Below are 47,469 nucleotides of genomic sequence, written 5' to 3'. Positions count from 1 at the left end.
GCCCGGATCGATCCCGCAGCGAAGGAACCCCGAGCCCCAGCGAGCGGGCCGCACGCAGGAGCAAGCCTTTTTGGTTACTTTTTCGGCGTCTGGAAAAAGTGCCCCGCCGTAAGGGCGGAACCCTAATCAGCAACACCCGCAGCAACGGATATCCACCCCCCCCCAATAGCATGGTCGGCCCAGAGGCCGCCAATACCAGGGCGAAAAAAAGCCCCCCAGGCACACACCGAGGGGGCTTCGGACAAACCAATTCAGAGCTTAGTGATGCTCACGCGTCGCACGGAATTTCACATCCGGCCAACGCTCTTCCATCAACGCCAGGTTAACCCGCGTCGGCGCGAGATAGGTCAGGTGACCACCGCCATCAACCGCCAGGTTCTCCACAGCCTTGTTGGAAAACTCCTCAAGCTTCTTCTTGTCGCTGCACTCGATCCAGCGCGCGGAATACACAGTAATCGGCTCATACGAGCACTCAACCTTGTATTCCTCTTTCAAACGGCTGGCGACCACATCGAACTGCAGCACACCGACGGCGCCCAGAATGATGTCGTTGCTACGCTCGGGGAAGAACACCTGCGTTGCACCCTCTTCGGCCAACTGCTGCAGCCCCTGACGCAACTGCTTGGACTTCAGCGGATCACGCAGACGCACACGACGGAACAGCTCCGGCGCAAAGTGCGGAATGCCGGTGAAACCGAGGGTTTCGCCTTCGCTGAAGGTGTCGCCGATCTGGATGGTGCCGTGGTTGTGCAGACCAATGATGTCGCCTGCAAAAGCTTCTTCCAACTGCTCACGCTCGGAGGAGAAGAACGTCAGGGCGTCGCCGATGCGCACGTCCTTGCCGGTGCGCACGTGGCGCATCTTCATGCCTTTCTCGTACTTGCCCGAGCAAATGCGCATGAAGGCGATGCGGTCGCGGTGCTTCGGGTCCATGTTCGCCTGGATCTTGAAGATGAAGCCCGAGAACTTCTCTTCCACCGGCTCGACGGTACGCTCGTTAGCGACACGGGCCAGCGGACGCGGCGCCCAATCAACAACGGCGTCGAGTACGTGGTCAACACCGAAGTTGCCCAATGCGGTACCGAAAAATACCGGAGTCAGCTGACCGTCGAGGAATTCCTGCTGGTTGAATTCGTGGCAGGCGCCCTGAACCAGTTCCAGCTGTTCGATGAAGCGCTCGTACTCGTCGCCCAGGTGCGCGCGCGCCTCGTCGGAGTCGAGCTTCTCGATGATCTTGGTTTCGGTGCGTTCGTGACCGTGACCGGCGGTGTAGACAATGATGTAGTCGTCAGCCAGGTGGTACACGCCCTTGAAGTCGCGGTAGCAACCGATCGGCCAGGTGATCGGCGCAGCCTTGATCTTCAGAACGGCTTCGATCTCGTCGAGCAGTTCGATCGGGTCGCGAATATCACGGTCGAGTTTGTTGATGAAGCTGACGATCGGCGTGTCACGCAGACGGCAGACATCCATCAGCGCAATCGTCCGTGGCTCTACACCTTTACCGCCGTCGAGGACCATCAATGCCGAGTCCACCGCCGTCAGAGTGCGGTAGGTATCTTCGGAGAAGTCTTCGTGGCCCGGGGTATCGAGCAGGTTGATCATGTGTTCACGATACGGGAACTGCATGACCGACGTGGTAATGGAAATACCCCGTTGTTTCTCCATCTCCATCCAGTCGGATGTCGCATGGCGATCGGACTTACGGGATTTCACCGTACCGGCCACTGCAATCGCCTTGCCCATCAACAGGAGCTTTTCGGTGATCGTGGTTTTACCGGCATCGGGGTGGGAAATAATGGCGAAAGTGCGGCGTTTCGCGACTTCGGCGGCCTGGTTGGTCATGGGAAATCGCCTGGCGGTGATTCAAAAAAGGGCCGCGATTATAGCCCAACTCGATGCAATAACCGAACCGTTGAGCACATTAAGGGTGGCCAAATGCTGCCGCAGATGGGAACCTTTTAAAGCACGGAGACGTCCATCCCCTGTTACGAATTTTCGTCAGGGGCTGAAAAATCAGCAAGTTAGCCTGACGAGGCTGCGCTCATGGCTCGCTTTCAGACCGCTTTTTGCCGGTGCTGAGGGAGCTGCTTCTCGCGAACGTTTATTCCCGGCAGCCATGTATGGCATGCCACACGGGAGGGCGTTCGCCGACTACAAAAAAAGGAGTCCGCCTGTGGCTATCCGCTATGGCAAAGGGCTGATGGGAGGTGCGGTGGTGATCGCGCTCCTGGCCCTGCTGGTCCACTGGATCGGCATCAACACGATCGAACACTACCGCGACGATTTGTTGTTTTACCTGCAAGCTCATCTGATTCTCGTCCTCGCTTCAATGCTGGCCGCCCTTGTCGTGGGCATCCCCGCCGGCATCTTCCTCAGTCGCCCGACCATGGTCGGTCGCGCTGAACGCTTCATGCAGATCTTCAATATCGGTAACACCGTGCCTCCCCTGGCCGTGCTCGCAATTGCCCTGGGCGTCCTCGGCATCGGCAGTGGCCCGGCGATCTTCGCTTTATTCCTCGCTTCCCTGTTGCCGATTGTGCGCAACACCTACGAAGGCCTGAAAAACGTACAGGGCTCGCTGAAAGAGGCAGCTGTCGGCATCGGCATGACCCCGCGCCAAGTGCTGTGGAAAGTCGAATTGCCCAACGCGGTGCCGATCATTGTCGGTGGTGTGCGCGTGGCGTTGGCAATCAACGTCGGCACCGCGCCACTGGCGTTCCTGATCGGCGCCAACAGCCTCGGCAGCCTGATCTTCCCTGGCATCGCCCTGAACAATCAGCCGCAACTGCTGCTCGGCGCCGCGTGCACCGCGCTGCTGGCCTTGCTGCTCGATGGCGTCGTCACCCTCGCCAGCCGTCTCTGGCTGGAACGCGGTTTGCGCCCGTCTTAAGGCTTTTGCGAAGGAATATTTATGAAACGATTTAGTTCGACTCTGGGATTGATAGCGGGTTGCGTTCTGCTGTTCGCGGGCATCGCGCAAGCCGCCGAGAAGCCCGTGATCCGCCTCGGCGCCCGGGTCTTCACCGAGCAAACCCTGCTCGCGGAAATCACCGCGCAATACCTGCGCAGCAAAGGTTATGACGCGCAGATCACCGGTGGTCTGGGCAGCAACCTCGCCCGCAGCGCCCACGAAAGCGGGCAGCTGGACATGCTCTGGGAGTACACCGGCGTGTCGCTGGTGGCCTACAACCATGTCACCGAAAAACTCGACAGCGCCCAGTCCTACGCCCGGGTAAAAGAACTCGACGCGAAAAAAGGCCTGGTCTGGCTGACGCCGTCGAAATTCAGCAACACCTACGCCCTCGCCCTCCCTAAAAAGGTCGCTGAGGAATATCCGCAGATCAACAACATCAGCCAGTTGAACGAAGTGCTGCGCGCCGAGGCCAAGACCAATCACCTGGTGGCTTTGGACACCGAGTTCGCCAACCGCTCCGATGGCCTGATCGGCATGGTCGATCTCTACGGCATGAACCTCACCCGCAAGAACATCCGCCAGATGGACGCGGGTCTGGTCTACACCGCGCTACGCAACGGCCAGGTATTTGCCGGTCTGGTCTACACCACCGACGGGCGCCTCAACGCCTTCGGCCTGAAGTTGCTGGAAGACGACAAGCATTACTTCCCCGACTACACCGCCGCGCCGGTGGTGCGTCAGGCCTACCTCGACGCGCACCCGCAACTGGCCGAGCAACTCAAGCCGCTGGCCGAACTGTTCGATGACGAAACCATGCGCCAGCTCAACGCGCGGGTCGACGTCGATCACGAAAGCCCCTCGAAAGTGGCCGCCGATTTCCTGCGCCAGCACCCACTTAACTAAGGAGGAAAAGTCATGGAATTTCTGAACGCCTTTTCCCATCTCGACTGGCAGCAGGTGATGCACCTGACCTGGCAGCACATCACCCTCGTCGGCATCGCCGTGACCCTGGCGATTGTCGTTGGCGTGCCGCTGGGCATTCTGATGACACGCTTTCCTACCCTCGCCGGTCCCTTGCAAGCCAGCGCCACGGTGCTGCTGACCGTGCCGTCGATTGCCCTGTTCGGTCTGCTGCTGCCGTTCTACTCCAAGTTCGGCCAGGGCCTCGGCCCGATGCCGGCGATCACCGCCGTGTTCCTTTATTCACTGCTGCCGATCATGCGCAACACCTACCTCGCCCTCACCGGCGTGGAACCGGGTATCCGTGAAGCCGCGCGCGGTATCGGCATGACCTTCAGCCAGCGCCTGCGCATGGTCGAATTGCCGATTGCCGTGCCGGTGATCCTCGCCGGTGTGCGCACCGCCGTGGTGATGAACATCGGCGTGATGACCATCGCCGCGACCATCGGCGCCGGCGGTCTCGGTGTATTGATCCTCGCTTCCATCAGCCGCAGTGACATGTCGATGCTCATCGTCGGCGCACTGCTGGTCAGTCTTCTGGCGATCTTCGCCGACCTGTTTTTGCAGTGGCTGCAACGCTCTTTGACTCCAAAAGGATTACTCAAATGATCGAACTTCAAAACCTCAGCAAAACTTTCCAAAGCAACGGCAAAGATGTCAAAGCCGTGGACTCGGTGAGCCTGACCGTCAATGAAGGCGAAATCTGTGTGTTCCTCGGGCCATCGGGTTGCGGCAAAAGCACCACGCTGAAGATGATCAATCGCCTGATCAAACCGACCTCGGGCAAGATCCTCATCAACGGTGAAGACACTACCGATCTCGATGAAGTGACCCTGCGCCGCAACATCGGCTACGTGATCCAGCAGATTGGCCTGTTCCCGAACATGACCATCGAAGAGAACATCGTCGTCGTGCCGAAACTGCTCGGCTGGGACAAACAGAAATGCCACGACCGCGCCCGCGAATTGATGAGCATGATCAAGCTGGAGCCCAAGCAGTATCTGCATCGCTACCCGCGTGAACTGTCCGGTGGCCAGCAACAGCGCATCGGCGTGATCCGCGCACTGGCGGCGGATGCGCCGCTGTTGCTGATGGACGAACCGTTCGGTGCGGTCGACCCGATCAACCGCGAGATGATCCAGAACGAATTCTTCGAGATGCAACGGGCGCTGAACAAGACCGTGATCATGGTCAGCCACGACATCGACGAAGCGATCAAACTCGGCGACAAGATCGCGATTTTCCGCGCTGGCAAACTGCTGCAGATCGATCATCCGGACACGCTGCTCGCGCACCCGGCAGACGACTTTGTCAGCAACTTCGTCGGTCAGGACAGCACGCTCAAGCGTCTGTTGTTGGTGAAAGCCGAAGATGCGGCGGACAACGCGCCGTCGGTGAGCCCGGAAACCCCGGTGGCCGATGCGCTGGAATTGATGGACGAACATGACCGTCGCTATGTCGTGGTCACTTGTGCCGAGAACAAGGCGCTGGGCTATGTGCGTCGTCGTGATCTGCACCGTCAGACCGGCACGTGCGCGCAGTTCCTGCGTGAATTCAACGCCACAGCGGCGTACGACGAACATTTGCGTATCCTGCTGTCGCGCATGTACGAGTTCAACCGGTCGTGGCTGCCGGTGTTGGACGCCGAGCGGGTGTTCCTTGGCGAGGTGACGCAGGAGTCGATTGCCGAGTATCTGAGCTCCGGCAAATCCCGCGGCGGCAAGACCAGCATCGTCTCGCCAGCTGAGGCCGTAGTCGCCTGATAAATCGGTAAACACACAAAACCCTGTGGGAGCGAGCTTGCTCGCGAAAGCGCAATATCAGTCAACAACGATGTCGACTGCGAAAAAGCCTTCGCGAGCAAGCTCGCTCCCACAGGATCCGGGTGATTTTTTCTTCATTCATCATGCGGAAATTAATCTCAACACCGCATAACCGCACAGCCTGTCTAAAACGACCCGCGAAACAACCAAAATCCCCCTCAAACCCTCCTCACGCCGCCAACGTCGCCGATGTTGCCGACATCACACTTGCCCACGATTCAGCCGACATAATCCGCGAACGTGCAGGTATTTTTAACACTCAAAAATTCTCGGGGAACATCTGCCCGTCATCTCGGTCGGCTACAAAGAGTGATGAACGCGACGCACGTCAGAAGCGTGCAAAAACGCGACATTTTTAGTTGATCTCACGCCCCTCACGCCCTAAAGTTCGCGCCGAACGTCCATGCTGGAAACGATCCATCCGGCTCAAGTACTGACGACGAGACAGCAAGGCCAAGGGCAACGCCCCATGGCCTTTTTGCTTTCGGCGACATGCCTTGGGAAGTAGGCGAACCAAAGTGGGGATACGGAGGACGTTCATTTGCACCCATTGATTAACGACGTTTGCCACTAGGAGTCCCAAGTATGTCGATCCAGGTCGAAGACTATTTCGCGCGCGCTACATTCGACAAAATGAAGGCGTTCGCCGACAAGCAGGAAACCCCGTTCGTGGTGATCGACACCGCGATGATCAGCCAGGCCTACGATGACCTGCGCGCCGGTTTCGAATTCGCCAAGGTCTACTACGCGGTCAAGGCCAACCCGGCCGTCGAGATCATCGACCTGCTCAAAGAGAAAGGTTCGAGTTTCGACATCGCCTCGATCTACGAGCTGGATAAAGTGATGGATCGCGGCGTCAGCGCCGACCGTATCAGCTACGGCAACACCATCAAGAAATCCAAGGACATCCGCTACTTCTACGAGAAGGGCGTGCGTCTGTTCTCCACCGACTCCGAAGCCGACCTGCGCAACATCGCCAAGGCTGCCCCGGGTTCGAAAGTCTATGTGCGCATCCTCACCGAAGGCTCGACCACGGCTGACTGGCCACTGTCGCGCAAATTCGGCTGCCAGACCGACATGGCCATGGACCTGCTGATTCTCGCTCGCGACCTCGGCCTGGTGCCTTACGGCATTTCGTTCCACGTGGGTTCGCAGCAACGCGACATCAGCGTCTGGGACGCGGCGATCGCCAAGGTCAAAGTGATCTTCGAGCGCCTGAAAGAAGAAGACGGCATCCACCTCAAGCTGATCAACATGGGCGGTGGCTTCCCGGCCAACTACATCACCCGCACCAACAGCCTGGAAACCTACGCCGAAGAAATCATTCGCTTCCTGAAAGAAGACTTCGGTGATGATCTGCCGGAAATCATTCTCGAGCCGGGCCGTTCGCTGATCGCCAACGCCGGCATTCTGGTCAGTGAAGTGGTACTGGTTGCACGCAAGTCGCGCACGGCGGTCGAGCGTTGGGTGTATACCGATGTGGGCAAGTTCTCCGGCCTGATCGAAACCATGGACGAAGCGATCAAGTTTCCGATCTGGACCGAGAAAAAAGGCGAGATGGAAGAAGTGGTCATCGCCGGTCCAACCTGCGACAGCGCCGACATCATGTACGAGAACTACAAGTACGGTCTGCCGCTGAACCTGGCGATCGGTGATCGGTTGTACTGGTTGTCGACCGGTGCCTACACCACCAGTTACAGCGCGGTTGAGTTCAATGGCTTTCCGCCGCTGAAGTCGTTTTACGTGTAATAACTGCTTGAAATCAAAAGGCCCATGCATGCATGGGCCTTTTTTATTTGCGCAACCATGTCTCAAGGTGATCAACCATCGCCATGAACTCGTCGGCCCCTTCTTTCGTGGCCGCCAATTGGAAGTTCAACTCTCTGAGTGTCGACACGCGCCGGGCTTTCAACAGTTCATTGATCGCAGTGTCTATGCGTAAAACCGCCTCCTCGATAAAGACGCTGATTTGCGCGCTCACCGAAGCCAATCCGTTAAACAACCGCGCAATATCGGTCTTGTACTCTGTGGCGCGAATGTCTGCATTCGAAGAGGAATACGCGACGTCCCAAACCGGTGTTGTGCGGGTATCGCGGAACAACTCCTGAACAACGGTCGGCTGGGCATGGCATTGACACGCGCGATGGTCCATTGCCCTGACAAACACGGCGTGCAATCCGAACGACTCGTCATGCACCTCTGCGATTGGGTATTTCAGTTGCTGGATCAGCGATCTGAGTGAATAAAATCGCAACGTCAACTCGTGAATCAGCCCCCGCACGTCAGTGGCTGGATACAACTTCCACGTTGGCGATCCGGACAGGCTGTACAACTTGAAATTCACTTGGTCGAGCAGTTCGCCCCTCGAGGTACTTTGGCTGATGTCCCGGGTTTCCTGGGTAAATACGGTGAGATCCGACACGTAAGCCCTGCATAAGGCCCGGGCCTCATCTGTCCATCCCCAAAACGCTTGCAGATAACGCTCATTGAAACGGGCGTTGTTCAAGCGCGAGTCGCTGGCTAACACGGCGGGGACATGACCGCCGGCCCTGCGGCGCTCAAATACCATGGCAATATTGTTGAACGTCGGCACGAGCGACCCGAGATACGCCGTGTAACGATCCAGTACGCGTCGCTGGGCGGCAGAAAACTCATAGGCAAGTGTATTCATGACTACTCAGGAGGCGATGGGCGCACAGCCCACCGCCCCGCCCCCCCTTATTGTTGAACAGTTTTCAGATACTTGACGACGTCGGTAATCCGGGCAATCGCATCGGTTGCACGGTCGTCTACCGGCAGAGCCTTGTCCTGCTTGAAATCTCGGCAGAACGACTCAAACCCGGCGACCAGATTGGAAAACTCATTCACATAGCTCCAACGCCCGTCATCCAATTGATCAAGCTCCTCGACCAGTTGAATTTTCCCCGCGGTCTGGGCGATCTCGTTCACGTATTTTTTGACCTGCGCTCGCAAGTCTGCGGCTTTGTCCCTGAGTTTGTTGTAGCCCGCCAGCATGTTCAGGAAGGAAATCGATTCACCGATACCGGCGATGATTTTTTTCAGCGTGTCGACAGCCAGCATCGCAACTGCAACCTGTGGTGGCGCCATCCCCAAGGCTTTGAGACTGTCCAGGGATAGCTGCGTTTCCTTGCCGATCTTCTCCACGCCAGCCTTGGCGATCAAGTCGATGCCTTCGGCCACCGATTTCATTTCCGCTTCCAGAGCGATCACTTTCTCCTCAGCCTTCAGTTTCAGCGCTCGCGTGATGTCCTGGTCCTGCTGCAGCGCCGCAATCCATTCCTGCGAAGCAGCTCGGTCATACGCCGTGCTCATACCATTGCGGGTCGTTTTCAGATCGTCGAAGCGTTCGCAGATTTTTTTGTAAACCTGCTTTAGCTCCGATTCCATATCCTCACGGACTTCGTCCGCATCTTCCGGAAAGGCAAGTTCAGCCTGATAGCCCTTCAGCTTGGTCTGCGCGCGCTCCAGAGCGATAACATCACTCTGGGACTGATTACGCATATCAAAGCTGGTTTTCTGGATGGCATCGGCCAGTTCTTTCATGGTGCGCACGGTGCCCGGCAAATAGTTGAACTGCTCAAACAACATTTGCGCTGTAACATTACGCTGCTGGACTGCAAGGGCATGCTCACGCAGAGCAGCAACATTTAAATCGGGGTAGGTTTTATTGTTATACGACGACAGCATGACTGTCTTGCTCCTGAATGCCGGAAAGCTGTTTCCATACTCTTTATCCGCCGCTGCGAAAACGCCCAGCAGTTGATCAGAACTCGATTTGATCTGTTCCCACGGATCAATAATCGCCAGAATCTGGTTTTTGAAGCGTCGCAAGGAAGTCACTTCCAATAGCAGATCAGCTTCCTTGATAGAGGCACTCACATAAGTACTTAGTGCATTCCATACCAGCATCAGATTTTGCGTGGCAACTTCAGCCTCGATCGTTACATAGCTCAGATTCTGCAAGTCGTCGCGCACTTTGTTCAACGAACTCAGTGTCTGGCTCTTGCTGGCCATTTTCTGGTTGGCCGTTTGTTGTTGTTCTTTAAGACTGTTTCGCTCCTTGCGGATTTTTTCAGCCTTGACGCCCTGATAGATACCCAGAATCAAGCCACCGATGTTCAACGTCGCTGCAGATTTGATTGCCTCCTGAACAAGCTGGTCATACTGCTTGTTGAGTTCATCGATCTCTTTCGAGCGCTGGTCAATCTCACCCTGGAGAACCTGAATGTCCGCCTGGTAGGTATTTCTCGACACAAACTCCAGGCGCAGCTTGATCTCCGGCAAGACTTTTTCGCGCATATCAATGCCAAAGCTGTCCAGTTGCGCTCGCACCCGTTCGGCTTTTTCATGGCACTGTCTGACTTTGCCTAGCATGTCGTTGAGGTAGGCCTTGATCTCCGGAACATCGCCAGCCGGCAATGCAAGATCAGGCAGGTTGGGAATCTGTCGCTTGAGTTCCAGATACTGTTCTGGGGTGTTGATATCGTGCTCTTCCAGATACCTCGAAGCTTTCAGATCCTCATAGATTTCGACGATGCCTTTGCCTGTGCGGATGATGCTGCCGGCGAAAATCTTCAGGTCGGTTCCGGTGAGCATGACTTGCTCACGTAACGGCGACCAGCGCTTGGCGTGGTCATACGTCGTAGTGAAGGTGCGCAGAAAATCTGCGGGTTTGAGTCCTACGCCACCGGCATCACCGGCACCGTAATTCAAATAAGCAATAACGTCTTGCAATCTGACGGGCAAAGACAGTCCGAGAACTTCATACTTTCTTAAACTGATGATCTGTTCTTTGGTTAACTGAATACCGGTATCCCGATTGTATTCTTCACCGTCGCCCATAGAGGCATTAACAAATGCTTGAGGCGCCTTGGCGGCGGCCTCGACAATCTTGTCGTCAATTCTGGATTCCATAAAGACTCCTTGTCTTAGTTGGATGATTAATTTGTCAAACAGGCAGCAAAGAGGAAATCAAACCAACTTCCTTTATCGCCAGCCAGAAACAAACCTTAGAGCACCCAGACAACAATCAACAAGCGTCAATATATTAAAAATCAAGACAGCAAAGACACTCCATTCATCTTCAAGACAACTTAAACAGGCCGATAATTACTCGAACAACTAACGAGCACTATCAAACTTACTCGCCACCCCACTGATTCAGGCGTAATAAGTAGGCGTGCGCCAGTGCACGGATCTGCGCGTGCTGAGCCTTCATCAATGATTCACTGGCGACCCGCAGAAAGTTCGCATTCCCCCCGACCATCGCCTTGCGCAGCCAGCCGAGCGATTCTTCGACACGTCCCTCATCCGCCAGCACCGCGGCAAAACTGAACTGCCCGCGAAAATCCCCGCCCTCGGCCGAGCGCCGATACCAGTCGCGCGCCGCTGCCGAATCCGCCGGACACACCTGCCCTTCTTCCAGATACCGTCCAAGCAGATTCATTGATTTCGCGTGGCCCCGTTCAGCCGCACACTGATACAACGCCAGCGCCTGCAAATGATCCACCGCGACACCGCGCCCGGTCGCCAGCAGATTGGCGAGGTTGTACATGGCCCAATCCAGCCCGGCATCTGCTGCAAGCCGATAGTGCTGCGCGGCAATCGACGCATCCGCAGCCACGCCCCAGCCATGCTCATGACAACGCCCGAGCATGTTGCGCGCCATCAGATGCCCGCGCCCCGCGGCGATGCCGAACCAGCGCAGCGCCAGCGGTTGGTCCTGGGCGATGCCCTGGCCGTCGAGCAGGATCTGCCCGAGCAACGCCTGCGCCTCTACTTCGCCCTCACCCGCGGTCAGCAGAATTGCCTGCGCCGCGCGTGCCGGGCTTTCGGCGAGCATGGTGCTGAGTTGTTCGCCGTCGAGGACTTCCTCGCGGCGCAGCTGGAAACTCATACCTCGACCCAGCGCCGCAGCAAGTTGTGATAGGTGCCGGTGAGGCGGATCAGCGAAGGATGATCAGGCATGTCTTGAGTCAGTTGCTGAATCGCCCCGTCCATCTCGAATAACAGCGCGCGCTGGCTGTCTTCGCGCACCAGACTTTGCGTCCAGAAAAACGACGCATAGCGTGCGCCACGCGTGACCGCGTTGACCTTGTGCAGGCTGGTGCCCGGGTACAACACCATGTCGCCGGCGGGCAACTTCACCCGTTGCGTGCCATAGGTGTCCTGGATTTCCAGTTCGCCGCCGTCGTAATCCTCAGGCTCGCTGAAGAACAGCGTCGCCGACAGATCGGTGCGCACGCGCTCGATGCTGCCCTTGGGCTGGCGTACGGCATTGTCGATGTGGAAATCGAAACTGCCACCGGCCGTGTAACAGTTCACTAACGGCGGGAACACTTTGTGCGGCAGCGCCGCGGACATGAACAGCGGGTTTTTCCACAACCGTTCCAGCATCGCTGCGCCGATTTCCTTGGCCAGCGGATGGCCTTCGGGCAGTTGCAGATTGTGCTTGGCCTTGGCCGACTGGAAGCCGGCGGTGATCTTGCCATCAGCCCAGTCAGCCTGCTCCAGAGCCTGGCGAATGCGCTGCACTTCTTCTTTCGCGAACAGTGCGGGGATGTGCAGCAGCATGGCGATGTCACCTGATGGCAAAGAGGCGGCAATGGTATTGATTCTTATTGGCCGTGTAAAACCCGGGAGACGAATGAACTGGCAAAAACCGTAAGGTTAAATTGTAAAGAATGTAAATTCAGTGCGAATAACAATGTTTCGCAATTGATACGAATACTTGTTTAACCTATATTCCGCCGCCTCAAATCCTTGGGGAGGGGAATAAAAATGGCACGTCAACACGCACAATTACCGGTCAGTTCACCACGTCTGCTCGCCTCTGCAATCGGTGTGGCAATCACCGCCGGCTCCGCTGGCCAGATGGTCTTCGCCGCAGAAAAAACCGACAGCAAAGCCGCCGGCAATGCCATTGCCCTCGACGCCACCGCCATCACCGGCGAAGCCCAGGACTCAACGTCCTACCAGGTCGAAAAAGCCTCCTCGCCCAAGTACACCGCGCCGCTGGTCGATACACCGCGCTCGGTCACCGTCATTCCGCAACAAGTCCTCAAAGACACCGGCGCCCTGAACATGCAGGACGCGCTGCGCACCGTGCCGGGCATCACTTTCGGTGCCGGTGAAGGCGGCAACCCGCAGGGCGACCGTCCGTTCATTCGCGGCTTCGACGCGCAGGGCGACACCTACCTTGACGGCGTGCGCGACACCGGTTCGCAGAGCCGCGAAATCTTTGCCGTGGAAAACATTGAAGTCAGCAAGGGCCCGAACTCCGCCATTGGCGGTCGCGGCGCGGCAGGCGGCAGCATCAACCTGGTGAGCAAAAAAGCCCACTTGGGCAACTCGTTCGACGGTGGTTTCACCTGGGGTTCCGACCAGACCCAGCGTTACACCCTCGACGGCAACTATCAGTTCAGCGACACCGCCGCTGGCCGTCTGAACCTGATGAGCCACGAGAGCAATGTCGCCGGTCGCGACAAAGTCGACTACGACCGCTGGGGTATCGCTCCGTCCCTGGCGTTTGGCCTGGGTACCGACACCCGCGTCAACCTCGACTACTACCATCTCGAAAGCAACGACACACCGGATTCGGGCGTGCCGTACACCATTCCGGCCGGCGGCTCCGCTGCACGCACCAAGTCCAATCCGGACAAGCCTTACGCCGGCGGTGACCACAGCAATTTCTACGGTCTGGATCGCGACTTCCGCAAGGGCCGCACCGACACCGCGACCTTCGCCATCGAGCACGACCTGAGCGACTCGCTGACCATCAAGAACACCCTGCGTCACGGCACCAGCATGCAGGATTACATCCTCACCCAACCGGACGACAGCAAGGGCAACGTCAACAACGGAACGGTCTGGCGTCGTGCGAACACTCGGGTGAGCAACACCGAAACCACCACCAACCAGACTGACCTGTTCGGCAATTTCTACGTTGCTGGCTTCAAGAACAGCTTCTCCACCGGCGTTGAATACACCCGTGAGGAAAGTCAGAAGTCTTCGTACAACGTCAACGTCGACACCACACCAGGTTCACCGGGTAACTCCAGCACCAACTGCACCCCATCGATGGTCGGCGCGTCGAGCGGCTACAACTGCACCTCGCTGTCGAACCCGAACCCGAACGATCCGTGGAACGGCGCGATCTCGCGCAACTACGCCGGCACCGACACACAGGCCAACACTTACGCGCTGTACGTGTTCGACACCCTGGAGTTGAACGAGCAGTGGCTGGTGAACATGGGGCTGCGTTACGACCACTTCGATACCGACTACAAGAGCTACAACGCCGCTGGCACCACCACGTCCAAGGGCGATGACACCAGCGAGTTCGTCACCGGTCAGTTCGGCGTCGTCTACAAGCCTGCGGAAAACGGCAGCATCTACGCCTCCTACGCCACCTCGGCCACGCCACCGGGCAACACCTTGGGCGAAGGTCAGGAAGGCAACCCGCTGGGCGGCACCCCGGATCGCAGCGGCAACCTGCTGAGCAGCGACCTGGAACCGGAAACCACCAAGAACTACGAAATCGGCACCAAGTGGGATCTGCTCAACGATCGCCTGTCGCTGACTGCGGATATCTTCCGCACCGAGAAAGAAAACGCTCGTGTGCAAGTCGACACCACCTCGTACGAAAACGCCGGCAAGACCCGCGTGCAAGGTATCGAACTGTCGGCCAGCGGCAAGATCACCGACAAGTGGCAAGTGTTCGCCGGTTACGCCTTCATGGACAGCGAACAAATCGACGGCGGCCCGCTGGGCAAGGCCAACGATGGCAACGAACTGCCGAACACGCCGAAAAACAGTGCCAGCCTGTGGACCACTTACCAGGTCACGCCGAAGCTGACCCTCGGTGGCGGTGCGTTCTACGTCGACGACGTGTACGGCAGCGTGGCCAACACCACCATGGTTGACTCGTATGTTCGCTACGACGCGATGGCCGCGTACAAGCTGACCAAGAACGTCGACCTGCAACTCAACGTGCAGAACCTGACCAACGAAACCTATTACGACAAAGCCTTTTCGACCCACTTCGCCAACCAGGCGGCGGGCCGTACGGCACTGTTGAGCACCAATTTCCACTTCTAAACACGGTGGAACCTGTGAAACCTGTGGGAGCGAGCTTGCTCGCGAAAGCGGTGGGTCAGTCAGCCTTCATGTCACTGACAGATTGCATTCGCGAGCAAGCTCGCTCCCACTGGTGATGTGATCAACAGGCTTGGCCCCGTTCATTCAATTGAACGGGGCTTTTGTGCGTAAGAAAGAACGCTTCTCGATAACCCACGGCATAATGCGCGCCGTGAAGACAATTTTCGAACGGACGGCGAGTGACGTGTTGAAGAAAACCCTGTTCCAGTTGCACTGGTTTTTTGGCATCACCGCAGGCCTGGTGCTGGCGTTGATGGGCATCACCGGCGCGGCCTATTCGTTTCAGGACGAAATCCTGCGGGCGCTGAATCCCTCCGTTCTGCAAGTGGAAAAGCAAGTCGCCGGCGTGCTGCCGCCTGTCGAACTGGTAGAGCGCATCGAAGCCACATCCGGCAAAAAGGTCTCGATGCTCTGGGTCGAGACCGACAGTGGCAGCGCGGCGAAAGTCTTCTTCACCCCGCCCAAGGGTGAACGTCGCGGTGAGATGCGCTACTTCGATCCGTACACCGCCGAGTTCATGGGCGACGCGGTCGGCCAGGATTTCTTCGGCCTGATGCTGCAACTGCACCGCTTCCTCGCCATGGGCGACACCGGCCGCAACATCACCGGCGCCTGCACATTGATCCTGTTGTTTTTCTGCCTCTCTGGTTTGTATCTGCGCTGGCCACGGCAGTGGAACAGCTGGCGCATATGGCTGACCCTCGACTGGAAGAAAAAGGGCCGCGCGTTCAACTGGGATCTGCACTCGGTGGCCGGCACCTGGTGCCTGCTGGTGTATCTGCTGCTGGCACTGACCGGGTTGTCGTGGTCGTACGAGTGGTACAACAAAGGCCTGACCAAGCTGCTTTCCGACGCACCACAAAACGAGCGCGTGCGCGGTGGTCGCGGCCCAGCGCCGGAAGGCCCGGCACCGACCGCCGATTACGCGGCGATGTGGAGCAGCATTTACAGCGCTGCTGGCCCAGGTCTGGCCGCGTACAACATCCGCATGCCGGCCGTCGCTGGTCAACCGGCCACCGTGTTCTATCTGCTCGACAGCTCGCCGCATGATCGCGCACTGAATCAGATCACCCTCGACCCGGCCACCGGCGTGGTCAAACGCGTCGACCGCTACGCCGACAAGAGCTTCAAGGCGCAACTGCTGACCAGCATTTATGCGCTGCACGTCGGCAGCTATTTCGGCTTGGTCGGGCGGATCATCATTACCCTCGCGGCAGTGTGCATGCCGCTGTTCTTCATCACCGGCTGGCTGCTGTACCTCGATCGTCGGCGCAAGAAAAAGCAGATCAAGGATGCGCGAAAAGGCCTCGAACAACCGACTGGCAATGCCTCGGCGTGGCTGATCGGTTTCGCCAGCCAGAGTGGTTTTGCCGAACAACTGGCGTGGCAGACCGCCGGGCAATTGCAGGCCGCCGGGTTGCCGGTGAAGGTGCAGCCGCTGGCCAATGTCAGCGAGCAGGATCTGCGTGATTCGAACAATGCATTGTTTGTCGTGAGCACCTTCGGCGACGGCGAAGCTCCGGACAGCGCGCGCGGTTTTGAGCGCAAAGTGTTGAGCAAGGCTGCAACGCTCGACAGTTTGAATTACTCGGTGCTCGGTCTTGGTGATCGTCAGTATCAGCACTTCTGCGGCTTCGCCAAGCGCCTGCATCAGTGGCTGAGCGAACACGGCGGCAAGACCCTGTTCGCGCCCGTGGAAGTCGACAGTGGCGATCCATACGCGCTGCGCCACTGGCAAACCCAACTCGGTCTGCTCACCGGAAAAGCGCCGGTCGATACCTGGCAAGCGCCAAGCTACGACAACTGGACGCTGACCCGCCGCGAATTGATGAACCCGGACAGCAGCGGTGCACCGGTTTATCTGTTGGGACTGAGCGCACCGAACACCAGCAGTTGGCTGGCCGGCGACCTGGTCGAAATACTGCCGCGCAACTGCCCGTGGGCCATCGAACACTTCCTCGACGGCCTCGGCATTCGTGGTGAAACCACGGTAAAAATCAACGGACTCGACGAGCCGCTGGAAGTGGCGCTGGCCTCGCGCCAATTGCCCGAGCATCGCGCCCATCTGGTCGGCCTGCACGCGCAATCACTGGTCGATGCGATGGTGCCGCTGGCCATGCGCGAATACTCGATCGCCTCGATTGCCGCCGATGGTGTGCTGGAGTTGATCGTGCGCCAGGAACAGCATGCCGATGGCACCCTTGGCATCGGTTCTGGCTGGCTGACCGAGCACGCGCCAGTGGGCGGCAGCATCAGTTTGCGCGTGCGCCGCAACAGTGGTTTCCATCTGCCGAACGAACCGCTGCCGATGATTCTGCTGGGTAACGGCACAGGCCTGGCCGGGCTGCGCAGTTTGCTCAAGGCACGGATTGCCGAGGGTCAGCAGCGTCAGTGGTTGCTGTTTGGCGAGCGCAATCGTGAGCACGATTTCCTCTGTCGCGCGGAGCTGGAGGAGTGGTTGATCAATGGTGATCTGGAGCGGCTGGATCTAGCGTTTTCGCGGGATCAGGCCGAGAAGATTTACGTGCAGGATCGCTTGCGTGAATCGACTGGCGAGTTGAAGAAATGGCTGGCGGACGGGGCGGTTATCTATATCTGTGGCAGCCTTCAGGGGATGGCTTCGGGGGTTGATCAAGCGCTTAACGACATTCTCGGTGCCGACGAAGTCGAACGCCTGATTGAGCAGGGCCGTTATCGACGTGATGTCTATTAAAAGACCCTCACCCTAGCCCTCTCCCAAAGGGAGAGGGGACTGATTGGGGGCGATTCACGCAATACGCCGACCTGAACGTGCTTCACCGAATCCAGAATCGAGAGAGGGTTTTGTACCTGATCTCATAATCAACTCGGTCTTTCAGGTCGATGTATGACGCAAGACAACTCGGTCGGCCCCCTCTCCCTCGGGGAGAGGGCTGGGCGGGCGGCGTTCCGATGAGGGTCGCTCTTGATCTTCAAACCGGCTGCAATTTTTTCTCAAAAACCGCCACCCCATTCAAATCCCGCAACACCACACTCATCTCCCCACTCCCCCCTTCAATATTCACCTCGCCAAAAAACTGAAACCCGGCAAACGGCGATGCGTTCTGCGCCGGCGGCGCCTTCTCGAACACCACCTCCGGGCCAAAGGTTTTATCCAGCGGATTAGGCCCGAAACTCCCGGCATTCAGCGGGCCCGCGACAAACTCCCAGAACGGTTCAAAATCCTGAAACGCCGCGCGATCCGGGTGATAGTGATGCGCCGCGCAGTAATGCACATCCGCCGTCAGAAAGACAAAATTGCGCACCTGTTGCGCACGCAGGAAACCGAGCAATTCGGCGACTTCCAACTCGCGGCCCTGCGCCGGCCCCGGATCACCATTGGCCACCGCCTCCCAGCGCGCGACACCCGGACTGACCTCACCATCAGGCACGCCCAGACCAATCGGCATGTCGGCGGCAATCACCTTCCACTGGGCTTTGGATTTCTTCAAACCGCGCTTGAGCCAGTCCAACTGCTCACGCCCCAGGAACGGTTTTGCCGCGCCGAGGTTGTCGTCATTGGCGCCCCGATAACTGCGCATGTCGAGCACAAACACATCGAGCATCGGCCCATAACTGAGCTTGCGATAAATCCGCCCGCCCCCGTCGGCAGCCTGCAAACGCATCGGTGAATATTCCAGCCACGCCTTGCGTGCACGGCCGACCAGGGTGTGGATATCTTTCTCCTGATAGCGCTCGTCGAGCTGTTTGCCCGGCGACCAGTTGTTGACCACTTCGTGGTCGTCCCACTGCCAGATCTGCGGCACCTCGGCGTTGAAGCGGCGGATGTTTTCGTCCATCAGGTTGTAGCGGTAGTTGCCACGATAATCGTCGAGGGTCTGCGCGACTTTGCTCTTGGCTTCGGTGGTGAGGTTGCGCCAGATTCGCCCGCCTTCAGTGGTGAGCTGAGCGGGCACCGGGCCGTCGGCGTAGATCGTGTCGCCGCTGTGGATAAAGAAGTCCGGCAGGCGCAGACGCATGGCCTCGTAGATGCGCATGCCACCGATGTCCGGGTTGATGCCAAAGCCCTGGCCGACGGTGTCGCCGCTCCAGACGAAACGAATATTGCGCCGCGCCGTTGGTGCGCTGCGCAAATGGCCCAGCCACGGTTCGCTGGCGACGCCGGTGCGGGCGTCCTTGAAGTACACGCGATAGAAAATCGCCTGATCGGCGGGCAACCCGCTGAGTTCAACGCGGGCAGTGAAATCGCTGCGGGCATCGGCGAGCGCCGAGACCAATCGGCGTGGGTTGCGAAACTGGCTGCGGGTGTCCCACTCGACCACCATATGCGCGGGACGATCGCTGCGGCTCCAGATCATCGCGCGGTCGCCTTGCAGGTCGCCGGACTGCACGCCATCGGTCAGTTGCGGCCGATCCTTGACCGAGGCAATCACCGCCGGCGCCAGGCCTGGCATCAGCAATCCAGCACCGACGACTTGCATGACACGCCGGCGACCGGGGTTGAAATCGCTCATGGTGTTCTCCCTGAAAAAAGGAAAACTTAAGCACGCCTATATGAACTCGCCATGACACCAGACACACCACACAACCAATGTGGGAGCGAGCTTGCTCGCGAATGCGTCCTATTAGTCGAAATCTTATTCGCTGACACACCGTTTTCGCGAGCAAGCTCGCTCCCACAGGGTTTTGTGGAGCCAGTTAAGCCTTCGCCGGCTCCAGCGCCAGCTCGACGGCTTCCGGGCGTTTGACCGTCGCATAGACCACGGCGGTCAACAGACTCCCCGCGACAATCGCCAGCAAATACAGCAACGCATGATTGATCGCATTCGGAATCGCCAGCACAAACAAGCCACCGTGCGGCGCCATCAGTTTGCAGCCGAAGTACATCGACAACGCACCGGTCAGCGCACCGCCGGCGATGCTCGCCGGGATCACCCGCAACGGGTCTTTCGCGGCAAACGGAATCGCCCCTTCGGAAATAAAGCACAAACCCAGCACCAACGCCGCTTTCCCCGCCTCGCGCTCGGTCTGGGCAAACTTGCGCCGCGCAATAAACGTAGCGATACCCAGGCCTATCGGCGGCACCATGCCCGCCGCCATGGTCGCAGCCATCGGCGCATAACTCTGCGAAGCCAGCAGCCCGACCGAAAACGCATACGCCGCTTTGTTGATCGGCCCGCCGAGGTCGACGCACATCATGCCGCCGAGCAGCACGCCAAGCAGAATCGCGTTGGTGGTGCCCATGCTGTCGAGGAAATGCGTGAGCGCCCCAAGCATGCCGGCAACCGGTTTGCCGACCACGTAGATCATCACCAGACCGGTAAACAGGCTGGCGAACAACGGGATGATCAGAATCGGTTTCAGCGCTTCAAGACTTTGCGGCAAAGCAACATAACGGCTGATCGCTTTCGCCGCATAACCGGCGATAAAACCGGCGACGATGCCGCCGATAAAACCAGCGCCCAAGGTGCTCGCCAGCAAACCACCAATCATCCCCGGCGCCAGGCCCGGCCGGTCGGCGATCGAATAGGCGATGTAACCCGCCAGCAGCGGCACCATCAACTTGAACGCGGTCTCGCCGCCGATCTGCATCAGTGCAGCAGCCAGCGTGCCTTCTTCCTTGAACGCTGTGATGCCGAACATAAAGGACAGCGCGATCATCAACCCGCCGGCCACCACCATCGGCAGCATGAACGACACGCCGGTCAGCAGGTGCTTATAGACGCCGGTCTTCTCTTGCTTGGCCGGTGCCTTGCCGTCGCTCGCTGCGCTTTCCACAGCGCCTTCGGCCAGCGCTTTTTTCAGCGTGGCCTCGGACTGTTTCAAGGCAATCCCGGTACCGCAGCGATAAATTTTCTTGCCGGCGAAACGCTCGGTGGCGACTTCGATATCCGCCGCCAGCAATACCACGTCGGCTTCGGCAATCGCCGCTGCGCTCAACGGGGTTTTCGCGCCCACCGAGCCTTGAGTTTCGACCTGCAGTTCATAGCCCAGGCGCTTGGCGGTTTGCTGCAAGGCTTCGGCGGCCATGAAGGTGTGGGCGACACCGGTTGGGCAGGCGGTAATCGCGACGATGCGCGGTGCACGTGGCGCATCAGCGACCGGTGCAGCCGCGCTGGCGACGTAAACTTCAGCCTCTTCAGCACCCCGACGCAGCACCGCTTCGACATCTTGCAGCGCCTGCGCCGGCGCGATCTGGAAGACCCGTTTGCCGACAAAGCGGCTCATGTCCACCGCGCCGGTGGCGACCAGCAACACCCACTCGGCCGCCGCAATGGTCGCCGCCGACAACTCGCGCTCAGGGTGCGCTGCATCGACCACTTCAACGCTGGTGCTCCAGCCCTGACGCTGTGCTGCCGCATCGAGCAGACGCGCGCACAGCACACTGGTGACCATGCCGTTCGGGCAAGCCGTAACAATGGCTAATTTCATGACAAACCCTCTTATTGTTCTGTCAGGGGACGCACGCGCACGCCCTGTTCGAGCTGCGCCAGTTGCGCAGCATCGTTGATGCCGAAACCGATCTGGGTCACCGCCATCGCCGCGATCGCAGTAGCCGTGCGCAGGGTTTGTTCAGGCGTGTCGGCGCTGAGCAGACCGTGAAGCATGCCGGCCAGCAACGAATCACCCGCACCGACCGTGCTGGCGACGCTGACCTTGGGCGGTGTGGCATGCAGTGCCGAGCCGACGCTGAACCAGTTCACGCCATCAGCACCGTGGGAGATCACCACGTGCTCGATGCCTTGGGCATGCAAACGCGCCGCTGCTTGCGCTTCCGCCGCGTGGGAAACCACGTCGCAACTGAGCGCATCGGCGAGTTCTTCAGTGTTCGGTTTGATCAGCCATGGACTGGCTTTCAACGCTTCGCGCAATGCTGCGCCGCTGCTGTCGAGAGCGACTTTCAGGCCAAGTTGATTGAGCCGTTCGATCAGTTCACGCAACCACTGCGCCGTGACCCCGCGCGGCAAACTGCCGGCGACTACAACTGCGTCGTGCCCCGGTGCGATCTGCACCAGTCGATCGAGCAACGCCTGCTGCGCGGCGGCGTCGACCACCGGCCCCGGGCCGTTGATGTCGGTGATGCGGCCATCCTGTTCGGCGACCTTGATGTTGCTGCGCGTCTCGCCCGGCACACGGATAAACGCGTCGACAAAACCGCGCTTGGCGAACAGGGTTTCGAACGCTTGCAGATTGTCTTCGCCGAGAAAACCACTGACCGTCAGTTGATGGCCGAGGTCGGCCAGCACTTGCGCAACGTTCACGCCTTTGCCAGCGGCGTGGGTGTGCATCTCATCGCTGCGATTGACCTCACCGGCCTCCAGGCGTGGCAGTTCGACAGTGAGGTCGAGCGCCGGGTTGAGGGTCAGGGTAAGAATCTTGGCCATTACAGGGCCTCCACTAATGCACGCACTTCGTTGGCGCTGCCCACGGCCAGGGCGTGTTGAGCAAGGGTTTGCGCCTGGGTCAGGCTGAGTTCGCGGATGCGCGCTTTCACTTCGGCAATGCTGCGTCCGGACACGCTGAGTTCATCGACGCCGAGGCCAACCAACACCGGCACGGCCAGCGGGTCCGCTGCCAGCTCGCCGCAGACACCGACCCATTTGCCATGGGCGTGGGCCGCGCGCACGGTGATGTCGATCAGTTGCAGCACCGCCGGGTGCAAACCGTCAGCCTGCGCCGACAGCGTCGGGTGACCACGGTCGATGGCCAGCGTGTACTGGGTCAGGTCGTTGGTGCCGACGCTGAAGAAGTCGACTTCCTTGGCCAGCACCGGCGCGAGCAAAGCGGCGGACGGCACTTCGATCATGATCCCCAGTTGCAGATCGGCAACCGGGATTTCCAGGCGTAGACGTTCAGTCATGTCGCGGGCCTGACGCCACTCTTCGACGCTGCCGACCATGGGGAACATGATCCGCAGCGGACGGTTGTCGGCCGAGCGCAGCAAGGCGCGCAATTGCGCTTCCATGATCTGCGGACGCTGCAAGGTCAGGCGAATGCCGCGCACGCCGAGGAACGGATTTTCTTCCTTGGCGATCGGCCAATACGGCAGCGGTTTGTCGCCGCCGACATCGAGCGTGCGCACCACCAGCGGACGACCGGCGAGGCCATCGAGCACGCGGCGGTATTCGGCTTCTTGCGTGGCCTCATCCGGCGCTTGCGGATGGGCCATGAAAATCAGTTCGGTACGCAGCAGACCGATGCCTTCGGCGCCCTGCTCCACTGCGCTGATCACGCCCGCGCTTTCGCCGATGTTAGCGAACACTTCGACGGCGTGGCCATCGGTGGTGTGTGCCGGTTGATGGCGTTGTTCGGCGGCAATCTTCAGGCGTTGTTCGCGGCTGTCGCGTTCTTCGGTAGCGCGTTGCAGGGTCGCGGCATCGGCGTCGACGTGCAGACGACCGCGTTGACCGTCGAGCAGCAACGGTGTGCCCGGTTTGAGCAGCAACACTGCCGCGCCAGCGCCGACCAGCGCCGGAATCCCGAGGGCGCGCGCAACGATTGCACTGTGCGCGGTGGCGCCGCCGCGAGCGGTAAGAATCCCCGCGACACGTGCCGGGTCCAGCCGCGCGACGTCGGACGGGCCGACCTCGTCCATCACCAGAATGTACGGCTGTTCAGGTTCGCTCGGCGTCTGCACGCCACACAGTTGTGCCAACACGCGACGACCGACGTCTCGCAGGTCCGCCGCGCGCTCGGCAAGCAAGGCATCCTGCAGCGATTCCTGTTGTTTCGCCGCGGCTTCGATCACCGCCATCCACGCCGCTTCAGCGCTTTCGCCCTGCTTGAGGCGGGTGTCGACTTCGTCGGTGAGTTCCGGGTCGTCGAGCATTTCCTGGTGGGTGATGAAGATTTCGCGGATGGCTTTGGCTTTGCTGCGTTCGATCAAGCCCTGGATATCGCTGCGTACTTCGCTGAGCGATTGTTTGAGGCGTTCGCGCTCGACGGCGGCGGACTCGCCCCGCAACGGATAATCGATGCTTTGTTGCACTTGAATATGCGCAGGCCCGATGGCAATGCCCGGGGCTGCCGGGATTGCTTGCAACTGAGCGCCGGACGCCGGAGCGATCAGTACTTCGGCGATGTCGGCGATGACTTCGCGTTGCTGACTGACGGCGGGCAGCGGCTCGACTTCTTCGCCAAGGCCTTCTTCGATAGCAGCGAGCAAGGCCGGCAAGGCATCAGCGGCAATGCTCGGCTCGGCGATCAACTCCAGCACCTGACCGCGACGGGCGCCGAGGCTGAGCAGTTTGCTCAAGCTCTTCACCGACACGGCGCTGTCCTGACCATCGACAATGCGCACGCGAATCTCGCCATCAAAACTCTTCGCCAGTTGCGCAAGGATCTTCGCCGGGCGCGCGTGCAAACCATGGGCGTTGGCCAGGGCAATGCGTGCGCTTGGCCAGTCGGCGGGCAACTCACCGCCGAGCACTTCGAGGACTTTGCGACTGCTGGTGGCGCGGCCCAATTCATGGCCGCGACCTTCGATCAGCAACGCACACAAACGTTCGAGCAGCGCTTGGTGCGCTTCGCCAAGGCTGGCCAGACAAAACAGACCGCTGAGCGGCTTGCCGAGGTAGCGCATCGGTTTGTCCGGCGTCACGAACGCCAGCCCCGGACGCTTCACGGTCTGCTCGCTGTGCAACCACCACAACCCGTCGCCCAACGGCAGCGCTTCGACCTGTTGCAGCACCGCCGAGAAACCGTTGCTCACACAATCGGCCTGACGCAGCAGGCGCGCGCCACGCCAGACCAGCTCTTCGAAATCATCGGCCGAGACGCCGAGGCCGATCATCTGCGCATCCAGCGCCAGCTCCTGCGGCGCGCCTTGCAGCAGTTTCAGCAGCGCTTCAGGCGAACTGGCACGACGCAAAGCCTGGCCCAGATCGGTCTCGCCAAGGGCGCGGGTCAGCAGTTGCAGCAGGCGCAGGTGTTCGTCGGATTTGGCGGCGATGCCAATCGCCAGATAAACGATCTGGCCATCGCCCCAATCCACGCCTTCCGGGAACTGCATCAGGCGCACGCCTGTGGCGAACACCTGATCGCGGGTTTCCGGGGTGCCGTGAGGAATGGCAATACCTTGACCGAGAAAGGTCGAGCCCTGGGCCTCGCGGGCCTGCAAGCCGGCGAGGTAGCCGTCGGCGACCAGACCATCGGCCACCAGGTGATTGGCCAGCAGTTGCAGGGCAGCGGGTTTATCCACGGCCGATTGGCCCATGGATATCTGCTCTATAGTGAGCTCGAGCATGCGATCTCCTTTTTGGCGCTTTATGAGTGCCAGGTATTGTTTTGAATGGTTTGCAGCTTAGGCGCTTTACCGCTTTGCTTTTCAGCGGCAGTTTTGGCGGTTTCACGGCAGAACCGGCCAAAGACGTCTAAAACGTAGAAAATACGCTTGCTGAAACGTTTAATCTAGATTGATCGGCACGTTACTCGATAATGTCCCATCCTTGAAGTCCAACTTGTCGGATGCGTTGCGACAATAGTCGCCTGCCCTAATCGGGTAGGATTGGCGAAAATGTTGCGGCAAGCTCGCAAAAACAAGGAAATCCCGGGTTGAAACTCAGTGATATCGCGCGGTTGGCCGGAGTGTCCGTGACCACCGCCAGCTACGTCATCAACGGCAAGGCCGAACAGCAACGCATCAGCACCGCGACCGTCGAGCGGGTGCGGGCGGTGGTCGATCTGCACGGCTTCACGCCAAACCCTCAAGCGGCCGGGCTGCGCAGTCGGCATACGCGCACGCTGGGCTTTATTCTGCCGGATCTGGAAAACCCCAGTTACGCGCGGATCGCCAAACTGCTCGAACAAGGTGCGCGGGCGCGCGGTTATCAGTTGCTGATCGCCAGCTCCGACGATGCGCCCGACAGCGAGCGCCAGTTACTGCAACTGTTCCGCGCGCGTCGCTGTGATGCGCTGATCGTCGCCAGTTGCCTGCCAGCCGGTGATGACAGCTATCGGCAGTTGCAGGCCAAAGGGCTGCCAATCATCGCCATTGACCGGGTCATGGAACCCGAGCATTTCTGCTCGGTGATCAGTGACGACCGTGAGGCCAGCCTGCACCTGACCCAGAGCCTGCTCGATCCGCAACTGAAGCAGATTGTGCTGCTCGGCGCGCGCCCGGAACTGAGCATCAGCCAGGAACGTGCCGCCGGTTTCAAACAGGCGCTGGTCGACTTCAAAGGCGAAGTGCTGGTCGAGCATGCGGAATCTTTCAGCCGCGAATGCGGCAAGCAATTGATGGAAGAACTCCTGCAACGTCTTGGGCATTTGCCCGACGCATTGGTGACGACTTCCTACGTACTGTTGCAAGGCGTGTTCGATGCGCTGCATGACTTCCCGCTGAAGTCGCGCCCACTGCGCCTTGGCACCTTCGGTGATACGCAGTTGCTGGATTTCCTGCCGCTGCCGGTCAACGCCATGGCCCAGCAGCACCAGTTGATCGCCGACAAGGCGCTGGAACTGGCGCTGGCCGCCGTCGAACAGTCGCAATACAAGCCCGGCGTGCAGGCCATTGCGCGGACCTTCAAGCAGCGTATTCACCGAGACTGAGCCGTGGAGCTGATCGACAGCCACACCCACCTCGACTTCCCCGACTTCGACGCCGATCGTTCGGCGTTGCTTACCGAAAGCCGCGCCCTCGGGGTGCGGCGGATGGTGGTGTTGGGCGTTTACCAGGGTAATTGGCAACGGGTGTGGGATCTGGTGCAGAGCGATGCGGACCTGTACGCGGCGTTCGGTCTGCACCCGGTGTATCTCGATCAGCATCGTCCCGAAGATTTGTCGGCACTCGGTGATTGGCTGACCCAGCTGCATGGTCATCGACAGTTGTGTGCGGTGGGCGAGATCGGTCTGGATTACTTCATCGAAACCCTGGACCGCGAGCGGCAACAGGCGCTGTTCGAGGCGCAGCTACAATTGGCCGCTGACTTTCATTTGCCGGCGCTGATCCATGTGCGACGCAGCCACGCGGCGGTGATCGCGACGCTTAAACGCTTCAAACTCAAACGCGCGGGGATCATCCACGCCTTCGCCGGTAGCCGTGAAGAAGCACGGGAGTACATCAAACTCGGTTTCAAACTGGGTCTGGGCGGCGCACCGACCTGGCCGCAGGCGTTGCGCATGCATCGGGTGCTGGCGGAACTGCCGCTGGAGTCGATCGTGCTGGAAACCGATTCGCCGGACATGGCACCTGTCATGTTTCCCGGCCAGCGCAACAGTCCGGCGCATTTGCCGGCGATCTGCGAGGCGCTGGCCCGACTGATGAATATCAGCCCGCAACAACTGGCCACGGCCAGTACCGCCAACAGCTGCGAGATTTTCGGCTGGTAATCAGTCGGCGTGCGCCTTGGCGGCCTCCAGAATCAGCGTCAGATGCTGACGCTGGCGCGCGTAACGGACAACCACCAAGTACACAAAGATCGTGATCAGTGACGCGTTCAGTTGTTCGGTGACGCTCAGCAGTCCCACCCATTCCATCACCAACGCCACCAGCAGCGCAGTGCACACCGTCACCGAAGCACTGAAGCGCAGCAGCGCCAGTGAATCGAGGGACTTGAAGCGCTTGATCTGTTGCGGACAGCGCAGCTCGAGGGTTTTCTGGCAATGCTCGCAGGTGAACGGTTCGTTGATCGAGATGGCATTGAGCTGCCAGGGTTTGAGCGCCAGCGTAGTCTGACAATGAGCACAACGGCCCTGGACTCCCAGGGTTGCGACAGACATGAGCAGCCTCCTCTTCGCGATCAGTTTGAGTATGGATACTGGCTCATTGATGGGGAAATGCCAGAGTCTGGAGAGAAACAGGATTGGGCTTACGGCCGGAAGTGAAAAAGTACTACAAAAGGTTCTGACAAAACGCAAAACCTTGTGGGAGGAAACCTGCTCGCGAAGGCGGTGTGTCAGGTGACAGCGATGTCACTGACAGATTGCATTCGCGAGCAGGCTCGCTCCCACATTTTGATCCGGCTTGTTTCAGACGCGGAAGGCGCTGATCAGTTGTTTAAGCTCAACAACTTGGGCTGACAGTGCCCGGCTGGCATCTTCGGTCTGGTGCGCACCCTGCGCCGTGCGCTCGCCGGCGCGGTTGATTTCGACGATGTTCTGATCGATGTCATGGGCCACCGCTGTTTGCTGCTCAACGGCAGCGGCGATCTGTTGGTTCTGATCGACGATCATTCCCACAGCCCCGAGGATATTTTCCAGCGCCTGCTGAACCTTCTCCGATTGCCCGACGGTGCCATTGGCCATCTGATGGCTGACACCCATGGCTTTCACCGCCGCCCCGACGCCGCCGTGCAGCTTGGCGATCATCTGCTCAATCTCTTCGGTCGATTGCTGGGTGCGTTTGGCCAGGGTGCGCACTTCGTCGGCGACCACGGCAAAACCACGTCCCTGCTCGCCGGCACGGGCCGCTTCGATCGCGGCGTTGAGCGCCAGCAGGTTGGTCTGTTCGGCGATGCTCTTGATCACTTCCAGCACGCGGCTGATCGACTGGCTGTCGCTGGCCAACTGGTTGATCACCCGCACCGACTGGTCGATTTCGCTGGCCAGCGCAGCAATGCTGCCCTGCTGCGACTCGACCAGGCCACGACCGCTGATGGTCTCGTCATTCACGCTGTGGGCACTGCTGACTGCTGCGGCAGCACTGCGTGCCACCTCCAGTGAAGTCGCCGACATCTGATTCATCGCCGTCGCCACTTGTTCGATCTGCGTACGCTGTCCCGCCACCGCCTGATTGCTCTGCGCGGAGACGTTCTCGACCTGCCCGGCCTGGCGCTCGACCTCGCCGACGGTCTGACCGACCCGTTCGATCAAGTCATGAATCTTGCGCACCGTGCCATTGAACACCTCGCCCAACTCACCCAATTCATCACGGCTGTTGGCCTTGAAGTTGACCGTCATGTCGCCCGCCGCGACCTTGTCCATCATCGCTCCGAGGCGTTTCAGCGTGGTGCGGGTCGAGGCGTAGAAACCACCGTAGAGATAGAAAATCAGCACAAACACCACCGACAGCGCCACCGCCTGCAAGACCATGTGCGTGCGGTTCTGCGCCAGACGCTGCTGTAATTGAGTATCGAGGAATTTCAGCGTGGCTTCGTTGAGCTGGTAAGTCCGGTCGATCAGCCCGGTGACTTGATCGTAAAACGCCTGCCACGGCGCATCGAGCGTGTCAGCCATCACCACCTGCTCTTCGAACAGTTCGCTGGCCTGTTTCAGCGAGGCCTTGCTGCTGTCGGCCGCCGCGCTGAGGTTGTCCCGCGCGGCTTTGCTGGAGCCGAGGGCGTCCTGCAGCTTCAGACCGTATTCGGCCTGGAGTTTTTCGATCTGCACCAGCAGCTCATCGAAACGGGTGCTCGAAGCACTGTTGAGAAAACCCTGGCCCAACGAATAAGAGCCCATGGCCCGGCCTTCACCGAGGGTTTGCGTGACGCTCGGCGTGATCAGGGTGACCAGCTCGCTGAGCTGGCGGATATCGCTCTGGTTGTCGCGGCTCAGTCCGGCCTGACTGGAGATGATCTGGCTGAAAATCTGCGCGCTGGCCAGCAGTTTGCCAATCAACGCGCTTTTGCTCTGCAGCGAGTTTTCCGCTTGCTGGGCCTTGAACGCGGCGATCATTTCATCGCGTTTGCCATCGAATACTTTGATCTGCTCGGGATCCTCGGTCATCGCCGTCAGCCCTTGCAGGCGTGTCAGAACCGCTTGTTCGAGGGTGGTGATCTGCGACTCGACATTCCCGGCCTTGCCAGACTGGCCGAGGGTGACGTTGATCTGCACCAGGTTGTTGAGGGTTTCCAGGTCCCGGCGCAGGGCCAGGCTGCTGCCCAGCAGATCAAGGCTTTGCAGCTCGACTCGGGTGCCCTGGAATTCGCGATAGGAATCGCGCACCAGATAGAAATTGGTCACCAGCATCGGCACCAGGAACAGCACGCTGATCAGGCTGAACTTCATGCCGAAGCTCAGACGGTTCATCAGCGAGACGGCGGGATAGAGCAAGCTCTTCACTGGAAGTCTCCCTTGGTTTTTCTTGTTTTTATTGGCAGGCGCGGGGCGACAGCAGATAGCCACTATCGAGCGCCATCTCTGTATAGCTCAAATCGAAGGGAGGTTTTGTAACTTAAGGTTAACGGCATCGCAGCCCGCGAAACACACATCCCCCTGTAGGAGCTGCCGCAGGCTGCGATCTTTTGATCTTTCTTTAAATCAGTGGATCAGGACTGTCCACAAGGCAAACCCGGCATACCACAGCACCGCCGCACGCAGCAGCAGTTCCCACAGGCAATCGAGGGTGTTGATGCCTTCCGGCCCGACCACGGGAGGCGGAATCTCCCCCGCCGCCAGACCGACCCGGTTGATCAGCTGCGCCGCGCTGATGTTCCAGTTCAGCAGTTCATGCAGCATCACCCGGCTGACTGCGACAAAGTTGCCGACCAGTGCCAGGCTCGCCGCCAGCAAGCGTACCGGCAGCCAGTCGAAGGCATGCCGCAGTTGCGCGGCGCGCTCGACCAGCGCCGGGTTCTGGCCGTGCTCCTGCGCCAGCGCCAACAAGCGATACGCCAGTGCCGCCACCGGACCGAGCACGAAATACCAGAAGATCACCGCAAAAAAGCTCTGGTAGGCCTGCCACAACAGATGCCCTTGCACACGCTCAAGCAGCTGCTCGCCACTGTCGGCGCAGATATTCAGATCACGCTTGGCCACGTGCGCCGCGGCTTGCAGATCCTCACGGCGCCAGGCATCACGAAACGGCCCGAGACCGCCAAGCAAGTCACCGCGCCCCAGGCTGTAAATCACCACCAGCAAATGCACCGGCAACGCCAGCAAACCGTAGGCCACCGGCTCCAGCACCAGCAGCAACAGCGCCAGCAACGCCACCGGCAACAGCACCAGAATGGTCAGCACCAGCCAGGGCCGTTTGGCCAGCCGCGCGCTGGTTTCGAGTTTGTTCAGTTCGCGGATCCATCCGCCATCGCGTTGAACCCGATGACGCAGGGCCGAAAACTTCTCGATCCACAGCGCCAGCAGTAACACCAGAAAACTCATTGTCCTTCCTCTTGTGCCAGGGCTGCGCGGTAACGCGCCCAGTCGAATGCCGGGCCAGGATCGGTCTTACGCCCGGGTGCTATGTCGCTGTGCCCACAAATGCGGGCGCCGGTGATGGCCGGAAATGCGCTTTGCAACTGGCGGGTCAACGCCGTCAACGCCTGATACTGCGCGTCGGTGAACGGCAGATCATCGGTGCCTTCAAGCTCAATGCCCACGGAAAAATCGTTACAGGTTTCCCGGCCTTCGAACATCGATACACCCGCATGCCACGCCCGTTCAAGACAGGAGACAAACTGGGTGACCTTGCCGTCACGTTCGATCAGAAAATGCGCGGAAACGCGCAGATCGGCGATCCCTGCAAAGTAGGGATGTTCAGTGACATCCAGACGATTCTGGAAAAATTCCTGCACCTTGCCCGTGGCGAACTGCGCCGGCGGCAGGCTGATGTTGTGGATGACCAACAGGGAAATTTCGCCCGCAGGGCGTTCATTGAAGTTGGGCGATGGGCAGACCTGCACCCCGTGACACCACCCGCTAGCGGGATCCAACTGCATACCGATTCCTTCAACGCCGACTGTGTTGGCGCCCAGTATGCCGTGATCGGCCCCCGGCGCGCGATCACTTGCCGCGATTGAGTCGCCGCAGATTGCCCAGCACCGACTCCAACGCGCGGTCGAACAGCAAGGTGTCGTCCAGCGCACGCACCGCGCCGCGTTCGAATTCCACGGCCAGCGCGATGCGGCCGCGCTCCAGCACTTTCATGCCGGTGCGATCGACAAATACATACTTGCCGGTGGCTTCGATGATGGCCGCCAGCTTGCAGCGCAGGCTGTTTTCATCGTCCTCTTGAAAAGCCACCCAACTGCCCAGACGCAGTTGCTCGACCTGACGCAGACCAGCGGCGTCATGGGGCAAGCGTACCGATGTCATCGCCAGACTGCTGTCGTCGGCGGTTTGCAACACGATTTGCTGCGACACCTCGATCAGTGGCGCGACCTGATCCGCCTCAACGGAACGCTCCAGCACCTGCACATGGAGGGCTTCCAGCTCACTGAAAAACTCGCTGGTGGCGAACGGATCGAACGCCGAACTGCTCAGGCCATCCCGCAGCGACTTGAGCAACCCCGGCACCAGCGCCAGCAAGCGCAGGCTGGATTCAGCGTCTTCATGACGCTGCACACTCCAGATCAGTTGCTCCATGGTCTGCACATCGGCCTGCCATTCGGCTGACTGATCACCGTGTTTGAGGCACGTCAGCAGCAACACCTTGCTCCAGGCGTCGTGGACGAAGGTGACCACGGACGGCGGCAGGGTTTTGCCCAGCAGCGCGTGATTCAACGCCCGTTCGACCCGGCGCCGGGCCAGTTCGGTTTTCGCCCGCCCTTCTTCAGCGTCACGCAGGCGCTGTTCAAGCAGCTCGCTGCGGCGGCGTTCGTCGCTGGTGAACGCGAGGAAATCGGCGAGCAACTCGGAAAAAATTGCCGGATCATCGACAAAGTCAGTCAGCAGACGCTGCACCACTTGCTCGATACGCAGGTACAAGCTGTCGCGCGCCTCACCGTCGCAGCCGCCCCAGCCCATCGCCGCCTCGGCGATTTCGTTGAGCAGGCGCCGCGCCGGGTGTGTGCTGCGACTGAAGAAACTTTTGTCGAGCACCGCGACCTTGAGCATCGGGATCTGCAGCCGGGCGATCAAGGCCTTGAGCGAATCCGGCACAGTGCGGTCTTCAAGGATGCAGTCGAAGACCATGGCGATCAGGTTGATCACGTCTTCGTCCGCATCGCCGACGATCCGCGATTTACCACTTCTGACGCTGACGCGGGTCAGCAGTTGTTCGAGCTGATTGCGCAGATCGAAGTCATCCTGCGCTGCCAGCGCCGGCACGTATTGTTGCAGGTGCGAGAGCAGACGCAGCAGGTCGCGGGTGGAAATCGGTTGCGCTGCCACGCTGGGCTCCAGCGTCGGGGCAACACTGCCACGCACCTGCGCGAGCAATTGCTGCAGCGCGGCGAACACCTCCTGCACACCTTCATCGACGGGCGGCGTATCGTCGCTTTCATCGCTGTTCACACTGGCGATCGCACGATCAATGGCGCGCCGCGCCGGGGCGGCTTTCAACTCCGGCAACACACCGGTGGCGAGCAACAATTGATTGGCTTCGGCGTAAAGCTGTTCGGTGTCGGCCAAGACATAACGCTCAAACAGTTTGAGCAGGATCAGCTTGACCTTGATTTCCACGCCCAGATTACGCCCGGCCTGGAGGAAAAACTCGCAGAGCATCGCCGGCCCGAGCGGATTATGTTGATCGTCGAGGGGGTTACCGAGCAGCGCGTTGAGGCGTGCGGTCAGTTGATCGAGCGCGAAGCCGTCGCGCTTGAGTACGCGACCGACCATGGTCTCGACCGCCACACTGCGTTCCATGTCGTCGCTACGCGGAGCGAACTCGTCGTACATGAGGGCGTGCGGCAGTGTGTTGTGCGTGGGATCGTACTGAGTCAGACCGACGAAGGCTTCGAAGAATTGCTCGAGAAAACCGCGCTCGATGTTTTTGCGCTTCAGACGCAGGTCGCGCATGGCTTCGAAAAAGATGTTCTGCTCGACATCGTTGCGCGCCCGATCAGCCATTTCAAACAGCGTGTCGTCGGCGTTATCGAACAGCTCCTGCAAACCGTGGCGCAGTTGCTGGGCAGCCTTGTCGCGAACCTGAAGCAGAATCACAGGCAGGCGGGCGAGCGGCGAGTGATTCGCCTGATCGGTAGCAGCCTTGTGCAAAGGCACTACTTTCCCGTCGTTGTGCATCCAAGCCTCCTGGAACGGTGATTCTTCTTTGGGCAGAAATATCGACTGCGCAGGGACGTCAAAGTCATGACGTCAAATGCAAGGCGGATTATCTTTCATAACTTGTACCCGACGCCATAGTCGTCAGGGTTTCCCCTATGCCCTCTCAGTGACCATGTCATGGCACGGTTTGCTCAAACAAAATCGACCGGATGCAGGCAAACGCGCGCGTTCTCGCCTTGGGTTGGCTCCTGCCATGCCCCTATAATCGAACCACTTTGTTTGTGGAGCCCGTTATGCCGAATCTACGTCTCGCCGATTTGACCGCCGAAATCGAAGCCAACGTGCGCCGTGCGTTGCTCGAAGACATCGGCAGCGGCGACATCACCGCGCAACTGATCCCGGCCGAACGCCTGGCCAAAGCCACCATCATCACCCGCGACGCGGCTGTCATCTGCGGCACCGCTTGGGTCGATGCCGTGTTTCGTCAGCTCGATCCGCGGGTCGCGGTGCATTGGCAAGTGGTCGATGGCGAGCGGGTAAAACCCAATCAGCCGTTGTTTCACCTGGAAGGCCCGGCCCGTTCGCTGCTGACCGGTGAACGCAGTGCGCTGAATTTTCTGCAGTTGCTTTCCGGCGTAGCCACGCGCGCGCAGTACCTGGCCGACTTCGTCGGTGCCACTCAGGTCAAACTGCTCGACACCCGCAAGACTCTGCCGGGCCTGCGATTGGCACAGAAATACGCGGTGACCTGCGGTGGCTGCCACAACCATCGCATCGGTCTGTACGACGCGTTCCTGATCAAGGAAAACCACATCGCCGCCAGCGGTGGCATCCCGCAGGCGATTGCCGCCGCGCACAAGATTGCGCCGGGCAAACCGGTGGAAGTCGAAGTGGAAAGTCTGGATGAACTGAAAGAAGCACTGGCCGCCGGCGCCGACATCATCATGCTTGATGAGTTGAGCCTGGACGACATGCGCGAAGCCGTGCGCCTGAACGGCGGCAAGGCGAAACTGGAAGCCAGCGGAGGCATCAACGAAAGCACGCTGCTGCCGATCGCCGAAACCGGGGTGGATTACATCTCGATCGGTGCGATGACCAAGGATGTGAAAGCGGTGGACCTGTCGATGCGACTCAGTCTCTGAATACTGCGCGCAATAAAAAACGCCAGCCCGGTTGAGGCTGGCGTTTTTGTATCAGACCACCAGATTATTCATCTCGCAGTACTCGTCCCACTCGACACCCAGCACTTCGGCCGCCTCTTTGTGCAGCACGAGACGCTGCGCCTCGAACTCCTCCGGCGTGCTCGTGTACTTGAGCGTCAGTTCCCACGGCTGCAGGCCCTGGGCTTCAGCCTCGTCTTCGAAGGCCCACTGAATCTGATCTTTCTGATCATCAGGACTGAGGTCCTTGATCTCTTCCTTCAGGTCCGGTACGTCCAGAATGTACTTTTCCAGCGCCTGTTCGTGACGTTGCTCTTGAGTTAATTCGGTCATGGCGTTCTCGCTGATCGTAAGAATGGAGGATGGATCTGGATCATCAAGGATCTCTCTGACGCGGATTGTCCGGCCTTCGGAACCATTCGGGATCATCTGAAAACTGCTGGGCGATGCTCATGCAGGCACCGAATATAGGACGTTTGCATGACGAATTACACGGGTCTTTACATCTCTCCCACAAAAAGCTGACCTGCGGAACATAACTCCGCATGGCAATGAGCGCGAGTGAGGAAAACGGTGGTGCCCGAGACAGGAATCGAACCTGCGACCTTCGCGTTACGAGTGCGCTGCTCTACCGGCTGAGCTACACGGGCGGTGGGCTAAACCTAGCACCGGTTTTCACAAAAGCAAAGATCGCAGCCTGCGGCAGCTCCTACACGATCGGGTTATCACACCACTTGTGTAGGAACTGCCGCAGGCTGCGATCTTTTGATCTTTATGCCAGACAAAAAAATGCCCCGCCGTTTTCACGGCGGGGCATTTTCATTGCGCTAAAGCCTGGGGGTGATTAAACGCCCGAAGCCTTGGCCGCTGCCACGTCTTTGATCGACAGCTTGATACGGCCGCGGTTGTCCACGTCCAGTACCAGCACTTCCACTTCCTGGCCTTCTTTCAGGATGTCGGTCACTTTCTCTACGCGAGCGTCGCTCAGCATCGAGATGTGCACCAGACCGTCCTTGCCTGGCAGGATGTTGACGAATGCGCCGAAGTCGACGATGCGCTCAACCTTGCCGACGTAGATCTTGCCGATCTCGGCTTCAGCGGTGATGCCCAGAACGCGCTGACGTGCTGCTTCAGCCGCTTCCTTGGTTTCGCCGAAGATCTTGATCGAACCGTCGTCTTCGATGTCGATCGAAGCCTTGGTTTCTTCGCAGATCGCACGGATGGTCGCGCCACCTTTACCGATAACGTCACGGATTTTGTCGGTGTCGATTTTCATCGCGATCATGGTCGGTGCGTTGGCCGACAGCTCGGTACGCGACTGGCCGATGATCTGGTTCATCTGACCGAGGATGTTCAGGCGCGCTTCCAGGGCTTGGCCCAGAGCGATTTCCATGATCTCTTCGGTGATGCCCTTGATCTTGATGTCCATCTGCAGCGCAGTAACGCCTTTGGCGGTACCGGCTACTTTGAAGTCCATGTCGCCCAGGTGGTCTTCGTCACCGAGGATGTCGGTCAGGACGGCGAATTTCTCGCCTTCTTTAACCAGACCCATGGCGATACCGGCAACCGGCGCCTTCATCGGCACGCCAGCGTCCATCAGGGCCAGGGAAGCGCCGCAAACGGAAGCCATCGAGCTCGAACCGTTGGATTCGGTGATTTCCGAAACCACACGGATGGTGTACGGGAACACGTCAGCGGCTGGCAGCATGGCCGAAACCGAACGACGGGCCAGACGGCCGTGACCGATTTCACGACGACCAGCACCACCCATGCGACCACACTCGCCCACCGAGAACGGAGGGAAGTTGTAGTGCAGCATGAACGGGTCTTTTTTCTCGCCTTCCAGGGTGTCCAGCAGCTGTGCGTCACGGGCGGTGCCCAGCGTCGCGACTACCAGAGCCTGGGTTTCACCACGAGTGAACAGCGCCGAACCGTGAGTCTTCGGCAGAACGCCGACTTCGATGTTCAGCGGACGTACGGTCTTGGTGTCGCGGCCGTCGATACGTGGCTTGCCGTTGACGATGTTTTCGCGAACGGTGCGGTATTCGATTTCGCCGAAAGCGGCTTTGACTTCGCTGGACGAAGGCTGACCTTCTTCGGACAGCTTGGCAACCACCTGATCCTTCAGCTCGCCCAGACGCGCATAACGGTCGGCCTTGATGGTGATGGTGTAAGCCTGGGAGATCGCTTCGCCGAACTCGGCACGGATAGCACCCAGCAGTTCGGTGGCTTCTGGAGCAGGAGCCCAGTTCCAGGTTGGCTTGGCAGCTTCAGCGGCCAATTCTTTAACCGCGTTGATCACAACCTGGAATTCGTCGTGAGCAAACAGTACCGCGCCCAGCATCTGGTCTTCGGTCAGCTCTTTGGCTTCCGATTCAACCATCAGTACGGCGTCGGAAGTACCGGCAACGACCATGTCCAGGCTCGAAGCAGCTTGCTGCTCGTAAGTCGGGTTCAGCAGGTAGCCGGTGCTTTCGTGGAAAGCCACGCGAGCGGCGCCGATCGGGCCGTCGAACGGGATGCCCGAGATAGCCAGGGCAGCCGAGGTACCGATCATCGCAGCGATGTCCGGATCGGTCTTCTTGCTGGTGGAAACGACGGTGCAGACAACCTGCACTTCGTTCATGAAGCCTTCTGGGAACAGCGGACGGATCGGACGGTCGATCAGTCGGGAAGTCAGGGTTTCTTTCTCGGAAGGACGGCCTTCACGCTTGAAGAAACCGCCAGGGATCTTACCGGCAGCGTAAGTCTTTTCCTGGTAGTGAACGGACAGAGGGAAGAAGCCCTTGCCCGGATCGGCTTGCTTGGCACCTACAACAGTCACCAATACGCTGACGTCGTCGTCAACGGTGACCAATACTGCGCCGGAGGCCTGACGGGCGATACGGCCAGTCTCGAGGGTAACGGTCGACTGACCGAACTGGAATTTTTTGATTACCGGGTTCACGGTGTCCTACCTTCTTTGTGGCTCTTGGGGGAATCGGTTTCTTGCGAATTCTTGGGCAATGTCGGGAATCGGCCCAACGCCTGTCCAGGGTAAAACGTGTATCCAGATAAAACTTGAGGCTGGGAGCCTGCAAGGCGCCAGCGGTAAACCGCAGACGTCTGGCAGACAACCAACCTCATAGCGCAATCGCTGATTAGCGACGCAGACCCAGGCGACCGATCAGAGTCTGATAACGACCCAGATCCTTGCCTTTCAGGTAGTCCAGCAGCTTGCGACGCTGGTTTACCATGCGGATCAGACCACGACGGGAGTGGTGATCTTTACCGTTGGCCTTGAAGTGACCTTGCAGCTTGTTGATGTTGTGGGTCAGCAGTGCAACTTGCACTTCTGGCGAACCAGTGTCACCAACAGCTTGCTGGTAGTCAGCAACGATTTGAGCTTTTTCTTGAACGTCGAGAGCCATGAGGCAATCCTTTTATCAGGAAGCTGTTTCAGGGAAACAGCTTCAACAGGCCAGGGACAAATCCCTGTATCTATAAATGAGTCGTGACCGTGCCTGTTAACAGCCACACTCGCCGACCTGCTGTTACACAGGCCGGTTCCGGTCATTCTGACCGAATCAAACGACGTGGCGCGATGCGCCCGTCTTCGCTCACTTCACCGATACCGATGAAGCGACCATTGTGATCCTGTACCCGCACCATGCCGAATTTCGGAGCATCCGGGGCACGTACCGGCTGGCCGTTGAGCCAGTAGAACGCGCTCGCTTCCGAGAAGTGCAACAACGGCCAGTCCAGCAGGCCGCTGTCCGATGGCATCAGGAAGCGATCAACCGCTTCATTGCCGCCTTCGGCATGTACCGCTTCGAGCTCTTCGAGGGTAACCGTTTGCGCCAGGGTAAAAGGCCCGGCCTGGGTACGGCGCAATTCAGCGACGTACGCACCACACCCGAGTTGCTCACCGATATCCTCCACCAGAGTGCGAATATAGGTGCCCTTGCTGCAGTCCACCGCAAGACGCGCAGTATCGCCTTCGAAGGCCAGCAATTCCAAGCGCGCAATAGTAACAGAACGCGGTTCGCGCTCCACTACTTCGCCTGCACGAGCCAGCTTGTACAGCGGCTGGCCATCACGCTTGAGCGCCGAGTACATCGGCGGTATCTGACTGATTTGCCCACGAAAGTTCGGCAAGGCCGCTTCGATATCGGCGCGACCAACGGTCACCGGGCGCTCCTGCAAAACCTCACCTTCGGCATCCGCCGTGGTGGTGGTCTTGCCCAGTTGCGCCAGGGTTTCATAACCCTTGTCGGAATCGAGCAGGTATTGCGAGAACTTGGTCGCCTCGCCGAAGCACAGCGGCAAGACGCCGGTGGCCAGCGGATCGAGGCTACCGGTGTGACCGGCCTTCTCGGCATTGAGCAGCCAGCGAACCTTCTGCAGCGCAGCGTTGGAGGTGAACCCCAACGGCTTGTCGAGCAGGATGATACCGCTGACGTTACGACGGATACGTTTGACCTGAGCCACCGAGTTACTCCTTGGTGTCTTCAGGTTCAGCAGCGACCGGGTGCTGATTGTCTTCAGCAACCGCACGCTCGATCAGGGCCGACAAGTGCGCACCACGCACGACGGATTCGTCGTAGTGGAAGTGCAATTGCGGCACGCTGCGCAGCTTCATTTCACGGGCCAGTTGCATGCGCAGGAAACCTGCGGCGGCATTCAGCACCTTGATGCTTTGCGCGATGTCTTCAGCGTTGTCCTGCCCCATCACGGTGATGAAAATCTTCGCGTGACCGACGTCACGGCTGACTTCAACAGCGGTAATGGTGACCAGACCCACACGTGGATCTTTGACTTCGCGACGGATCAGTTGGGCCAGCTCACGCTGCATCTGATCGCCGATACGTTGGGTACGGCTGTATTCTTTTGCCATGATTTTGTTACCTGTTACTGCCCCACGGTGAAACCCGCAAGGTCTGAAAGCGGCAAACGCCCGGCCTGACAAATGCCAGACCGGGCGTTGCGTTTAGAGTCCTTGTGATGCGCCACACCCTTGAGTGCGGCCGACCATCACGGCTCCTGAAGTGCGCGAGTTAGAGGCTGCGAGCAACCTGAACCTTCTCGAAGACTTCGATCTTGTCGCCGACTTTGACGTCGTTGTAGCTCTTCACGCCGATACCGCATTCCATGCCGGCACGTACTTCGGAAGCGTCATCCTTGAAGCGGCGCAGGGATTCCAGCTCGCCTTCGAAGATAACGATGTCTTCACGCAGTACACGGATCGGACGGTTACGGTGCACAACACCTTCGATCACCATGCAGCCAGCGATCGCGCCAAACTTCGGCGAACGGAACACGTCACGCACTTCGGCCACACCCAGGATGTTCTCGCGAACATCACTGCCGAGCATGCCGGTCAGGGCTTTCTTGACGTCTTCGATGATGTCGTAGATCACGTTGTAGTAACGCATGTCCAGACCTTCCTGCTCGACAATCTTCCGTGCGCCAGCATCGGCACGCACGTTGAAGCCGAACAGTACAGCGTTCGAAGCCAGTGCCAGGTTAGCGTCGGACTCGGTGATACCACCGACACCGCCACCCACTACACGCACTTGTACTTCGTCGTTGCCCAGGCCATTCAAGGCACCGTTCAACGCTTCCAGCGAACCACGGACGTCGGATTTGAGGACGATGTTGAGCGTCTTCTTCTCGGCCTGACCCATGTTTTCGAAGATGTTTTCCAGCTTGCCGGCGTGAGCGCGAGCCAGTTTGACTTCGCGGAACTTGCCTTGACGGAACAGAGCCACTTCACGGGCTTTCTTCTCGTCGGCAACCACACTCATCTCGTCGCCAGCGTCCGGAGTACCGTCCAGGCCGAGGATCTCGACAGGGATGGAAGGACCGGCTTCTTTGATTGGCTTGCCGTTCTCGTCGAGCATGGCGCGAACGCGGCCATAGTTCGAACCGACCAGAACCATGTCGCCTTGGCGCAGGGTACCGTCTTGAACCAGAACGGTTGCCACCGGGCCACGACCTTTGTCGAGACGCGATTCAACCACAACACCACGGCCAGGAGCCGATGGCGTCGCTTTCAGTTCGAGAACTTCAGCTTGCAACAGTACGGCTTCAAGCAGCTCGTCCACGCCAGTACCGACTTTCGCCGATACCGGTACGAACGGCGTATCACCGCCCCACTCTTCGGAAGTCACGCCGTGAACCGACAGTTCGCTACGGATGCGATCGAGATCGGCGCCCGGCTTGTCGATTTTGTTCACCGCTACAACCAGTGGAACGCCAGCCGCTACTGCGTGCTGAACAGCTTCAATGGTCTGCGGCATCACGCCGTCGTCCGCTGCAACCACCAGAATCACGATGTCGGTCGCCTTGGCACCACGAGCACGCATTGCGGTAAACGCGGCGTGACCCGGGGTGTCGAGGAAGGTGACCATGCCGCGTTCGGTTTCAACGTGGTATGCACCGATGTGCTGAGTAATACCACCGGCTTCGCCAGCAGCTACCTTGGCACGACGGATGTAGTCGAGCAGCGACGTTTTACCGTGGTCAACGTGGCCCATTACGGTCACGACTGGAGCACGGGAGAACGACTCACCTTCAAACTTCAGGGACTCGGCCAGGGAATCTTCCAGAGCGGTGTCGCTGACCAGGGTCACTTTGTGGCCCAGTTCTTCGGCTACCAGTTGAGCAGTTTCCTGATCAAGCACCTGGTTGATGGTCGCTGGAGTGCCCAGTTTGAACATGAACTTGATGATTTCAGCAGCCTTGACCGACATCTGATTGGCGAGATCGCCAACAGTGATGGTCTCGCCGATCTGCACATCACGCACGACAGGGCCGGTTGGGCTCTGGAAACCGTGGGCGTTGCGCTTCTTCAGCTTGGCCTTGCCGCGACCACCGCGACGGAAGCCATCGCTTTCTTCGTCGGTAGTGCGTGGCGCCACACGTGGAGCCGGCGCTTTTTCTTTGACCGAGGCGCGATGCGGAGCGTTTTTGCGCTCGCCATCACCGCCACCGCTGCGACGATTGTTATCGTCAGCACGTGGCTTGTCCGGACGGCGCTGTTCGTTCTGCTTGTTGCGAACTTCAGCAGACGGCGCTGGAGCAGCGGCAGCGACCGGTGCGCTTTCGCGTACAGGTTCGGCAGCAGCAACCGGCGCAGCAGCAGGGGCGCTGTTAGCGTTCTGCGCAGCAGCAGGCTGATTACGCGCTTCTACTTCGGCGCGTTGCTTGGCTTCTTCTTCAGCCTTCTGACGGGCAGCATTTTCTACTGCGCGACGCTCATCCAGTTCACGCTTGCGCTCGGCTTCGATTTCTTCCGGGCTGCGCTGTACGAAAACTTTCTTTTTGCGGACTTCAACGCTGATGCTTTTGCTGCCAGCAACACGCAGGGTGCTGGTGGTTTTACGCTGCAGCGTGATCTTGCGTGGTTCTTCCACTTTCGCCTTGTGGCTGCTTTTCAAGTGAGTCAGCAGGGACTGCTTCTCACTGTCAGTCACATTTTCTTCGGCGGCGGTGTGCGGCAGACCTGCCTCACGCATCTGCTGCAACAGGCGCTCTACCGGTGTTTTGACCTCATCGGCCAGTTGTTTCACCGTGACTTGCGTCATGCACTTCTCTCCTCAGGCCGCGCCTAATTACTCGAACCAGTGGGCTCGGGCGGCCATGATCAACTTGCCGGCACGATCATCGTCAATGCCGTCGATGTCGAGCAGGTCGTCAATAGACTGCTCGGCCAGGTCTTCGCGGGTAATTACGCCGCGCACCGCCAGTTCCATCGCCAAATCCTTGTCCATACCCTCAAGCGAGAGCAGGTCTTCGGCCGGATGGGCGTCTGCCAGCTTTTCCTCAGTAGCGATGGCTTTGGTCAACAAACGATCCTTGGCACGAGCGCGAAGCTCGTTGACGGTATCTTCGTCAAAGCCGTCGATGTTGAGCATTTCTTCCAACGGTACGTAGGCAATCTCTTCCAGGCTGGTGAAGCCTTCATCTACCAGCACCTGTGCCAGGTCTTCGTCGACTTCCAGCTCGTCGATGAAGTTGCGCAGGATGTCGCCGGTTTCTGCTTGCTGCTTAGCCTGGATGTCCGATTCGGTCATCACGTTCAGGGTCCAGCCAGTCAACTGGCTCGCCAGACGCACGTTCTGACCACCGCGACCGATGGCCTGAGCCAGATTGTCTGCGCCAACGGCGATGTCCATTGCATGGGCATCTTCGTCAACGATAATTGCCGCAACCTCAGCCGGGGACATGGCGTTGATTACGAACTGAGCAGGGTTGTCGTCCCACAGGACGATATCAACACGCTCACCGCCCAACTCGCCCGACACTGCCTGGACGCGCGAACCGCGCATACCAATGCAAGCGCCCTGCGGGTCGATGCGTTTGTCCTTGGAGCGGACGGCGATCTTGGCGCGCGAACCCGGATCACGGGACGCTGCCATTACTTCGATCAGGCCTTCGGCAATTTCCGGCACTTCGATACGGAACAGCTCGATCAGCATTTCCGGCGCGGTACGCGACAGGATCAGCTGCGGGCCACGGTTCTCGGTGCGGATTTCCTTGAGCAGCGCACGCAGACGCACGCCGACACGGAAGGTTTCGCGAGAAATGATGTCTTCACGGGCCAGCAACGCTTCAGCGTTGTTGCCCAGATCGACGATCACGTTGTCGCGGGTGACTTTTTTCACGGTGCCGGAGATGATTTCTCCCAGGCGCTCGCGGTAGGCGTCGACCACTTGAGCGCGCTCGGCTTCGCGAACTTTCTGCACGATGACTTGCTTGGCAGTCTGTGCAGCGATGCGGCCGAACTCGATGGATTCGATCTTTTCTTCAACGACGTCGCCAACCTTGGCACCCGGATGCGTTTCGGCAACCTTGGTTGGCCAGGTTTCGATGGCCGGATCGTCGAGATCATTCTCTTCGACGACCGTCCAGCGACGGAAGGTTTCGTATGCCCCGGTGTGGCGGTTAATTTCCACACGCAGGTCAACTTCGTCTTCAAAACGCTTTTTGGTAGCAGTGGCCAGAGCCAGCTCCAGCGCTTCAAAAATTACGCTTGCCGGTACGCCCTTTTCATTGGATACCGACTCAACAACCAGCAGTACTTCTTTGCTCATCGTACGCCTCGCCTTTCGCAAGCCATTGGATCCGCGGGATCCGCGTCTCAGTCAAAACTGGGAATAATGTTGGCCTTGTCGATCATATCGATCGGCAACAGGAACTCATGGTCATCTACCTGCACCACGACATCCTGTTCTTCTACACCGCGCAGAAGGCCCTGAAAGTTGCGTCGCCCTTCGAAAGGCGAGCGCAGCTTGATCTTCACTTGTTCACCGGCAAACTTTGCAAACTGCTCAAGAGTGAACAGTGGGCGCTCCATGCCAGGCGAGGAAACTTCGAGGGTGTATTCAACGGAAATTGGATCTTCAACATCCAGTACACCGCTGATCTGACGGCTGACAATGGCGCAATCGTCCACCAGCACGCCACCCTCTTTATCGATATAAACGCGCAACATCGAGTGACGACCCTGAGCCGAAAACTCGATACCCCAGCATTCATAGCCCAGGGCCACGACCACCGGGGCCAGCAAGGCCTGCAACTCTTCTAGCTTGCTCGACACCTGAACCCCCTAGTGCATGATATGTGCATGCTTTGCAAAATAAAAAAATGGGCTAAACGCCCATCCTTGAAACGCCGTCGAACAGCGGCGTTGAAAGTGTCCAGCTAACAAAAAGCCCCTTAAAAGGGGCTCCTTAAACTGGTTGCGGGGGCCGGATTTGAACCGACGACCTTCGGGTTATGAGCCCGACGAGCTACCAGACTGCTCCACCCCGCGACAAAGCTGGGGCGGAAGTATACGACCGATCCCTTATAGGGTCAATGTAACCTTCCACCTGCAAGAAAGCCCGCAACAGCGGGCTCTCCTGACTAATTGGTACCGAGAAGGGGACTCGAACCCCTACACCCTATGGGCACAACCACCTCAAGGTTGCGTGTCTACCAATTCCACCACCTCGGCAAAACTACGTTTGAAACCCTTCTTACTTCTGCTCTTGAGCTGGAGGCACGTCAGTCGCTGGGGTAGCCGACTTTTGCTCTTGAAGCACCGGGACATCATCAGAAGCCGGTTGTTGTTGCTTAGGTACTTCCAACACTGCTGGATTTGGGAGACCTGCCTGAGTCAGCTGATGAGCCTTCTCTTTAGCAAAATAACCTAACCCCAAGCTGGTTATGAAGAAACCGGCGGCAAGTATAGCAGTAAACTTACTAAGAAAGGTAGAGGAACCTTGGCTTCCGAACACAGTATTTGAAGCACCTGCTCCGAAAGACGCGCCAGCGTCCGCACCCTTACCCTGCTGCAGCAAAACCAGAGCAACTACGCCCAATGCACCCAGCAGATGAAAAACGACTACGACTGTTTCCAGCATTTTTTCAGTTTCCCGCGGCGCGACAAATCGCACCGAACTCATCTGCATTCAGGGAAGCTCCACCAATGAGCCCCCCATCGATATCCGGCATGCCGAACAGTTCGACCGCATTGGCCGCCTTCACGCTGCCGCCGTATAGAAGCCGCACACCTCGTGCGACCTCAGAATTCTCTGCCGCCAACTGCTCGCGAATGGCTTTATGCACATCCTGAGCTTGCTGCGGCGTTGCAGTCAGCCCGGTACCAATGGCCCAGACCGGCTCGTAAGCAATGACTGCCTTGGCAAAAGCACCAACACCCAGCTCCTCGATGATGCTGCCCAGCTGACGCCCGACAACTTCAAGAGTTTTTCCGGCTTCGCGCTGCTCAAGGGTTTCCCCTATACACAACACCGGAATCAAACCACATGCCTGCGCCGCTGCGAACTTGCGATTCAGCATCCCGTCTCGCTCACCCATTATCTGGCGGCGTTCGGAGTGCCCGACAAGCACCAGGGAACAACCTGCATCCACCAACTGACTCGGAGCAATTTCACCGGTCAACGCACCTTGCATGGATTCCACCGCAGAATTCTGCGCGCCGACCGAAATCGACTTGCCTTTCAAGCCATCAATCACTTGATTGATATACAAGCAAGGCGGGAATACCGCGACATCAACACCGCTTGGCAAGGCCAGATGACGAAGGCCGTTGATCAGCTCAGCGACGCTGGCGCGGGTACCGTGCATCTTCCAGTTACCAGCTACCATAGGGCGACGCATGCTGTACCTCGTCGGTCAAAGTGGGCGCAGATGTTACCCAACACAATCATGGCTTGCAAGCCGTATCAGGCAGAAACTTCAGTTACCAGTTTTGCCAACTCTTCGGCGTAGTTGCGAACCTGGGTTTCGTCCTCGCCTTCGACCATTACGCGCACCAACGGCTCTGTCCCGGACTTGCGCAAAAGCACGCGACCGCGCCCCGCCATTGCCTGGGTGACACGCGCACTCGCTTCCTTGACAGCTGGGTGTTCCAGCGGACTCTCGCCACCACCGAAACGCACATTGATCAGTACCTGAGGGCACTTGCGCAATGCCTGACGCGTTAGTGCCAAACCTTCATTACGGGTCTTCAACGCCATCAATACCTGCAAGGCCGCAATGATCGCATCACCGGTGGTCGTGTGATTGAAGCAAACGATATGCCCCGAATTCTCGCCGCCGACCAGCCAGTTGCGCTCAAGCAACTCGGCGATCACGTAGCGGTCGCCGACATTGGCACGAATGAATGGAATCGAAAGCTCCGCCAGCGCGAGCTCCAGACCCAGATTACTCATCAGGGTACCAACGACGCCGCCCTGCAATTTGCCACGCTCATGGAGGTCACGGGCGATGATGAACAACAATTCGTCGCCATCAACGATGGCGCCAGTGTGGTCGACCATCAAAACCCGATCGCCATCACCATCAAAAGCGATCCCCAGATCGGCGTGCTCAGCAAGCACCGCCGCCTGCAGCGGCCCCATATGAGTCGAGCCGCAATTCTCATTGATGTTCAGACCGTTAGGCTGGGCCGATAACACGACGACTTCTGCACCCAACTCCCGGAAAACACTTGGAGCAACTTTATAGGTCGCACCATGCGCACAGTCGATGACGATTTTCAGACCGGAAAAACTGGTGCCGGTTGGCACGCTGCTCTTGCAGAATTCGATGTAGCGACCTGAGGCATCGTTGATTCGCGACACTTTGCCGATTTTGCTCGACTCAACCACCGTCATGGGGGTGTCGAGCAACTCTTCGATCATCAGTTCCAGCTCATCCGGCAGCTTGGTGCCTTTACCAGAGAAGAACTTGATGCCGTTATCGTCATGCGGATTGTGCGAAGCACTGATCACAATACCGGCCTCAGCCTGGAACGTGCGCGACAGATAGGCGATGGCCGGTGTCGGCATAGGACCCAGCAGCATCACATCGGCACCTGCCGAAGTCAGACCGGCTTCAAGCGCCGACTCGAACATATAGCCGGAAATCCGCGTGTCCTTGCCGACCAGCACCTTACAGGCGCCCATTTTGCGAAAGGCCATGCCGGCCGCCCAGCCGAGCTTGAGCATGAAGTCAGGAGTAATCGGGTATTCACCGACTCGACCACGAATGCCGTCAGTACCAAAGTATTTCTTGCTCATAAATGCTCCAACATTCTTATTCGGCTGAGTCCACGGCCGCGATCATCCGCACCACGTCTACCGTTTCCGCAACATCA

At 59.0% G+C, this 47,469-nt stretch carries 36 protein-coding genes and 3 tRNA genes (1 of these 39 cut by a window edge); 10 read left to right on the top strand and 29 right to left on the bottom strand.

The window, feature by feature from the left end:
• Positions 1-258 precede the first annotated feature (258 nt).
• A complete protein-coding gene (locus ACWR1S_RS13165; RefSeq protein WP_007915312.1) occupies positions 259-1,842 on the bottom strand; it encodes a peptide chain release factor 3 in 1,584 nt (527 codons plus the stop codon).
• Between the two features lie 358 nt (positions 1,843-2,200).
• Between ACWR1S_RS13165 and ACWR1S_RS13160 the strand changes: the two genes are divergently transcribed.
• From ACWR1S_RS13160 to ACWR1S_RS13140, 5 genes are all read left to right on the top strand, one after another.
• Positions 2,201-2,890 (top strand): ABC transporter permease, encoded by a 690-nt coding sequence (locus ACWR1S_RS13160; RefSeq protein ID WP_169844036.1) that lies wholly within the window; start codon positions 2,201-2,203, stop codon positions 2,888-2,890.
• Between the two features lie 21 nt (positions 2,891-2,911).
• The gene (locus ACWR1S_RS13155; protein ID WP_454563785.1) at positions 2,912-3,817 is read left to right on the top strand and encodes a glycine betaine ABC transporter substrate-binding protein; all 906 of its coding nucleotides are present in this window, start codon (positions 2,912-2,914) and stop codon (positions 3,815-3,817) included.
• 12 nt (positions 3,818-3,829) lie between these two features.
• Positions 3,830-4,483 carry an ABC transporter permease gene (locus ACWR1S_RS13150; protein ID WP_064119442.1) on the top strand — a complete coding sequence of 218 codons (654 nt, stop codon included), beginning with the start codon at positions 3,830-3,832 and terminating at the stop codon, positions 4,481-4,483.
• Positions 4,480-5,637 carry an osmoprotectant ABC transporter ATP-binding protein OsmV gene (locus ACWR1S_RS13145; RefSeq protein ID WP_454563784.1) on the top strand — a complete coding sequence of 386 codons (1,158 nt, stop codon included), beginning with the start codon at positions 4,480-4,482 and terminating at the stop codon, positions 5,635-5,637. The genes ACWR1S_RS13150 and ACWR1S_RS13145 overlap by 4 nt, the downstream gene beginning before the upstream one ends.
• A gap of 645 nt (positions 5,638-6,282) precedes the next feature.
• Entirely contained in the window at positions 6,283-7,446 is a 1,164-nt protein-coding gene (locus ACWR1S_RS13140) for a type III PLP-dependent enzyme (protein ID WP_016986476.1), read from the top strand.
• 43 nt (positions 7,447-7,489) lie between these two features.
• Here ACWR1S_RS13140 and ACWR1S_RS13135 read toward each other — a convergent pair whose 3' ends face one another.
• The 4 genes from ACWR1S_RS13135 to ACWR1S_RS13120 all read right to left on the bottom strand — a co-directional run bounded on the left by ACWR1S_RS13135 (position 7,490) and on the right by ACWR1S_RS13120 (position 12,291).
• On the bottom strand, positions 7,490-8,368 hold the full coding sequence (locus ACWR1S_RS13135) for a hypothetical protein (protein ID WP_454563783.1): 879 nt from the start codon (positions 8,366-8,368) through the stop codon (positions 7,490-7,492).
• Positions 8,369-8,415: 47 nt separating this feature from the next.
• Positions 8,416-10,632, bottom strand: a complete 2,217-nt coding sequence (locus ACWR1S_RS13130) for an alpha-xenorhabdolysin family binary toxin subunit A (RefSeq protein ID WP_454563782.1) — start codon at positions 10,630-10,632, stop codon at positions 8,416-8,418.
• Between the two features lie 226 nt (positions 10,633-10,858).
• Positions 10,859-11,614, bottom strand: coding sequence for a tetratricopeptide repeat protein (locus ACWR1S_RS13125; protein WP_454563781.1), 756 nt, complete (start codon positions 11,612-11,614; stop codon positions 10,859-10,861).
• Positions 11,611-12,291, bottom strand: coding sequence for a Fe2+-dependent dioxygenase (locus ACWR1S_RS13120; RefSeq protein ID WP_454563780.1), 681 nt, complete (start codon positions 12,289-12,291; stop codon positions 11,611-11,613). Before ACWR1S_RS13120 ends, ACWR1S_RS13125 begins: the two co-directional genes overlap by 4 nt.
• Positions 12,292-12,498: 207 nt before the next feature.
• On the opposite strand from ACWR1S_RS13120, the gene ACWR1S_RS13115 reads away from it, so the two are divergent.
• Both ACWR1S_RS13115 and ACWR1S_RS13110 read left to right on the top strand, forming a co-directional pair.
• A complete protein-coding gene (locus ACWR1S_RS13115; RefSeq protein ID WP_454563779.1) occupies positions 12,499-14,817 on the top strand; it encodes a TonB-dependent receptor in 2,319 nt (772 codons plus the stop codon).
• A 244-nt stretch (positions 14,818-15,061) separates the two neighbouring features.
• Positions 15,062-17,590, top strand: a complete 2,529-nt coding sequence (locus ACWR1S_RS13110) for a PepSY domain-containing protein (protein WP_454563789.1) — start codon at positions 15,062-15,064, stop codon at positions 17,588-17,590.
• A gap of 238 nt (positions 17,591-17,828) precedes the next feature.
• On the opposite strand, the gene ACWR1S_RS13105 is transcribed toward ACWR1S_RS13110, so the two are convergent.
• The 4 genes from ACWR1S_RS13105 to ptsP all read right to left on the bottom strand — a co-directional run bounded on the left by ACWR1S_RS13105 (position 17,829) and on the right by ptsP (position 25,102).
• The gene (locus ACWR1S_RS13105) at positions 17,829-19,370 is read right to left on the bottom strand and encodes an alkaline phosphatase D family protein (RefSeq protein ID WP_454563778.1); all 1,542 of its coding nucleotides are present in this window, start codon (positions 19,368-19,370) and stop codon (positions 17,829-17,831) included.
• A 184-nt stretch (positions 19,371-19,554) separates the two neighbouring features.
• Positions 19,555-21,288: a PTS fructose-like transporter subunit IIB gene (locus ACWR1S_RS13100; RefSeq protein ID WP_454563777.1), complete on the bottom strand. Its 1,734-nt coding sequence runs from the start codon at positions 21,286-21,288 to the stop codon at positions 19,555-19,557.
• An 11-nt stretch (positions 21,289-21,299) separates the two neighbouring features.
• A complete protein-coding gene (gene pfkB, locus ACWR1S_RS13095) occupies positions 21,300-22,241 on the bottom strand; it encodes a 1-phosphofructokinase (protein WP_454563776.1) in 942 nt (313 codons plus the stop codon).
• Positions 22,241-25,102, bottom strand: coding sequence for a phosphoenolpyruvate--protein phosphotransferase (ptsP, locus tag ACWR1S_RS13090; protein ID WP_454563775.1), 2,862 nt, complete (start codon positions 25,100-25,102; stop codon positions 22,241-22,243). Before ptsP ends, pfkB begins: the two co-directional genes overlap by 1 nt.
• A gap of 308 nt (positions 25,103-25,410) precedes the next feature.
• Here ptsP and cra point away from each other — a divergent pair, with 308 nt between their 5' ends.
• Positions 25,411-26,406 (top strand): catabolite repressor/activator, encoded by a 996-nt coding sequence (cra, locus tag ACWR1S_RS13085; RefSeq protein WP_454563774.1) that lies wholly within the window; start codon positions 25,411-25,413, stop codon positions 26,404-26,406.
• A 3-nt stretch (positions 26,407-26,409) separates the two neighbouring features.
• Positions 26,410-27,186 carry a TatD family hydrolase gene (locus ACWR1S_RS13080; protein ID WP_454563773.1) on the top strand — a complete coding sequence of 259 codons (777 nt, stop codon included), beginning with the start codon at positions 26,410-26,412 and terminating at the stop codon, positions 27,184-27,186.
• Here ACWR1S_RS13080 and ACWR1S_RS13075 read toward each other — a convergent pair whose 3' ends face one another.
• The 5 genes from ACWR1S_RS13075 to ACWR1S_RS13055 all read right to left on the bottom strand — a co-directional run bounded on the left by ACWR1S_RS13075 (position 27,187) and on the right by ACWR1S_RS13055 (position 33,696).
• Positions 27,187-27,576 carry a hypothetical protein gene (locus ACWR1S_RS13075; protein ID WP_454563772.1) on the bottom strand — a complete coding sequence of 130 codons (390 nt, stop codon included), beginning with the start codon at positions 27,574-27,576 and terminating at the stop codon, positions 27,187-27,189. It lies immediately after the preceding gene.
• Between the two features lie 249 nt (positions 27,577-27,825).
• Positions 27,826-28,530 (bottom strand): methyl-accepting chemotaxis protein, encoded by a 705-nt coding sequence (locus ACWR1S_RS13070; RefSeq protein WP_454563788.1) that lies wholly within the window; start codon positions 28,528-28,530, stop codon positions 27,826-27,828.
• 1,524 nt (positions 28,531-30,054) lie between these two features.
• Positions 30,055-30,894 (bottom strand): regulatory signaling modulator protein AmpE, encoded by an 840-nt coding sequence (gene ampE / locus ACWR1S_RS13065; RefSeq protein WP_454563771.1) that lies wholly within the window; start codon positions 30,892-30,894, stop codon positions 30,055-30,057.
• Positions 30,891-31,451: a 1,6-anhydro-N-acetylmuramyl-L-alanine amidase AmpD gene (ampD, locus tag ACWR1S_RS13060; RefSeq protein ID WP_427120046.1), complete on the bottom strand. Its 561-nt coding sequence runs from the start codon at positions 31,449-31,451 to the stop codon at positions 30,891-30,893. The genes ampE and ampD overlap by 4 nt, the downstream gene beginning before the upstream one ends.
• A 64-nt stretch (positions 31,452-31,515) precedes the next feature.
• Positions 31,516-33,696: a DUF1631 domain-containing protein gene (locus tag ACWR1S_RS13055; protein WP_454563770.1), complete on the bottom strand. Its 2,181-nt coding sequence runs from the start codon at positions 33,694-33,696 to the stop codon at positions 31,516-31,518.
• A 275-nt stretch (positions 33,697-33,971) separates the two neighbouring features.
• Here ACWR1S_RS13055 and nadC point away from each other — a divergent pair, with 275 nt between their 5' ends.
• Complete coding sequence (gene nadC, locus ACWR1S_RS13050) at positions 33,972-34,820, top strand: carboxylating nicotinate-nucleotide diphosphorylase (protein ID WP_077571044.1); 849 nt, start codon at positions 33,972-33,974, stop codon at positions 34,818-34,820.
• A gap of 51 nt (positions 34,821-34,871) precedes the next feature.
• Here the strand turns inward: nadC and ACWR1S_RS13045 are convergent, their stop codons facing one another.
• From ACWR1S_RS13045 to folP, 15 genes are all read right to left on the bottom strand, one after another.
• Positions 34,872-35,171, bottom strand: coding sequence for a DUF6388 family protein (locus ACWR1S_RS13045; RefSeq protein WP_034154593.1), 300 nt, complete (start codon positions 35,169-35,171; stop codon positions 34,872-34,874).
• A 241-nt stretch (positions 35,172-35,412) separates the two neighbouring features.
• A tRNA-Thr gene (locus ACWR1S_RS13040) sits at positions 35,413-35,488 on the bottom strand.
• A 194-nt stretch (positions 35,489-35,682) separates the two neighbouring features.
• Positions 35,683-37,785, bottom strand: a complete 2,103-nt coding sequence (gene pnp / locus ACWR1S_RS13035; protein WP_454563769.1) for a polyribonucleotide nucleotidyltransferase — start codon at positions 37,783-37,785, stop codon at positions 35,683-35,685.
• A 193-nt stretch (positions 37,786-37,978) separates the two neighbouring features.
• On the bottom strand, positions 37,979-38,248 hold the full coding sequence (gene rpsO, locus ACWR1S_RS13030; protein ID WP_003177875.1) for a 30S ribosomal protein S15: 270 nt from the start codon (positions 38,246-38,248) through the stop codon (positions 37,979-37,981).
• 142 nt (positions 38,249-38,390) lie between these two features.
• Positions 38,391-39,308 carry a tRNA pseudouridine(55) synthase TruB gene (gene truB, locus ACWR1S_RS13025; protein ID WP_454563768.1) on the bottom strand — a complete coding sequence of 306 codons (918 nt, stop codon included), beginning with the start codon at positions 39,306-39,308 and terminating at the stop codon, positions 38,391-38,393.
• 4 nt (positions 39,309-39,312) lie between these two features.
• The gene (gene rbfA / locus ACWR1S_RS13020) at positions 39,313-39,714 is read right to left on the bottom strand and encodes a 30S ribosome-binding factor RbfA (RefSeq protein WP_007915259.1); all 402 of its coding nucleotides are present in this window, start codon (positions 39,712-39,714) and stop codon (positions 39,313-39,315) included.
• A gap of 160 nt (positions 39,715-39,874) precedes the next feature.
• Complete coding sequence (gene infB, locus ACWR1S_RS13015; protein WP_454563767.1) at positions 39,875-42,406, bottom strand: translation initiation factor IF-2; 2,532 nt, start codon at positions 42,404-42,406, stop codon at positions 39,875-39,877.
• A gap of 27 nt (positions 42,407-42,433) precedes the next feature.
• Entirely contained in the window at positions 42,434-43,915 is a 1,482-nt protein-coding gene (gene nusA, locus ACWR1S_RS13010) for a transcription termination factor NusA (RefSeq protein ID WP_454563766.1), read from the bottom strand.
• Positions 43,916-43,962: 47 nt separating this feature from the next.
• Positions 43,963-44,421 (bottom strand): ribosome maturation factor RimP, encoded by a 459-nt coding sequence (rimP, locus tag ACWR1S_RS13005; RefSeq protein ID WP_007915250.1) that lies wholly within the window; start codon positions 44,419-44,421, stop codon positions 43,963-43,965.
• 139 nt (positions 44,422-44,560) lie between these two features.
• Positions 44,561-44,637, bottom strand: a tRNA-Met gene (locus ACWR1S_RS13000).
• A gap of 97 nt (positions 44,638-44,734) precedes the next feature.
• A tRNA-Leu gene (locus tag ACWR1S_RS12995) sits at positions 44,735-44,820 on the bottom strand.
• 22 nt (positions 44,821-44,842) lie between these two features.
• The gene (gene secG / locus ACWR1S_RS12990) at positions 44,843-45,229 is read right to left on the bottom strand and encodes a preprotein translocase subunit SecG (protein ID WP_016986497.1); all 387 of its coding nucleotides are present in this window, start codon (positions 45,227-45,229) and stop codon (positions 44,843-44,845) included.
• A gap of 4 nt (positions 45,230-45,233) precedes the next feature.
• Entirely contained in the window at positions 45,234-45,989 is a 756-nt protein-coding gene (gene tpiA / locus ACWR1S_RS12985) for a triose-phosphate isomerase (protein WP_016986498.1), read from the bottom strand.
• A 65-nt stretch (positions 45,990-46,054) separates the two neighbouring features.
• A complete protein-coding gene (gene glmM / locus ACWR1S_RS12980) occupies positions 46,055-47,392 on the bottom strand; it encodes a phosphoglucosamine mutase (protein WP_454563765.1) in 1,338 nt (445 codons plus the stop codon).
• Positions 47,393-47,408: 16 nt separating this feature from the next.
• Positions 47,409-47,469 carry the end of a dihydropteroate synthase gene (gene folP / locus ACWR1S_RS12975; protein WP_454563764.1) on the bottom strand. 791 nt of this gene lie beyond the right edge of the window, so the window shows 61 of its 852 coding nt (coding positions 792-852); its start codon lies off the right edge, out of view; it ends in the stop codon at positions 47,409-47,411.

Source organism: Pseudomonas sp. AIG (genome assembly GCF_977020205.1).
Note: the sequence above shows the minus strand (reverse complement) of the source record. Positions and strands in the feature narration are given on the sequence as shown.

Coding starts and splice junctions, on each gene's coding strand:
- ACWR1S_RS13155 (WP_454563785.1), top strand. CDS start 2,912: ATGAAACGATTTAGTTCGACTCTGGGATTGATAGCGGGTTGCGTTCTG.
- ACWR1S_RS13070 (WP_454563788.1), bottom strand. CDS start 28,530: ATGTCGGCGACTTCACTGGAGGTGGCACGCAGTGCTGCCGCAGCAGTC.
- nusA (WP_454563766.1), bottom strand. CDS start 43,915: ATGAGCAAAGAAGTACTGCTGGTTGTTGAGTCGGTATCCAATGAAAAG.
- ACWR1S_RS13100 (WP_454563777.1), bottom strand. CDS start 21,288: ATGAAATTAGCCATTGTTACGGCTTGCCCGAACGGCATGGTCACCAGT.
- ampD (WP_427120046.1), bottom strand. CDS start 31,451: ATGCAGTTGGATCCCGCTAGCGGGTGGTGTCACGGGGTGCAGGTCTGC.
- rbfA (WP_007915259.1), bottom strand. CDS start 39,714: ATGGCAAAAGAATACAGCCGTACCCAACGTATCGGCGATCAGATGCAG.
- ACWR1S_RS13055 (WP_454563770.1), bottom strand. CDS start 33,696: ATGCACAACGACGGGAAAGTAGTGCCTTTGCACAAGGCTGCTACCGAT.
- ACWR1S_RS13130 (WP_454563782.1), bottom strand. CDS start 10,632: ATGGAATCCAGAATTGACGACAAGATTGTCGAGGCCGCCGCCAAGGCG.
- rpsO (WP_003177875.1), bottom strand. CDS start 38,248: ATGGCTCTCGACGTTCAAGAAAAAGCTCAAATCGTTGCTGACTACCAG.
- ACWR1S_RS13145 (WP_454563784.1), top strand. CDS start 4,480: ATGATCGAACTTCAAAACCTCAGCAAAACTTTCCAAAGCAACGGCAAA.
- secG (WP_016986497.1), bottom strand. CDS start 45,229: ATGCTGGAAACAGTCGTAGTCGTTTTTCATCTGCTGGGTGCATTGGGC.
- ACWR1S_RS13075 (WP_454563772.1), bottom strand. CDS start 27,576: ATGTCTGTCGCAACCCTGGGAGTCCAGGGCCGTTGTGCTCATTGTCAG.
- ACWR1S_RS13165 (WP_007915312.1), bottom strand. CDS start 1,842: ATGACCAACCAGGCCGCCGAAGTCGCGAAACGCCGCACTTTCGCCATT.
- ACWR1S_RS13140 (WP_016986476.1), top strand. CDS start 6,283: ATGTCGATCCAGGTCGAAGACTATTTCGCGCGCGCTACATTCGACAAA.
- ACWR1S_RS13150 (WP_064119442.1), top strand. CDS start 3,830: ATGGAATTTCTGAACGCCTTTTCCCATCTCGACTGGCAGCAGGTGATG.
- tpiA (WP_016986498.1), bottom strand. CDS start 45,989: ATGCGTCGCCCTATGGTAGCTGGTAACTGGAAGATGCACGGTACCCGC.
- ACWR1S_RS13115 (WP_454563779.1), top strand. CDS start 12,499: ATGGCACGTCAACACGCACAATTACCGGTCAGTTCACCACGTCTGCTC.
- ACWR1S_RS13125 (WP_454563781.1), bottom strand. CDS start 11,614: ATGAGTTTCCAGCTGCGCCGCGAGGAAGTCCTCGACGGCGAACAACTC.
- ptsP (WP_454563775.1), bottom strand. CDS start 25,102: ATGCTCGAGCTCACTATAGAGCAGATATCCATGGGCCAATCGGCCGTG.
- ACWR1S_RS13120 (WP_454563780.1), bottom strand. CDS start 12,291: ATGCTGCTGCACATCCCCGCACTGTTCGCGAAAGAAGAAGTGCAGCGC.
- ACWR1S_RS13135 (WP_454563783.1), bottom strand. CDS start 8,368: ATGAATACACTTGCCTATGAGTTTTCTGCCGCCCAGCGACGCGTACTG.
- nadC (WP_077571044.1), top strand. CDS start 33,972: ATGCCGAATCTACGTCTCGCCGATTTGACCGCCGAAATCGAAGCCAAC.
- glmM (WP_454563765.1), bottom strand. CDS start 47,392: ATGAGCAAGAAATACTTTGGTACTGACGGCATTCGTGGTCGAGTCGGT.
- ACWR1S_RS13160 (WP_169844036.1), top strand. CDS start 2,201: ATGGGAGGTGCGGTGGTGATCGCGCTCCTGGCCCTGCTGGTCCACTGG.
- ampE (WP_454563771.1), bottom strand. CDS start 30,894: ATGAGTTTTCTGGTGTTACTGCTGGCGCTGTGGATCGAGAAGTTTTCG.
- ACWR1S_RS13045 (WP_034154593.1), bottom strand. CDS start 35,171: ATGACCGAATTAACTCAAGAGCAACGTCACGAACAGGCGCTGGAAAAG.
- infB (WP_454563767.1), bottom strand. CDS start 42,406: ATGACGCAAGTCACGGTGAAACAACTGGCCGATGAGGTCAAAACACCG.
- pfkB (WP_454563776.1), bottom strand. CDS start 22,241: ATGGCCAAGATTCTTACCCTGACCCTCAACCCGGCGCTCGACCTCACT.
- ACWR1S_RS13105 (WP_454563778.1), bottom strand. CDS start 19,370: ATGAGCGATTTCAACCCCGGTCGCCGGCGTGTCATGCAAGTCGTCGGT.